Raw genomic sequence first — 55,993 nt, 5'->3', positions numbered from 1 at the left:
TGGCCACGAAGAAGCCGAGGGGCGCCCCGAGCGGCGCGAACATCGCGTAGCGGGCGCGCCAGCCCGGCGGGGCGTTCTCCAGCGCCAGCAGCGCGGCCCCGCTCCACTCGCCGCCGAGCGCCAGGCCCTGCCCGAACCGGAGGAGGCAGAGCAGGACGGGCGCGAGCCAGCCGGCCAGCGCGAAGGTGGGCAGCAGCCCGATGGCCGAGGTCGTGAGCCCCATCAGCAGGAGCGAGGCGACCAGCGTCGCCTTGCGCCCGCTCCGGTCGCCGAAATGCCCGAAGACCGCGCCGCCGATCGGCCGGGCCACGAAGGCGAGGCCGAAGCTCGCGTAGGCGCTGATCAGCTCCGCCGATTGCAGCGCCGCCGGGAAGAACAGCGGCCCGAAGATCAGGCTCGCCGCCGTGGCGTAGATGTAGAAGTCGTAGAACTCGACCGTCGTGCCGATCAGGCTCGCGAGGAGGACCCGCGCCGTCGTCTGCCTGGGACGCGCGTCGCCCACCGCACTCATCTCCGCGCCTCGCTGCACAGCCTGTCGGACGGGCGCGGCCGGAGGAGGCGGGCGGCCGCGAATCCTGGGCCGGGAGGCGCTGAGCTCGCCGGAGGTTGAGCCAGTCCCGGGGACAGTGCAACCGCTCATAGCCACAAGCTTGGCCGCGAGTCGATAGGTGCGTCGCGGGCGGTCCAGCGAGCGGTCCAGCGAGCGGCCATTCGGGGCGACCCTTGCCGGCGGTCCGTGCCGGCGGTCCGCGCCGTCCACAGACGGTCGGCTTGATCGGGCGCGGATACAACCTGTAAGCACTGCCCGTGCGGGCAGCCTGTCAGAGGCGCGCGGGGACTCGTCGATCACGATGTCAGGCAACGTCCGGGGTGGCGCGGCGAAGCCCGGCGCCGACACGGCCTCACCGCTGGTGGTCATCGTCGAGGATGACGAGGGCGTCCGCGAAGGTCTGCAGGACCTCCTGCACTCCGTCGGGCTCGACACCCTCGCCTACGGCGCGACGCGCGACCTCCTCGCGGCGACGCTGCCGGACCGCCCGGGCTGCCTGATCCTCGATGTGCGGCTGCCCGGATCCAGCGGCCTCGACCTGCAGGCGAAGCTCGCCGCGATGGGCAACCGCATGCCGATCATCTTCATGACCGGCCACGGCGACATCCCCATGACCGTCCAGGCCATGAAGGCGGGCGCGCTCGATTTCCTGACCAAGCCGTTCCGCGATCAGGACATGCTCGACGCCATCGCGGTCGCGATCGAGCGAGACAGGACCCGGCGGGCGTCGAGCGCGGGGGTCGCCGAGCTCGAGGCGCTGGCCGCGACCCTGACGGCGCGGGAGGCCGAGGTGATGGCACAGGTCGTCAAGGGGCTGCTCAACAAGCAGATCGCCCACGCCCTCGGAATCAGCGAGATCACGGTCAAGATCCACCGGGGCAACGTCATGCGGAAGATGGCGGCCGGCTCCGTGGCCGATCTCGTGCGCAAGACCGAGCTGCTCAAGGCCCGGGCCGCCGTCTGAGCCGACCCATCGCCCCGTCGCTTCCGCAGACCCGGCCCGGGCCGATCGGCGCGGAACGATGCCGGACATCGCCGCGTTGGCACCCGCACTGGACAGATTCGTCGCGGCGATCGGATCGGGGATCGGCGAAGAAGTCCTGCCTCAACTCGTGAAATCCATGTCTACCGGGTCGCGTCGTGGCGCCCCGGGTCCTGCGTTGCTGTGGCAGGACTCGGTTCATCGGGATGTGAGTCCGTCGCGCGCATCAAACCATCGTATAATTTCGTCGGAGCCGCCGCCGGCCCACAGAGGTGGGATCGATGCGCCTTCGAGAGGCTCCGGAGGGAGATTCGTGCCGGTCGGGAAGAAAGCGGTCGCGGTCGTGGACGACGACGAGGCGGTTCTGGACGCGACGTCCAGCTTCCTCGAGGCGTTGGGCTACGACGCGCGGGCCTTCAACTCGGGCGAGGCCTTCCTGGCCGCGATGGCCGGCAGCGACGTGTCGTGCCTGCTGACGGACGTGAACATGCCGGGGATCAGCGGCATCGAGTTGCAGGACCGCGTCCGGGAGCAGCGCCCTGCCCTGCCGGTCATCATGATGACCGCGCTGACCGACGACGCACTCCGGCGCCGGGCGCTCGCCGGCGGCGCCCGCGATCTCCTGCGCAAGCCGCTCGTGGCCGACGAGCTGATCCGCTGCCTGGAAGAGACGATCGGGGCCTGACGCCAGGGCCTGACTCCAGTGCCTGACTCCAGGGCCTTTCCATCCGTGACGGGATCGCCGGCCGGCTCCGGACCGGCATCGCGCGCGTGCGCCGCTGGCACGCCGATCCGAGGCCGGTCCGGTTAGGACATCAAACCTCCGTATGATTCCGGCGCGGGCGGCCACGGTCCAAGGTCGCGCCATGGAAGCGGCGCGCCGTCGGCGGGCCGGACGAGGAGGCGGGGATGGGACTGACGATGGCGAGCCCGGGTGCGGCGCCCGACGAGGCCCTGCTGCGCGCGGAGACCGCCCGCAGCGCCATGGCCCGACTGCTCGCCGTGGCCGGACACGACCTGAAGCAACCCCTGCAGGTGGCCCTCATGGCCATCGATCGCGCGGTCTCGGACGGCGTCGGTCCCCGGGCCGCGGCCCGGCTCGGCCTCGCCAGCGACGCGCTGGTGCGGCTCGGCCGCGAGCTCGACGATCTGGCCCGCTCCTCCCAGGCCGGCAGCGTGGCGCCCCGGCTCGGTCCCGTCGCGGTCGCCCCGCTCCTGGAGGCGGTGGCGGCCGAGTGGGGGCCCTACGCCGACGCCGTCGGGGTGCGTGTCCGGGTCTGCGCCACGGCGCTGACGGTCACGAGCGAGGTCGCCATGCTGACGACCATCCTGCGCAACCTCGTCGGGAACGCCGTGAAGTATGCGGGCCCGGGCGGCCGCGTCGTCGTCGGATGCCGCCGCCGGCAGGGGCGCGTGGCGATCGAAGTGCACGACGGCGGTCCCGGCATCGCGCCCGAACGGCTGGCGGGCATCTTCGACGCCTTCGACCGTGCCGGACGCCGGGACGGGGCCGGTCTCGGGCTCGGCCTTCATATCGTCCGGCAGACCGCCGCGGCGCTCGATCACCCGGTCGCCGTGCGATCCCGGCGCGACCGGGGCTCCGTCTTCGGCGTGACCGCGCCCCGCCACCGTCCGGCATCCGCGTAGACGCCCCGGGACGATCCCGACGGCACCGCCGCCGCGGAGCAGGTCCGCCGTCCCGGTACCGCAGGCCGCGAAACGCCCGGACCGCACGCGCAGGCCGCCGAAATCCGCGGTGTCCACGGCCACGCAGGCGTGCCGCCGCCGCACGGCTTGCTCGCCAGGGTTGCTTGTGGAACCGTGTCGGCCTGAGACCCCGAAGAGGCGACGGATGCTCCGCACCGTGCTTTCGCAGACGGAGCGCGACCTGACATGACGGCTGGTGATCCGCCCAACAAGATGGCCGAAGTTGCCGGCCTTGCGGCCGCGATCGCCGACCACATCCTCGCGCAGCACGATGCCGGGACCACGATCCCGCCGGACCAGTTCCGGATGCTGGTGAGCGCCGCCCGGATGCTCCTGGATAACGGCGTGGCTTGGCCGCCGTCGGTGACCTACCTCGTCATGGAAGTCGCCCGACGGGTCGAGGAGGCCGAGCCGCCGCCCAAGGGCGACGAGGTCGTGACGCACTTGGAGCAGGCGCTCGACGCGGCGAAACCCACCTGAGACACCTGAGACCGACCGTCACGCGGCGGGCGCGCCGACTTCCCGCGGGATCGGCGCCCTATATGGGCCCTATGCCCACACTCGGTCTCAAGCTCCCGCTCCGGATCTGCGTCCTCGAGAACGCCGCCTGCGTCGAGGATGCCGGCGGCCGGCGCACCGGCTACGTCTACTGGGACGAGGGCCGTTCGGGAGGTGGTGACAGGCCCTTCACCCGCGCCGAGGCCATCGAGCAGGTCCGGATCATCGCGGGCGCCTGGGCCGGAGCCCTGGTCCACAGCGGCACCCTCGACACCGGCCCGGCGCCCGAGCCGGGTGCCGCCGCCGCCGAGCCGTCTCCGGAAGGCTGACCGCGCCCGGCCGAGCGGGATCCGCTACAGGCCGGTGCCGCTCACGTACGAGACCGGCGCGCCCGGACCCGAACTCGTCGCGGAGGCCGCGACGGTGGCGGCGATCCAGTCGCCGTCGCTGGTCCCGGACATCCGGCACTCCCGCGCCATGGCCCGCACTCGGCGGCGCCAGAGCCAGAGGCGGAGGGTGTGGATGAGGTCGTACATGGTCGGCCCCGCGCTGTCGCTCCCGTCCATGTGGGGCGCGCGGGGGGACCGCTCAAGCCTGCGGCGCCCGACCGGTCGAACTCGGAAGCCCCGCCTCAAGCGGAGCGGTGCTTCATCACGAAGTGGAAGCCGAGCTCGGGATTCTTGCTGAAATCGGCGTCGTAGAACGCGTTCTCGTTGCCGGAGCCTCGGCAGAAATCCTTGAACTGAAACATGGTCATCGGGACAAATTCCAGCCCGTGCTGCCGGACAAGCTCGCGCCACCACGTCTCCGGCTTGACCGTCGGATGGTAGCTCACGCCGTTGGCGACATCGTCGTATGTCGCGGCGGAGCCCACGAAAAGACCGCCGTCCGCCAAGTGGGATTTCACGTTCGCGAACAGCTGAGGAAGCAGCGATTCCTCGATATGCTCGAGGACCTCCCACATCGTGATGACGTCGAATTTCGCTTTCGTCCCTGACCTCTGATCCATCAGGGAGAAGGGCTTGGTAATGTCGCAGGTCTTCAGATAGTCCGGGATGATGGACCATTCGGCGCGCTGCGCGCGAAGGGAGTAATCGCTCCCCTCGATCCCGAAGGCCGCGTTGCCTCGGATCAGGAAATCGAAGACGAGGCCGCCCCCCGCGCAGCCGAGGTCCAGGGCCCTGACCTTTCGGCCGAAATGGCTCTCGATCGCGTGGCAGAACCGCTGATTGCGCGTATTGTCATCCTTTGTGCCGCGCGGAACCGTGTGATCGTTGCTCTCATAGGCAATCGGATGATCCGTCACGAGGCAGAAATCGTTCTTCGGCGCGAGCTGAACCACGGCGAGGCGCCGGACATCTTGCATCTGCGCCAGCTGCTGCGCGTGAGCCGTCATGATCTTGCTGTCGAGGGCGGCATAGAGCTGGCGGCCGACGTCGAGGATCTGCTGCGTGATAAATTGCTTGTCCTGGTCGTCCATCACAAATTCCCGACGAGCGATCTCGAGCTGACGCGGTGTGGCCGGCGCCGAATTTATCCGAGATCCTGTATCAAATCTTTACGCGGCGACCCGAATTCGGATCGTGACGCGTCGGCGCGCTGCCCGACCGCGCAACGCCGTCCCGGATCTGCCGCCAGCCCGATCCGGTGAGCCGGCAGGACGCGTCACGCTCCTCCCCCGGGCAGCCCCGCCCAGGCCTCGCGGACGAGCGCGAGGCGCCGCTCGGCCCGGGCCGCGTCCGCGTCCGCGACTTGGTTGAGCACGGCCTCCAGCGCCTCGGATCCGCCGAGCGCGGCGGCCGCCTCGCCCTGGCGGCGCATGGCGGAGCGGTGCGCCCGCATCGCCGGCCCGGCCTTCTGCCCGGCCTCGATCGCCTCCAGGGTGGCGATCAGGGCGGCCGCGAACGGGGCGACGTCGCGCCAGGAGGCCGCCGCGGGCGCCGGCTCGGGCGGGTGGGCACGCTCCGGCGGCGGCGCGGAGAAGTTGGTGGTGAGCGGGCGCTTCATGACGAACCTCCACGGGCGCGGTATCAGGGGGCCATCGGCCGGAGCGGAGCTGTACGAGGAGCGCATGGCCGAAAGGCGGAAGGGCACCGGGTCCGGCGAGGATAGCCTGTCGCGCCACATCCTCCCCAATGCCGGCACGATGGTCGGCGTCTGCACCACGCTGATCGGCCTCGTGAAGATCGCCGAGGGCTGGATCGGGCCGAGCCACGTCGACGAGGCCGCCGCCCTGACGGCGATCCTGTTCCTGATCAGCGCGATCGCGTCCTACCTGTCGATCCGCCTGGACGACGGCGGCGATCTCTCGGTCACCCTGGAGCGCTGCGCCGACATCTGCTTCGTCATCGGGCTGATCGGCCTGACGCTGATCTCGGTCCTGTTCGCCTACGAGACGATCTGACGGCGCGCGGCGCGGAGCCGGTCGGGCAGGGCCTCGCGGTCGGTCAGCGCCGCCGCCAGGACCGCGAACAGGCCGAGATGCAGGCCGAGCGCCGCCAGCCCAGGATCGCGCAGGGACCACAGGCCGGCCGCCCCGAGCGCCATGAGCGGCGGTCCGGCCACGTAGACGGCGCTCCGCCACCCGGCGGGCCGGCCGAGACGCCAGAAGCAGCCGGCCAGCGCCGCCAGGGCGAAGCCGCCCTTGAGCAGTGCCATGAAGCGGATCACCCGCACGAGGTCGGGATCGACGGGCGCCGCGGGGACCCGCGCGGCCGCGACGAAGGCCAGCGGAAGCGCGAGGATCGTCAGCGCGGCGAGCAGCAGGCGCGCCCGTGGGGTGCCGCGCGTCGCGGGCCCGGCCGCGGCCGGGATCGTCATCGCCTGAACCCGCATCGGCTTCCTCCTGCGCGCGCCGCGATCGGGGGCGAGTCTAGGCTCTCCGGAGGCTCCGGTCACCTCGCGGGGGAGGGCGGCCGGGCCACGCCGTCGCGGGCCGGGTCCGAGGGCGGCGCGTGCGGCTCAACAGCCGCGGAACAGCGCCACCCCGAAGGCGGTGAATTTCAGCGGCAGGTGGCAGTGGCGGTCGGGGTCGTCGAGCCGGAAGCGGATCGCGGCCTCCTCCAGGAACCCCTCCCCCGCGGCCCCGACGAAGTCCCCGATGACGAACACGACCTCGTAGAGGCCGGCGGCGAGCCGCGTCCGCACGACCTGATGGTCGAGGGTCCCGTCCGCCCCGAGGCGGCCCTCGGCGATCACCCGCCGCTTTCCTCCAGCACGCAGGACGCGCACGCGCATCCCCTCGGCCGGCCGGCCCGTGGCGGCGTCGACGGCGTGGAGCGACAGGCCGGTCACGGAGCCGATTCCTCCCAGACCATCCGCCAGGGATGGGCCGCCTCGTAGGCGGCCGCCATCGCTACCAGGGTCTCGTCGCCGCCCCAGGGCGCCACGAGCTGGAACCCGATCGGAAGCCCGGCGCCCGAGGGTCGGCAGGGGATCGAGATCCCCGGGCAGCCAGCGGCGTTGACGAAGCCCGTGAAGGTCGCCGAGCCGCGGGGGCCCACCGGCACCCCGGCGATGCGCGGCGGATGGGTGTCCTCCGCCGGCCAGGGCAGCGCCGCGGCCGCGGGGGTCATGAGCAGGTCGTGGCCGGCGAACAGGGCGGCGAGGTCCCGGCGCAGCGCCAGCGCCATCCGCTGCACCTCGAACAGGTCGGCCGCCGACAGGGCCGCCCCGGCCTCCGCCAGGGCGCGGATGTCGGGGCCGAGCGCGTCGAGTCCGCCCGGATGCGCGCGCATCAGCCACGCGATGCCCGCCTGGCCGAGGACCGGCCACGCCTCCGTGATGGCCGTCGCCGCATCGAAGCGGCCGGTCTCGACCCGGTGGCCGAGGCCGGCGAGGCGCCCGGCTGCCTCGGCGACGCTGTCGGCGATCTCGGGATCGACCGGGGCCGTGCCGAAGGCCGGGACGTGGAGGATCCGCAGCGGGCGCTCCGGCACCGCGGTGGTCCCGAACGGGCCGAAGCCGTGCGGCGCGACGGCATCCGGGTCGGCCGCCCCGAGGACACGCATGGCCGCCGCGAGGTCGTCGACGGTGCGCGCCATCGGCCCGACCACCTCGAGGTCGAGCATGATCGGCGGCAGCCCGCCGGTCCGCGGCACCCGACCAGCCGTCGGCTTCAGGCCGACGAGGCCGGTATGCGAGGCGGGGCGGCGGATCGAGCCGCCCGCGTCGGTCCCGAGCGCCAGGGGCCCGATCCCGGACGCCACCGCCGCCACGGCGCCGCCGCTGGAGCCCCCCGGCGTCAGCGCCGGATCCCACGGATTCCGGGTAACCCCGTGCACCGGGTTGCCGGTGTAGCCCTGGACGGTCAGCTCGGGGACGTTGGTCTTGCCCAGGATCACCGCCCCGGCCGCGCGCAGGCGCGCCACCGGCGTCTCGTCGCGGTCGACGGCCTGCCCGGCCCCCTCCCCCGCGTAGAGCCGGCTGCCCCAGCCGGTCGCGAACCCGGCGACGTTCAGGCTGTCCTTGACGGTCAGCGGCACGCCGTCGAGGGGCCCGAGCGGCCGTCCCGCCCGCCAGCGCGCCGCGCTCGCCGCGGCGGCGCGCTCCGCGCCCTCGGGATCGACGGCGACGAGGGCGTTGAGCGCGGGGTTCACGGCCTCGGCCCGCTCCAGGCAGGCGCGGGCGGCCGCGACCGGGCTCGCCGTCCCGGCGGCGTAGCGGCGGCCCAGGGCCGCGGCCGAGAGGGTCCAGAGCGGGCCGGCCGCGTCGATCCGGGTCATGACTCCTCCTCGCGATGCGCGATCCAGCGGGCGAGCGGCCCGGTCAGGCCGGTGGCCGGCTTCGCGGGCGGCCGGGCGAAGCGGCCGGCCCGGGGCGGGCGCGTCCCGAGCCGCACCAGGGCCTGCGCCTGGCCAAGGGCGGCCGCCAGCGGGTCGACGAGCGGCACCGGCACCGCGTCCCGCAGGACCGTGGCGAGGCCGGCGAGCGGCGCGCCGGCCAGGATCACGACGTCGGCCCCCTCCCCCACCGCCCGCTCGGCCAGGGCCAGGATCTCGGGCCGCAGCTCGTCCTGCACCTCGGTCACGGCCTGGAACGGCCGGCGCACCGCGTGGAGGCCGGCGCAGCGCGCCGAAAGCCCGGCCAGCGCCACCGCGTCCTCGTACCAGGGCAGCAGGGCGGGCGCGAAGGTGACGACCGCGAACCGCGCCCCGAGCTGGCAGGCGGTCAGCATCGCGGCCTCGGCCATGCCGACCACCGGCAGGTCGAACAGCTCCCGCGCGGCGACCAGCCCGGGATCGCCGTAGGCGGCGATCACCGCGGCGTCGTGGCCGGAATGGTGGGCGGCGAGCGTCTCCAGCACGGCCGCGCCGGCGAGCTGCGCCTCGGCCCGGCTCGCGATGTAGGGCAAGCCGGAGGTGGCGGTGAGCGCGGTGATGTGCGCGTCGGGGGCGAGTGCCGCCTCGGCGGCCCGCGCCATGCGCGCGGTCATCGCCGCCGAGGTGTTGGGGTTGAGGAGCAGGATGCGCATGCGAGGGCTCCGGGAGCTTCAGCCCGCCATCCGGCGGGACAGGCCGGCGGCGCGCTCCATCACGGCGGCGAGCACCACGGTCACGAGGATCAGCAGGCTGGAGGCCGCCGCCACCGTGACGTCGAGGCGGCCCTCCAGGTCCTGCCACATGCGGATCGGCAGCATGTCGGTGGCGGCGTCGCGCAGGAACAGCGAGACCGGGACGTTGTCGAAGCTCGCCATGAAGGCGATGAAGCCGCCGGCCAGGATCCCGGGCCGGATCAGCGGCAGGGTCACCCGGCGGAACGTGTAGAGGCGCGAGGCGCCGAGCGAGGTCGAGCTCTCGAGGAGCACCGGATCCATCTGCGACAGGGCCGCCACGGTGGTGCGGACCACGTAGGGCACGCAGACCACGGTATGGCCGAGGACGAGGGTCAGCGGCGAGACCGGGATGCCGGCGAGGCTGAACAGCATCAGCGCCGCGAGCCCGAAGGCCAGGGCCGGCAGGACAAGGGGCGACAGGAACAGGCTGTCGAGGAGGCGCGCGGAGAGCCGCCGCGACCGCGCGATGGCGAGCGCTGCCGCGGTGCCCAGCCCCACCGACAGCAGGGTCGTCCAGCCCGCCACCACGAGGCTGTTCCAGGCGGCGGCCCGGAGCTGCTCGGCTTCCGCGAGCGCCGCGTACCAGCGCAGGGAGTAGCCCGGCGGCGGGAAGCGCAGGGAGAAGCCGCTGGTGAACGACACCACCACGACGATCACGGTCGGCGCCGCCAGCAGGACGAGGCAGAGCCCGGCCAGCAGCAGCACCGCGCCGTGGAAGCTGAACCAGTCGACATCGCGCCGCAGGCTCGTCCGCATGGTGACCTCCCGGTGATCTCAGGCAGCGCGCGCGCGGCCGCCCGACAGGCGGCCCGCGACGTTGAGGAGCGCGACGCAGGCGAGGACCGCCACGAGGAAGACGATCGCGATCGCCGCCGCGAACGGCCAGTTGTTGAGCGAGGAGGCCTGCTGGTACAGGTACATGGGCATGAACAGCATCTGCCCGCCGCCGATCAGCGACTGGGTGATGAAGGCGGTGATCGCCGCCGCGAAGGTCAGCAGGCAGCCCGCCACGATGCCGGGCAGGCAGAGCGGCAGCGTCACCCGGAGGAAGGTGCGCCACGCCCCCGCCCCGAGCGCCGCCGAGGCGTCGGCGAGGTTCGGGTCGATCCGCGACAGGGCGGTGACCAGCGGCAGGACCATCAGCGGCAGCTGCACCTGCGCCAGCGCCAGGACGAGACCGCCCTCGGTGTAGAGGAGCTTCAGCGGCGTGTCGGTCAGGCCGAGGCCGAGGAGCGCGGCGTTCACGATGCCCTGGCGCCCGAGGATCACGATCCACGCGAAGGTCCGCACCACCACGCTCGTGAGCAGCGGCAGGAGCACGATCAGGGTCAGCAGGCCGCGCAGACGGCCGGGCGCCCAGGTCAGGAGCAGCGCCAGCGGCAGGCCGAGTAGGAGAGTCAGCGCCGTGACCTCGACGCCGAGCCACAGGGTCGCGCCGAGCACCCGCAGCGAGAACGGGTCGAGCAGGAACCGGGCGTACTGGTCGAGGCCGAACCGGGTCATGGCCGGATCGGCGTAGAAGCTCACGAGCAGCAGCAGCGCCAGCGGCGCCAGGAAGAAGACGAGGAAGAACGCCCCGAGCGGCAGCGCGAGGCGGATGTCGTAGGCCGCCGTCCAGGCGTGGCCCGGGCGCAGGGGCGCCGCGACCGGGCCCGCCGCGATGGCCGGGCCGGCGCTCACACCCGGATCTCGCGGTTGAAGCGCTCGATCCAGGCCGGCCGGCCGCGGTTGATCGCGGCCCAGTCCTGGAACACCGACTTGCGCTTCAGCTCGTCCGCGTCCCTCGCGAGGACCTTCGCGACCTCGCCGTCGATGGCGACCTTCCGGTTGGTCGGCACGATCAGGTAGGGGCTCTGCATCAGCTTGGCCTGCACCTCCGGCGACAGGGCGGCCTCGATCAGCTTGAAAGCCAACTCCTTCGACGGTGTGTTCTTGACGATGTGGATCGTCGTCTTGAAGGCGATGATGCCTTCCTTCGGTGCGGCGAACTCCACCGGCACGCCCCGGGCCTTCAGGATCTGGATCGCGTTGAAATTACCCGGCCCGATGTCGACCTGCTCCTGCTGGTAGAGGGCCGCCAAGGCGCCCGGGTTCGCCGCGACGGCGGCGAGGTTCGGCTTAAGCGCCTCCAGCGCCTTGAAGCCGGGCTCGACATCGGTCTCCGAGCCGCCGTGCATCCGGGCGATCTCCACGAGGAAGCCGGTGCCCAGCGTCGAGTTCAGGTTGGTGATGCCGACTCGACCCTTGAACTCGGGCTTCCACAGGTCGGCCCAGGAGGTCGGCGGCGTCTTCACCTTCTCGGGATTGTAGGTCAGGCCGACGATCTGGAAGAACGGCGCCGGGCCCATCGGCTCCTGCGCGTCGGCGATCAGGTCGCCGTAATGGGCCGACTGGGCCACCGGGTAGGGCTCGACGAGGTCCTGGGCGATGGCCGTGAGGGCCGGCCCCGGATCGTGCAGCATCACGTCGATCGGCGGGTTGGCGCGGGCCGCCTGGACCTTGGCGATCTGGTCGACCGAGAGCATCGGGTCGAGGATCACGTCGCCGCCCGAGCTATTGCGGAAGGCCGGCACCAGCACGGCCCGGTGCGCCTCCTCCCAGCTGCCCGTGAAGGTCGCGAAGACGAGCTTGCGCGCCTGCGCGTGGGACAGGCCCGGGAAGGCCTGCGCGGCCCCGAGGGTCAGGGCGCCGGCGAGGAGGCTGCGGCGGTGCAGGGGCATGGTCGGTTCTCCTGGCTCGGTATCGGGCGGCTCGGCCTCAGTGTCGGGGATCGGGAAAGACGCCGACCCGCTCGGGTGCTGTCGGGCGCAGGCGCACCCGGGTGCCGGGTGGCCGCGGACGGGCGCCCGCCGCGCGCGGCTCGGCGGTCTTCAGACGGGCGCCGCCGTCGAGGCGGATCTCGTGGACCAGGGTTGCGCCCAGCGGCAGGCCGACCTCGACCGCGCCCTCAAGGCCGTCCGCGGCCCCTGCCCCGGCCCCCGGTCCCTCCTCCGCGAAGGCGACGTGCTCGGGCCGCAGGCAGGCGGCGACCCGGGTCCCGTCCGGCAGGGACGTGGCGGCGGGGAGCAGGCCGCCCGCCTCCAGGGCCACCACGCGGGCGCCGCCCGCTTCCGTCGCGAGCCGCCCGTGCAGGACGTTGGCCGTGCCCACGAAGGTGTTGACGAACAGCGTCTCGGGGCGGTCGTAGACGTCGGTCGGGGGGGCGAACTGCTCCAGGCGCCCGGCGTTCAGCACGGCGACCCGGTCGGCCATCGACAGGGCCTCCTCCTGGTCGTGCGTGACGATCAGCGTGGTGGTGCCGGCGCTGCGCTGGATGCGCTTGATCTCGATCTGCATGTCGAGGCGCAGGTTCTTGTCGAGGGCCGCGAACGGCTCGTCGAGGAGCAGGATCGAGGGGCGCACCGCAAGCGCCCGGGCCAGCGCCACCCGCTGCTGCTGGCCGCCCGACATCTCCCGCGGGTAGCGCCCGGCGAGGTGCTCCAGGCGCACGAGCGTCAGCATCTCGGCGACCCGCGCCCTCTGCTCGGCCCGCCCGACGCCCCGGGCCGCGAGGCCGTAGGCGACGTTGTCGGCGACGCTCATGTGCGGGAACAGGGCGTAGTTCTGGAACACGATGCCGACGGTGCGCCGGTTCGGCGGCAGGTGGTCGACGGCCTGGCCGCCGATGATGACGCGCCCCTCCGTGGGCTTCAGGAAGCCCGCCACCGCGCGCAGCAGGGTGGTCTTGCCGCAGCCCGAGGGCCCGAGCAGCGCGACGAGCTCCCCGCCCCGGATGTCGAGGGTCACGGTGTCGACGGCGAGCGCCGACCCGTAGCGCTGGGTGATCCCGTCGAGGATCAGGGTGGTCCCGGCGCTCACGGGCGGCCCGCCCCGCCCGCCGCGAAGGCGCGGCCGTGCGCGGCGAGATGCGCCGTCGGGCAGCCCGCCAGCTCCAGGCCCTTCCACAGGGTGACGGCCACCGAATCGATCACCGGCACGCCGAGTTCCGCCTCCAGGGTCGGGGCGAGCGCGGCGCCCGCGAGGTTCGTGCACACGATCGCCACCGCGTCGACGCCCTCGGCCGCCACCGCGCGGACCATGCCGGCGATGGCCTCCGGGCCGGTCTCGGCGAAGGCGAAGTTCTCCGACAGGCCGAGGTGGCGCTCGGCGGCGCAATCGAAGCCGGCCGCGCTCCAGTTGGCCTGGATCCGGCGCTGCACGTCTCCGGTATAGGGCGTGACGAGGCCGATCCGCCGGAAATCCCGGGCGCGGAACAGGTCGCGGAAGGCGAGCGCGGCGGTGGAGGCCGGGCACCCGGTCCGGTCGGTGATCGCGGCGCTCAGGCGCTCGTCCGCGTCGAAGCCGAGCCACGCGCCGGAGGTCCCGTTCCACAGGATCGCGGCGACGCGGGCATCGGCGAGCAGTTCGGCCGCCGCCAGGATCGGCTCGGGGTCGAACTGGTCCAGGGCCGCCGCCGACAGGCCGATCTCCGTCACGCGGAAGCGGGCGAAGTGGGCGCTCACGCCCGCGACGCCGGCCAGCAGATGCGCCGTGGCCGGCTCGAGGACGCTGTTCGACGAGGGCGTCAGCATGCCCAGACGCTTCGTGCCGTTCGCTCGATCCATCGCATCCATCCCCGATCCGTGGAGCATCCGACAGGCCGGGACGAGCGACAAGGCATTTTCTGCATGCTGCATGCAATTTGCGCAAATGCATGATATGGCAGCGCAAGAGGCCGAAAAATGGGTCATCGATCGGGCGGCCGGACGCGCTAGGCTGGCGCGGGAGAACGGGAGGATCGATGGACGTCGTCGCACGCCGCCGGGGCCGGCCCCGCAAGGCGCCGGTCGTCCCGGCCGCGCAGGTGCCGCGGACCGGGCTGCACGAGCAGGCGGCGGGCCGGCTCAGGGACATGATCGTGCGCGGCGTGCTGCCGGCCGGCGCGTCCCTCGTGGAGACGGACCTGTCCGTCGCCCTCGGGGTCAGCCGGACACCGTTGCGGGAAGCGCTCAAGCTCCTGGCCGCGGAGGGGCTGGTCGAGCTGCACCAGAACCGCAGCGCCCGCGTCCCGGACTGGACGCCGGAGGAGATCCTCGAACTGTTCGAGGCGCTCGCCGGGATCGAGCGGCTGACCGCGGAACTCGCGGCGCCGCGGATCTCCGAAACCCTGATGGACGCGCTGCGCGGCAAGCAGGCGCAGCTCGACCGGATGCACCGGGACCAAGTGCTCGACGCCTATTTCGCCCTGAACCAAGAGATCCACCGGACCATCGTCGAGGCCGCCCGGAACCGTCCGCTGGCGGAGGCCCACGCGGCGCTCCAGGCCCGAGCCCAGTGGGCGCGCCTGCGCGCGCTCTCCAGCGGCAGCCGCTGGGAGGAATCGGCCCGCGAGCACCGGGACCTGTTCGCGGCGCTCGCCGCGCGGGACGCCGCCGCGGCCGGGACCGTCGCCCACCGCCACGTGCTGCGGACCGGCGTGGTGATCGCTGAGACGCTCCAGGCCCGGCGCGCGGACCCCGCGGCGCGGTAACGAAGCGTTAACCCTGTCGTCGCATCGGTGGGTCACCAGCCGGACGCTGGCCTTCCACGCCCATCCGATCCGCCCCTCAACACGGGTGGGCGTGGAAGCCTCGGCCGCCGTCCGTCAGGCGTCGCCGAACGCGACCCCGAGCTCGGTCTCCTGGCGCCACGTGACGCGGGCGGGCCGGCGCCGGCCGCTGCCGCCGTAGGCGAGCACGAAGGCGTCCGGCACACCGATCACGCTGACGACCTTCAGGCGGGCGCCCCCGTCCGACATGTTGCGGATCGTGCAGTCGATCACGCCGCCGCCGGCGAGTTCGATATGGCCCTCGAGCAGGGTCCGTCTGCGGGGCGCGGCGCGTCTGTCGTCCATCCTCGTTACCCTATGGTTGCGGGCCGGATCCCTCCGGATCCGCGCGCGCTCCGCCGGCCCGGGGCACGGATGATCGATCCCGCCCGCCCCGTCCCGACGCGACGCCGTCGGGCCCGATCCGGGCCGTCCGCCATCGCGCCCAGGAGACCACAGCGTTCGTGTCGATTCCGTCAAGGCGCTCCGCGAAAGCGCGGCGGCGCGCCGGTCAGGACGTCCGCACGAGCTGCAGGGCGCCCCGCGGGGGCGGCGGCGCGACGCTGCGGGTCTGGTTGCGACCGCCGTTCTTGGCCTCGTACAGGGCGCCGTCCGCCAAGCGGTAGGGATCCGGCAGCGGCGCGCTCCGGTCGGCGCCCGGCCGGACGGCCGCGAGCCCGATGCTCACCGTCACGGCGCCGGCCCCGATCCCGGCCGACGGGACGGTCAGCTTGGCCACCTCGGCGTGGACCGTGTCGGCGACGCGCAGGGCGCCGGCCTCGTCCGTCTCGGGCAGGAGCAGCGTGAACTCCTCGCCGCCGATGCGGCTGACGAGATCCTGGGGGCGGTGCACGCTCGCCGCGAGGCAGCGGGCCAAGCCCTGCAGGATCTGGTCGCCCACCGGGTGCCCGTAGCGGTCGTTGAAGCGCTTGAAATGGTCCGCGTCGACGATGAGCAGCGACAGGGGGTGGCCGTCGCGCCGGGCCGCGTCCAGGTTCCGCCGGAGGGCGTCCTCGAAGCAGCGGCGGTTCGGCAGGCCGGTCAGGGCGTCGGTGCGCGACAGCGCCGCCATCTCGGCCCGCAGCGCCTCGCGGCGGCGCAGCTCCCGCCCGAACAGGAGCGACAGCGCGATCGTGAGGCCGCACAGCGCCAGCACGATGCCGCCGATGATCGTCGCCTTCGCGGCCCACTCCGCCTCCACGTCCTTGGTGGACAGGGCGACGTTCAGGATCAGCGGCAGGGTTCCGATCCGCGTGAACGTGTAGTTCCGCTCGACGCCGTCGCGCACGGAGGTGCTGACGAAGTTGCCGCGTCCCTCGCGCAGGAACCGTTTGAAGATCGCGGTCTGCCCGATATTCGCCCCGAGATCCGCCTCCACGTAGGGGTAGCGCATCAGGCGGGTGCCGTCGGTCAGGTACAGGTTGATGGCCCCGCCCGGTCCGAGATCGATCTCGCTGAACAGATGCGTGAAGTAGGACAGCTTGACGGTGCCCAGGACCACGCCGCCGAAGCTGCCGTCGGGCCGGTCGATGCGGCGGCTGAACGGGAGCATCCGCTCTCCGTTGAGCCGCGACACGATCGGGCGCCCGACATGGAGGCCGAGCCCGGTGCTCGCCCGGTGGACCTGGAAGTACTCGCGGTCCGCGTAGTTGCCCGGGCGTGGCGGCACGGCCGCGATGTCGCCGACGGCGTCGCCCCGCTCGTCCAAGATCAGCATCACGCCCATGTCGCGGGCGGTGGCGGCGCGGTCGAACAGGATGAGCTGGCGCAGGTGCGGGTCGGCCTCGGCCAGGCCCGGCACCTTCAGGTTGTCGACCGCCGCGTGGATCGAGAGATCGTACATCTCGATGTTGCGCGCGATGTCGCGTTCGAGGACCTGCAGGAGGTTCCAGGAGGTCTGCTCCGCGCTGGTCCAGGCGTCGCGGCGCAGGTCGGCCAGCATGAGACCGGACGTCACGACCATGCCCAGCGGGGCCAGGATCCCGAGGACGATCCAGGTGCGGGCCGAGCCGAGCCACGGGGCGACGCGTCGCCAGACGTTCATCGGGCCCCCCGCGGACGGCGCTTCGTTGCCGCGCTCTGGCACGCCGAGCCTTAACCGCCGCTTTCACGGCGGCGGGCCGGTCTCACATCCCGGCGGCTCTGTCCACGATCCGAGAGACCGCGTTGATCGCGCCGCGCGGCCTTCCGGGTCCGCGCCGGCCGGCGGGACGTGCTGCGTGACGCGGGCAGTTGCCGGCCGCCGCCTCCGCGATCGTGACGGCCGCGCCGTGGCGATCGGCGGCCTCGTCTCCGCAACCCCGCTCACCCTGGTGGTGCTGCCGACGGTCGATCCCGCCGTTGCCGGCCTGCATCCGCCCGTCGACCGGTCCCGGCCGACCTCCGGGATACGGGCCCGAAGCGCGGCGGCGCGCGGCGAGCGATCCGAGAACGCGACAAAGTATCCGCAATCGGTATGTGGATACGCAATTCTGTGCTGATGCCCGGACGATGCGTGGGCGACTATGCTGGACTGACACGGAGCGGGAGTCCGGCATGTTGGACGGCGACGCCTTTGCCCACGAGATCGCGGCGCTCCTGATCGCCGACATCAAGACCTCCGGCGCGCGCACGCGCGGCGAGATCGAGGAGGCCTGCCGGATCTCCCTCGAGAGCCTGCTCGGCGGCACCGCGGTGCCGCCGCAGATCGCCGTGCTGATGCCGATCGGCCTGGAGCGGTGGCCGCGGGTGGTCGTGAAGGGGCGGCCCCTGCCGGACGTGTAGGCCGGCGCCGCCCGCCTTCATCAGCGGCCGATGACGCCGGTGCCCCCGGTCGGGCCGATGGCGTTCGGCCCGGTATTCGGAGCGGGCGTCGCGGCCTGGTTCCGTTGCATGTCCATTCGCAGCGTATTGCTCTGGGTCGTCTGCTCCTGTCGCAGAGCGCGCATCTGGCCGCTGGTCTCCATGGATTGGTTGGCGGCGTTGGGATTGTTCTGCTGCACCTGGGCCAGGGCGGGTGTCGCGGCGGCCGCGGCCAGACCGAGGCTCGCGGCGGTGAGCGTGGCGATGAGGAGGCGCATGGAAAGACTCTCGCGCTGAGGGATCCTACGGCGTTGACCCGCTCAGGGGCCGCCAAGTTCCAGCGTGGCCGCGGCCGAGCGATCGCTCCTCAGGCCCCGCTCAAGGGTTAGCCGGGCCTTTCGGGCCGCCTGCGGCCTTCACCTTCCGTTAACGCGTTGCGGCAAGTCTGGTGGCGGCGTCGGAGGTGGGACATTGAGAGGGGCGTGATGCGGGCCTTGTCGGCGGAGGATGAGCAGGCAGTCGAGCGGCTGACGCTCCAGCTGCTCCACGACGCCTATTGCGACCTTGCAGCGGTCCTGCGCGGCGCCCAGCCCCAGGCGGCCGCGGCGATCCTCGGCGTCATGGAGCAGCGCGTGACCGACGTCCTCACCCGGATCTGCCGGCAGGGTTCGGAAGGGGCGGCCTCGGTGGAGATCGCCGTCGCCGTCGGCGAGCGGATCGGCGAGATCATGGATCAGGCGCACGGGCGGGACATGGCCGGCACGCGGGCCGCCTGACGCTGCGCGGCCGCAGGGGCCGGCACACGATGGCGTGCAGAGCGCGGGCACGGCGCGCAGGGCGGTGGCCGCGACCTCCGTCGGCGCCGGTGGTCCCGGCGTCGCGCCGCAGCGTCACGGATGTTGAGCCATGTCGGCGGCCGCGGCCGCGAGGCCCCAGCGCACCAAGTCCTGCGCCTCATGCCCGGATGGCGCTTCCGCGTAGCATCGCAGTTCCGGCGCATTGCCCGAGGCCCGGAAGTGGATCGACCGCCCGCCGTCCAGACCGATCCGGACACCGTCTTGCTGGTCCACGGCCTGCGGCGAACCGACCGGCTGAAGGAAGGCGCTCCGGAATGCGGTGTCGCAGAGCCGGGCGAGAAAGGCGCCGCTGCGCTCCGACGGTGTCTCGGGCAGCCGGTCGCTCGCCATCTCCCCGGCCTTGAGCGCGGTCACGAGTTCCGCGAGGGACGTGTCGCCGCTTCGCAGAGCGGCCAGCGTGGCCAGAATCGGCAATACGGCATCGCGCGTCGGCAGCGCGGCCAGGACGCCGCCGGCGAGCGTGACATCGGACCCGAGCAGGAAACCGCCATTCGCCTCGAACCCGACGATGGCGCCCGCCCCAGCGCGCGGCGCCTGCTCCATCCCGGCGATGACGAAGGGCGAGCCCACCTTGGTGCGCACAACCGCGCGGAAGCCCCCCGACTTCTCCAGCGCCGAGCCGGCCGTGACCGGCACCACGACCGTGTCCGCGCCGAGAAAGCGGGCGGTGATCAACCCGAGCACATCGCCCCGGACGATGCCGCCGGTGCCGTCCGCGACCAGGGGACGGTCGGCATCGCCGTCGGTGGTCACGAGCGCGTCGAAGTCACCGGAGGCCATCACGTCGCGGATGAAGGCGACGTCCTCTGGACGATGCGCCTCGGTGTCGATGGGCACGAAGGTCGCCGAACGCCCGATCGGCGTGACGTGTGCACCCAGGTCCGCGAGCAGGTCGGCCAGGAGATCGCGGGCGACGGAACTCTGCTGGTAGACGGCGACGCGCAGGCCCGACAGCGTCCCGGACGGGAAGGCGTCGCCGTAGCGCTGGCGATAGCGCGCGATGGCATCGGGCTCGGGCTCGGGCTCGGCGGCCGGCAGCGCGGCACTCGCGCAGTTGTCCAGAGCGGCGAGGATGGCCGCCTCGTCGGCCTTGGTGATCTCGCCCTCCGGCCGGTAGAACTTCAGCCCGTTGCGATCCTCGGGGATGTGGCTACCCGTGACCATGACGGCGAAGGCGCCCCGTCGCATCGCCTCGAGGGCGAGAGCCGGAGTCGGCAGGGCGCCACACTCGATGGCCGCGAAACCGTTCGCCGCCGCGGCCTGCGCCACCGTCGCGGCGAGACCGGGGCTGCTGTCGCGCAGGTCCCGCCCGATCACGACCACCCGGGGGCCGTCCCCCGAGACGGCGCGGAAGAAGGCGCTGGCGTAGGCGTAGCACGGGCCGCCGACGAGGTCCGTCACGAGGCCCCGCAGGCCACTCGTCCCGAATTTCAGACTGCTCACGGCGCTTCCGTAGGCCCCGAATGTGATCCCTTCGAGAACTGATGCCGCGAATCGCGGGGCTTCACAACGCTTGATCTCAGCCTGACCCCGGCCTTGTTCCGGGCTGATCCCGGCCACGTCCGGACGGACGCGCGGGCCGGCACGCGGCCGCCGAGCGCCGTTTCCCTGGCGATTGCCCGGCCCTTATGAGACAGTTCGACGGGGCGGCCTCGTGCGGTCTCCCACGCCGGATCCGATGTCTGGCAGACGACGTTTACACTCCCTTAACCATAATCTAACCAACTGGTAGCAGTCGCGATTCTCGTTTCGCAGTCGCAGCCGTAGTCAGCATGTACGGACACAGCGTCAATTTCTCGGATGTGGTGAGTCTGACGATCGCTCTGTCGGAGCGCGTCGCCGATACGTGGCGGCAGGGACGACCCGTGCCGGGCGAGGAGGTGGAGACCATCGGGAACGTCGCCGCGTTCCTCCGCGAGCACCTGTCCGAGTGGCCGCCGCAGCTGAGTCGGGCGATCGGCGACGTGATCACGAGTTCGCCGAAGGGTCGGGAGCGCTCGCTGCTGCTGATCGAGTACATCCAGTCCGGCGCCTTCGATCAGCAGCAATCCGGCAAGCTCACGATGCCGTTCGTGATGGACCTGTACCGCATCGTCCTCGGACGGGACGCGGAGGAGGATGCGGTCCGCCACTGGTCCGCGCAGCTGAACGCCGGGAAGATCACGCGCAAGCAACTGCTCGGCACGGTCATCAGCTCCGACGAGTTCCGCGCCTCTCTGAAGACCGCCGCGTGATCCTGCGCGTGGGAGGCCGATCGGCGGCGCGAACCGGCTCACGCGTGACGGCAGCGTCCGCCCCGCCAAGCCGGCCCGTCGTGGGCGAAGGTGTCCAAATCCCGACACCTTCGCGCGCCAGACTTGCGTCGCGTATGGTGTATCAAACTCGTCGCTGCTAAGCACACCGCGTCGGCGTGGTCGCAGCCTGCAAGCTTGGTCGCAAAGTATCCGCTTCGTGCGAGCGGATAGTTGAGCGCGAGATCTGGAAACTATTGAATGCTGACGGTTACACGGACGCCGCTGCGGGTCAGCCTGTTCGGCGGCGGTACGGATTATCCTGAATATTTCGAGCGCGCGCCCGGCGCCGTGGTCGGGATGGCGATCGACAAGTATATCATCATCGCCGCCCTCGACCTGATCGGCTGCCAGGACTATAATTACAGATTAAGCTACTCGAAACTTGAGCACTGTGACAACATCGAAGAGATCGAGCATCCGGTGGTGCGTGAAGTGCTGAAGCATTTCGAGGTCGACCGCCGGCTGGATATCAGCATCATCTCCGACCTGCCGGCCGCGGGCAGCGGTCTCGGCTCGTCGTCGGCCTTCACGGTCGGATTCCTGCGCACGGTCTACGCCCTGCGCGAGCAGAAGCCCACCAAGATCGAGCTGTCGAAGAAGGCCATCGAGGTCGAGCGCGAGATCCTGCGCGAGAATGTCGGCGTCCAGGACCAGCTCCACGCGGCGTTCGGCGGGATCAACCGCTTCGATTTCAGCGGCTCAGCCATCCGGATCTCGCCGCTGCAGATGAGCTCCGCCGCGATGCAGCAGCTCAACGCGTCGATGGTGCTCGTCCATACCGGCATTGCCCGCCGCGCGACCACGACGGTCGCCGCGCAGATCGCCGTCACGCGGGCCCGGGCGATCGACAAGGAGCTGTCCGAACTCTACCGGCTCGTGGAAGAGTGCGTCTCCCTGCTGGAAGGTAGCACCACCGGCTGGCTCACGCAGCTCGGCGAGATGCTGTCGGCCTCGTGGAAGATCAAGCGCACGCTCTCGCGCGACGTCTCCAACACCGTTCTCGACGACCTGTTCGAGACCATCGTGGCGTCGGGCGCCTACGGGGCGAAGCTCTGCGGCGCGGGCGGCGGCGGCTTCTTCCTCGCGCTGATCGATCCGGAGAAGATCCCGGCCCTGACGGAGCGGGTCGCACCCCTCTCGGTCGTGCCGATCGGCATCGACGTCGACGGCTCGACGCTCATCTACCGCCAGACCCGCTGAGCGGTAGCTTCACACAGACCGGTGCGGCTGTTACGAGGCCGCCGGCTCACCTGGACGAGATGCAGGCATGCGAATTCTGATCACCGGCGGCGCGGGCTACATCGGGACGATTCTGGTGCCGATGCTGCTGGAGCGCGGCCACCACGTCACGGTGCTCGACACGTTCAAGGCCGGTACGCCGGACCTGTCCTCGGCCTGCCAGTACGACACGTTCGAGCCGATCAAGGGTGACGCGCGCGACACGCGCATCCTGGACGAGCTGATCCCGAAGCACGACGTGCTCATCCCCCTCGCGGCCCTGGTCGGCGCGCCCCTGTGCAAGGAGGACGCGATCGGCGCCACAACGCTCAACCGCGACGCCGTGATCGCCCTGGTCGAGCGCGCGGGCGGGGAGCAGAGGATCGTCTACCCGACGACCAACTCGGGCTACGGCGTCGGCGAGGCCGGCAAGTTCTGCACCGAGGAATCGCCCCTGCGGCCGATCTCGCTCTACGGCACCACCAAGGTGGAGGCCGAGAAGGCCGTGCTCGACAGCGGCCGCGGCGTCAGCCTGCGGCTCGCGACGGTGTTCGGCATGGCGCCGCGCATGCGGCTCGACCTCCTCGTCAACGATTTCACGCACCGGGCCGTGAGCGACCGGGCGCTCCTGGTCTTCGAGGGCCACTTCAAGCGCAACTACATCCACATCCGCGACGTCGCCAAAGGCTTCGTCCACGCGATGGACAATTACGACCGGATGCGCGGCGAGGCGTACAATCTCGGCCTGTCGAGCGCGAACCTGTCGAAGCTGGAACTCTGCGCGCGCATTAAGGCGCACGTTCCGAATTTCGTCTACGTCGAGGCCCCGATCGGCGAGGATCCCGACAAGCGCGACTACATCGTGTCCAACGAGAAGCTGGAGGCGACCGGCTGGTTCCCCGATTTCGACCTCGACCGGGGCATCAAGGAGCTGATCAAGGGCTTCCGGATGATCCGCAATTCGCGGTTCGCCAACGTCTGATCCGGACGTCCAGGGCCCAGCAGCGATCGCCCCGCCGGGCGGCCCGACAGGCCGGCCGGCGCGGGAACGGACCGAGGTGACCATGAGCGCGATCGTCGATTTTCTCACGCAGACCCGCGACACCTTCCAGGCCGCCCTCGACGATCGCGGCTTCCACGCGACCCTCGCCGAGATCGCCGATCTCGTCACCGCGTCCCTGCGCGACGGTGGCAAGCTCCTGACGATCGGCAACGGCGGCAGCGCCGGCGACGCGCAGCACATCGCGGGCGAGTTCGTCTCGCGGCTCAACTACGACCGCCCGCCGGCCGCGGCCGTGGCGCTGACCACCGACACCTCGGTGATCACCGCGATCGGCAACGATTACGGCTACGAGCACGTGTTCGAGCGGCAGGTTCTGGCCCTCGGGCGGCCGGGCGATGTCCTGCTCGCCCTCTCCACGTCGGGGCGGTCGCCGAGCGTGCTGAAGGCGATGGACGCGGCCCGCGGCCTGGGTCTGCGGGTCGTCGCCTTCACGGGCGCCACGGGCGGGGCGATGCCCGAGCGGGCGGATGTCTGCCTGCACGCGCCGTCGGACGCCACGCCGCTGATCCAGCAGGTCCACATCACCGCCGCGCACATCGTGTGCGGCCTCGTCGAGGAGAACCTGTTCCCGCGCGGGACGGCCTCTTGAGGACCGTCCGGTGAGCGGTGCGGCGGGCGAGGGCACCGTCCGGCAGGCCATGATCCTGTGCGGGGGCTTCGGCACCCGGCTCGGCGCGCTGACGGCGGAAACCCCGAAGCCGCTCCTGCCGGTCGCCGAGGAGCCGTTCCTGGACGTGCTGCTGTTCGAGCTCGGCCGCCACGGCTTCACGGACGTGGTGCTGCTGGCCTCCTTCGTCAGCGAGAAGATCCGCGCCTACGCGACCGACAACCCGGTCGCCCGCCGCTTCGGCATGACGGTGCGGGTCTCGATCGAGCCCGAGCAGGCTGGGACCGGCGGCGCCGTCGTGCACGCCCTCGCGGAGGCGGACGAGACCTTCCTGCTCATGAACGGCGATTCGTGGTTCGACTTCAACCTGCTGTCACTCGCCGAGATGGCCGCACGCCATCCGGAGGCCGCGATGGTCCTGTCGCTCCGGCGGGTGCCGGACGCCGCGCGCTACGGCGTCGCGATCCTCGACGGCGCGCGGATCACGGCGTTCCTCGAGCGGCCGCCCGGGCCCGGCCCGGGTCTCGTCAATGCGGGGGTCTATCTGGTCCGCCGCGACGCGTTGGCCGGCCTGCCGGCGACCTGCTCGCTCGAGCGGGACGTCCTGCCCGCCCTCGTCGCCGAGGGGCGCGTGGCGGGCGTGGCACACGAGGGCTATTTCCTCGATATCGGCGTGCCCGAGAGCTATGCCCGGGCCCAGACCGAGATCCCGGCCCAGCGCCGGAGGCCCGCCGCCTTCCTCGATCGCGACGGCGTCCTCAATCACGACCACGGCTATGTCGGGTCCGTCGACCGGTTCGACTGGGTCGACGGCGCGCGCGAGACGGTGCGCGCTCTGAACGAGGCCGGATTTTTCGTGTTCGTCATCACGAATCAGGCCGGCGTCGCGCGCGGCTTCTATACAGAGGCGGACGTCGCGCACCTGACGGCCTGGATGCAGGAGGATCTGCGCCGGGTCGGGGCGCATTTCGACGATCTGCGCTACTGTCCCTACCATCCGGACGGGACGGTCGAGGCCTACAGAAGGGTCCACGACTGGCGTAAGCCGAGGCCCGGCATGATCCTCGACCTCCTGGACAAGTGGCCGGTCGATCGGGACCGCAGCTTCCTCATCGGCGATCAGGAGACCGACATCGCGGCCGGTCGCGCGGCCGGCCTGCCGGCCCACCGCTTCGGCGGGGGAGACCTCCTCGCCTTCGTGCGCGACGCCGGGCTCCTGACCTGACGCGCTCCTGACACGACGCCGGAACTCGGATCGACGGCGAGCCGCGACGCCCCCGGCCCAGGCACGGTCGTAATCGCTGCAACGGCGTGCGGTGGAGGCTTCGTGACGTCCGGTCGACGCGCTCAGTCGGCGGATTTGACGAGCTGCTCGGCCTGCGCGGCCTCGCGCATCGCGCGCTCCCAGTCGAGCTTGCGCTCCCGCGTCGCCGCATCCTTCCGTCCGGCCGCCTTCTGATCGCGCGGCTCGACAAGTTTAATGTCGTAGTTCGCCATCTCGAAACCATCTCCCGCTCTGCCGAAGGCAACGCGGAAAGACAGTTTCGGTTCAGCGTCGGCACAGGAATCTCAATCGAGCCCGATCAATCGGCGCCCGATAGACCGATCAGGATCATGGCCGCGTGGGCGGCGCCGATCACGGCGCCCGATCGCGCCAGTCGCAGGGCCTCGGCCCGCGAGACGCGCAGGACCTCGATATCCTCGCCGGGATCCGGGCGCGCCGGACCGGCGGCCACCGCCCGCCCGCGCACGAGATGCATGCGGTTGGCGTAGCGGGCCGGATCCGCGTTGAGGGTGACGACGAGTTCGGCATCGGCGCAGCGGTAGCCGGTTTCCTCGCGCAGTTCGCGGTCCGCGGCCGACAGGATGTCGGCGTCGGTGGCATCGATGACGCCGCCCGGCAGCTCGAGGCTCATGCCGCTGTAGGCGTGCCGGTAGTGCCGCACGAGGATGACGTGATCGTCCGCGTCGACCGCCAGCACGAGGGCGATGTCGGGCGCTTCCAGGACGTAGTAGGGCGTGACCGCGTGGCCGGACCGCGTCACGCAGTCGTCGGCGCGCAGCCCGAGCCATCGGTCCTTCAGGACCTGCCGGGATCCGCGGACCGTCCATTCGCGTGCCGACATGCGCGTCTCCAGGGCTCGGAACTGCGCGCTTCATCCGACGCCGGCGCGGCGTCGGCAAGCGTCCGCCGCGGGGACGCGCGCCGCGGACCTTCGGCCTCGAAGCCGACGGGCGCTTTTTCGGCCCGGCCGCGCGGCTCCGATTGCGTCCCCGGACCCCAGCCGGTAAGCGTCGCCCGGTCGGAAGAGCCTCATCGCAGGCCGCCATAGGGGTTACGATGACGGGAACGAAACTCGCCATGGCATGCCGCGTCTGCGACGGACGCGATGTCGAGATGTTCCTCGACCTGACCGATCAGCCGCACTGCAACCGCCTGATCCCGCCGGAGCTCGCCGACCGGCGCGAGCCGCATTTCCCCCTGCGGGCCGGCTTCTGCCACGACTGCACGCTCGTCCAGATCGATCACACGATCCCGAAGGAGAGCATGTTCAGCGACTACCCCTACGTCTCGGGCACGACGAAGACGCTGGTGGAGCATTTCCGCCAGACGGCGGCCCGGCTCGTGGAGCGGTACGGCCTCGGGCCTCAGGACCTCGTCGTCGATATCGGCAGCAACGACGGCACGTGGCTGCGGCAGTACGAGCCCTTCGGCCTGCGCCGCTGCGGCGTCGAGCCCGCCTCCAACGTCGTGGAACTCGCCCGCGCCGCCGGCGTGCCGACGCTGAACCGCTTCTTCAACGCGGAGACCGCCGAGATCGTCCGCGCGCAGGACGGGCCGGCGAGCCTGATCACCGCCGCCGGCGTCTTCTTCCACCTGGAGGAACTGCACAGCGTCGTGAAAGGCATCGTCGCGCTGCTCAAGCCGGACGGCGTCTTCGTCGTGCAGGCGATCTACCTGGGCGGCATGATCGAGAACACCGCCTTCGATCAGATCTACCACGAGCATCTGTGCTACTACACGCTCCGTTCCCTGGAGCAGCTGTTCGCGCGCCACGGCCTGGAAGTCTTCGACGTCAGCGTCGTCCCGGTCCATGGTGGTTCCCTCGAGGCGCATGTCGGCTTCCCCGGCGCCCATCCGGTCAGCGACGCGGTCAAGCGCATGCGCGCCGACGAGGAGGCCCGCGGTTACGGCAAGTTCGAGACCTATGTCGGCTTCGCCGAGAACGTCCGGCGCCTGCAGGCGGCGCTGCTCGATCTGCTGGAGCGCATGCACGCCGAGGGGAAGACGGTCCACGCCTACGGTGCCCCGGCCAAGGGCGCGACCCTTCTCAACGCCTTCGGCATCGGCCCGCGTCTGGTCCAATACGCGGCCGAGAAGAATCCGCTGAAGTTCGGCCGCCTGATCCCCGGTGCCCGCATCCCGATCGTCGAGGAGGGCAGCGTGCCCGCGCCCGACGCCTACCTAGTGCTCGCCTGGAACTTCATCGACGAGTTCCTGGCGCGCGAGCGCCGCTACCTCGAGAACGGCGGCGCCTTCATCGTTCCGGTGCCGGAACTCAAGGTGATCACCGCCGCCGACCTGCCGAAGGCGGTCTGAGCGTGGCTGCCGTCTCCCGATCCTCCTTGCCCGAGACCGTCGTCGTCGTCGGTGCGACCGGGTTCGTCGGCCGCAACCTCGTCGCGCATCTCGCCGACCGCGTGCCGCGGCTGATCGCGGTCAGCCCCTCCGGCCGCGCGGTGCCGGGGGCGCATGAGGCCGCGCGCTTCGATGCCCTGGAGGCGCTGTCGGTTCCCGCCGACGCCATCGTCGTCAACGTCGCCGCGCAGCGCTACGACGCCGACAAGTTCGAGACGGCGCAGAGCGACCTGCTGACCGGCAATGCCGAGATCGCCAACCGCCTCTACCGGTTCTGCCTGACGAAGGGCATCCGCGAGGTGCGCGCGGCCTCGAGCGTCGCGGTCTACCCGGCGGCCCTCGATCCCCTCGACGACGCGCAGGCTGTCGACCTCAACGCGCCGCCCAACCGGAACGAGGCCTTCTACGCCTGGTCGAAGCGCTGGTCGGAGGTGATCGCCGACCTCCACGCCGAGCGCTACGGGATCCACACGATCAGCTTCCGCCTGAGCAACCCCTACGGTCCCCACGACTCGACGGATCCGCGCAAGGCGCACGTCCTGCCGGCCTTCGTGATGCGCGCGCTCGCACCGGGGGAGCGCTTCGAGATCAAGGGCAACCCGCTGGTCGAGCGCGACTTCATCTACGTCGGCGACGTCGTCGACGTGTTCGCCCGCTCCCTGGAGATGCGGGAGACGAGCGACGCGCTCAACCTCTGCCGCGGCGAGACCACGACGCTGCTCGACCTCGCCCGCACCATCCTGGAGGTTGCGGGCGAGAATCGGCCGGTGCACGCCCCCGACACGGCGACCCACGGTGTGCTCGCCCGCCGCTCGACCAACCAGCGGCTGCGCGAGCGCTTCGGTATGTCGACCTTCACGGGACTCGCGGACGGGCTGCGGCCGACGATCGCGTGGTATCGCGAGGCCTATCGCGACGGGGCGCACCATGCCGGGGCCTGAGCGCGACATCGTCATCGGGGCGGACGGCTTCCTCGGGCGCAACCTCGTCCCGCGGCTCCGGGCCGAGGGCCGCGAGGTCGTCGAGATCGGTCGGGCGGCGGGCGACCTCTCCGACTGGGCGAACGTCGAGCGGGCGCTGCGGACTGCGCCCCCGGCCGGCCGGATCTTCCACGTGGTGACCCGCCAGCGCACCGGCGCGGTGCAGTACGACATCCAGGGCGAGCTCCTGGCGATCAACGCCCGGGTCCACCTGAACGTCCTCGAGGCGTGGCGCCTGTTCCAGCCGCAGGCCAAGCTCGTCTCCACGGGCTCGTCCTGTACCTATCCGGAATCGGCGGAGCCGCTCCCCGAGGCGCGGTTCGGGCAGGGACCCACGCATCCCTCGGTGATCGGCTACGGGCTCGCCAAGCAGGTCCTGGCGACGGGCTCGGCGGCCTACGCGCACCAGTACGGCCTGAGCTTCCTGCACTGCGTGCTGGCGACCCTGTACGGGCCGCACGACAACAAGGCCTCCGACCGCAGCCACTTCGTCGGCGCCCTGCTCGACCGGGCCGTGCGGGAGAAGGCGGCGGGTGCTGCGCAGTTCGAGGTCTGGGGCAACCCGCAGACCGTCCGCGAGGTGCTGTACGTCGACGACCAGATCGACGCGATCCTGGCGGCGGACCGGGCGTTCGACAACGAGATCCTCAACTGCGCCGCCAACACGCCCGTCACCGTCGAGGCGGTGGCGCGGGCGGCCCTGGCGGCCCTCGACTGGTCCGTCCCCCTGGTCAGCCCGCCCGGCTCGTTCCAGGGCGCGGCCTACAAGATGCTCGACTCTTCGCGGTTCCTCGACCGGACCGGCTGGCGGCCGCGCATCGATCTCGAGGCGGGCCTGCGCAGGCTCGCCGCGGCGGAGTACGCCGACCGTTGAGACCACCCCCCGCGCTCGCCGTGCCCCTGATCGCCCCATGACGGACGCCGCCGAGAGCCTCGAGGACACGCCGTCCCTCCACGCGCGCAGCGTCCACGCCGCCAACGCGGCCGTGCAGGGCGGCGACCTCGCGGCGGCGAAGGCGCATTACGGGGCCGCGTGGCGGAGCGCCGATGTCGGCACGCTCGTGATCGGCGACAGCCACGTCTTCACGTTCCTCGAGGCCGGGCACGTCCTGCCGGTCTGGCTCGGCGCCGTGACCATGCACCGTGTCGGCCGCGACGGTCCGGCCTTCCTCGCCCTCAGCGAGCTGCAGGTCGAGCGCGGCCTCGACGTGGTGTTCTGCTTCGGAGAGATCGACGTGCGGGCCCACGTGGCGCGGCAGGCCGAGACGCGGGCCATCCCCGTCGAGGCGGTGGTCACCGACCTCGTGGATCGCTACCTCGATGCTCTCGACCGCGTCTGCGACCGCCCGGGCGCGCGCGTGTTCGTGGCGACGGCGGTGCCGCCGCAGGAGATCGCGGCGGGATCGCCGCACGCGGCGCCCGATCTCGCGCCGCTTCCGGACCGGATCGCCATCGCCCGGATCCTCGCCGAGACGCTGGCGGCCGGTGTCCGAGCGCGCGGTCTCGGGCTGATCGACCTGCACGCGGCGCTCCGCGACCCGAACGGGCTGATGCGGGCCGCTTGCGGCTCGGACGGGATTCACGCCTATACACCGGAGGGCCGGCGCGTTGCCGCGGACCTGCTCCTGGCGGCGCAGGGCGGGACCTGGACCCGCTCGCCGCTGAGCGGCGGGGCGGCGTGAGCAGGGCCGCGCCGCGCGCGCCGCGGCCTCGATCCGTCGCCGAGGCGACCGGCCGCGCCCCGCGCCTCTCCACCATGCGCGAGGCGCGTCGCCCTGCGCGCGCGACCCTGCCGTCCAGGAGACCGACGTTCCATGACGCGTGAGCGCTTCATCGTTGTCGAGCAGAGCGCGCTGGCCGTGGGCGGGCATTACAGCCAGTACACCACGGCGATCGCGCGCGCCGCGCGGGAGGCCGGCCTGGAGCCGCTGGTCCTCAGCAACCGGCGCGCCGAGCCTGACGCGTTTCCGGACGATCTCGCGATCCGGCCGACCTTCTCGCTGACCTGGGGCGAGGCCGAGTACGGCACGCCCGACGGTGCGCCGGTCGAGTTCGGCCGGGAACTCAGGGGCGCCCTGGCGGACCTGCGGGCGGGTCCGCGCGACATCGTCCTCGTGCACACGCTGGGCTTCCGGGAACTGCTCGATGTCCTCGCCTTCGTCTGCGCGCGGGAGCCCGACGCGGCGCACCCGACTCTCCACGTGCTGCTGCGCTACGATCCCGCCCCCCTCGCGGCCGTGATCGGCACCTATCGCCCGTATTTCGACCGGATCCGGACCTCGCCGACGCTCGCCCGCAGCGTCCGGTTCCACGCCGACACGGAGCGGCTCGCCGCGACCTTCTCGCACCTGACCGGGGTCGCGTTCCTGCACGCGCCGATCCCGTTCGACCAGGCGCATCTGCGAGCGGCCCTGGCGGACCCCACACCGCCCGCGGGCGATATCCTGAGGGTCCTGTATCTCGGGGATGCCCGCCTGGAGAAGGGCTACACCGACCTGCCGGCGGCCGTGGCCTCCCTCTGGGCCGACCTCGTCGGGCCCGGCCGCATCCGCTTCGTCATCCAGTCGAACTTCAACACCCCCGGCGGTGAGCCGGGCGTCCTGTCCGCCCAGCAGCAGCTCGCGGCCTACGGCGATCGGCGCGTCCGGCTGCTCCCCGAGGCCCTGGATGCCCCCGCCTATTACCGCCACCTCGCCGGGGCCGACATTGCCCTGATCCCCTACGATGCCGCGCGCTACCGGGAGCGCAGCTCGGGTGTGCTGGTCGAGGCGATGGCGGCGGGCCTCCCCGTCGTCACGTCCGCGGGATCATGGATGGAGACGCAGGTCGGCCCCGACAACGCCGTCCTGTTCGATGCGCCGGACGCGCTCGCCGACGCGCTGCGCCGCGCCGTGGCGGATTACCCGAGGCTGCGGGCGGGCGCACAGGCCCGGCAGGCGGCGGCCCTGGAGCGCGCGTCCCCCGGCAACTTCATCCGGCACATCGTCGCGGCCACGCCGGAGCCCGTCGCGGGCGAGCGCCCCTCGGTCCTGCTCGTCATGAACGGCGATGCCATGGTCCTGCGCAACGGCTCGAGCCGGATCGCGCGGTCGCAGCTGCAGTACCTCGCCGCCGCCGGCTACGCGGTCACCGGCCTGTTCCTGTCCCACCGCCGGCTGGACGGCGCCGCGTACCGTGACTGGCACGGGGCGCTGCTCGGCGTTCTGCACGATTTCGCGTTCGAGCGGGTGTTCGTCGCGACGCCCGGCCGCTCCGCGGGCGACGCGCCGACCGCCGGCACCCCGACGCTCGCGGACGAGTTCGTGGCCGCGGCGGCCTACGCGGTTCCGGCATCCCTCGCCGGCGCCCTGCGGACGAGGCCGCCGGATCTGATCCTCCTGAACTACATCACCGCCCTGCCGCTGGTCGACGCGCTCGGGGTCGACGCGCCGATCGTGTGCGAGATGCACGATCTCCAGGCCGTGCAGCGGGCGATCTACGCCCGCCGGCCGGTCGACCCGGACGAGCTCGCCCTCGAGACCACGCATCTCGCGCGCTGCCAGCACGTCATCTCGCTCAACCCGCGCGAGACGGCCTTCGTCCGGGACAATCTTCCGAGCGTCCCGGTCACCACGGTCGGTGTGCAGATCGCGCCGTCTCCCGCCCGCCTCGCCGACCTCGCCGGCTTGCGCGACCTTGCCGACGTGATCGCCGCCTGCGGCCCGCAACGCCCCGCCCTGCGTCCCGCCCGGAAGCCCGCCTCCCAGCGCGTCGCGCTCTTCGACGAGACCGGCATCGACGTCCTCTTCGTCAGTTCGGCGCACCTGTCGAACGTCTCGGGCCTGCGCTGGTTTCTCGACGCGGTGCGCGCGCGCCACCTGCCCGATCTCCGCGTGGTCGTCGCCGGCAGCATCTGCGATCTCGGCCCGTGGCCGGACGAGCCCGGCCTGCACTTCGTGGGCCAGCTCGACGACCTCGCGCCCCTGTACGCCGCGGCCCGGATCGTCGTCCTGCCGATCCGGGAAGGGGCGGGCAGCGCCGTCAAGACCTACGAGGCGCTCGCCCACGGCAAGCCGATCGTCGCGACCTCCCTGGCGTTCCGCGGCCTCGACGGTGCCGAGGGTCTGGTCGCGCATGACGAGCCCGAGGATTTCGCGGCCGCGCTCGAGGCCCTGCTCGCCGCGCCGGACCTGCGCGCGAGCCACGCCGCCGCGGCGCGCGCCGCCGCGCTCCGCCTCGGCGATGTCGGGCGCTACCGCGCGGCCCTGAACGGGGTGTTCGGCGCCGTCCTCGGATCGCGCGCCCGGCCCGCGCCGGCCCCCGAGCCGATCCGGGCCGACGCGGACCTCGTCGAGTGGAGCCCCCTGCTCGGGGCGGTGAACCGTCTCTGCCGCGCCGTGATCGCCAGGTACCCGCCCGATCCCGTCCTGCGGAGCGAACTCGCGGGCTTCGACGCCGCGGCCGCCCTCGCCCTGGTCGAGACGGTCGCGCGCACGATCCTGGAAGAGCGGCCCGTCTCCCTGCTGAGATCCGACGATGCGATCGCGGCCGAGATCGTGCGCTTCGCCATGCGCGAGCCCGTCGACACGGTCGTCGCGGCCGCGCGGATCGTGCTGGGCAGCCAGGCGAGCGAGGCGGCACATCGGGTTCTCTTCGACGGGCGCAGCCCGATCCGCATCTCGAATCCCGGCGCCGGAGCCGGGCAGGCCCAGGTCCGGGCGGGCCGGAATGCTCTCGGCGCGAAGCCGAACCCGCAGGGCGGCCTCGTCTGGACCTATCGGCCGGATCCCGAGGCCCATCCGCATCTCGGCCTCAGCTTCGAGCCGCGGCACGATGCCCGTTGGACGGCCGCGCAGACCCTGTCGGCCGCCGAGCGCGCGGCCGCCGTGCTGGCGATGCCCGCCGCGGAGGGCCTCGCCATCACGCTCCTGCCGCCGATCTGCGCGACCGGTACCGCGTGGATCGAGATCGACCTTCCGGAGCGGGACGCCGCCGAAGCTGCGCTCCGACTCGACGACGGCGCGGTCCCGACGATCCGGCTTCGGATCGGCGGTCGGCTGCGGCTCCGGGCGGCCATCCCGCCCGCGCATCGCGGCGGTCCCTTCACCCCGGTGACGATCCGCCTGCACGGGGTCTCGGATCCGGCGCTCGTGCGCGACGTCAGCGTCGGCTGGTCGTCCCAGGCCCTGGAGGCCTTCCTCGCGGGCGATCCGCAGGTCCCTGCCCTGCCCGCCGAGGTCGCCCCGGCGGCGGGCGGTTCGGGCCTGTCCAGGCTCTTCTCGGGCGCGCTGCGCCAAGCCCTGCGCCCGCGGACCGTGCGCCCGCTCTGCGTCGCGCCGGAACTGAGCCTCGTGATCGCCGTCGATCCGTCGCCCGGCGCCGACAAGGCGCCGGTGCGCTGCTTCGCGGACGGCGTCGAACTGGTGCGCACCGGCGCGGCGGACCGGGTCGCGTTCCTCAGGCCGGGTTCCGTCGAGCCGCGATCGTGGTGTCCGCGAATCCAGCTCGTCGGCGCCGGCTCGGATCCCCATTCCGGCACCGTGACGCTCACGCTCGATGGTCTCAGGGACGCCGTCACCGGGGATCGCGGCTTCATCCGGACCAATCTGCACGAACCCGAATACATCGAGGGCCGGATCTCGCACCGCTGGTCCGGAGCCGATCCGGTCACGGTCATCGATGTGCCGGTGTGGTCGGATCAGCCGGGCCGCCTGGAGGTCGTTCTCGTCGCCCTGGGCCGCAACACGGACCCGGACGACGTGGCGGTCGCGATCGGCGGTGAGGCGGTCTCGATCGAGCGGGCCGATCGCGACGGAATCGTCACGCTCACGGCCGCGATCCCGCCGCGGTCGGAGGCCGGCTCGACGCGTGTCGAAGTCGCCGTGCGGACGAGCTTCCATCCGGAGGGCGATACCCGGACGCTCGGCGTCGCGTTCGGATCGATGCGCTTCGTCTACCCCTTCAGCGCCGCGGTCGATCGTCCGTCCTGATCGACGCGGCCGCGCTCCCGATGACGCGCGCGGCCGCCCGCGCCCGCAGGCCCGCTCACCGTGCGGGCATCCGAGACGCATCCTGCGCGCAACGGCAGCGACGCGGGCCGCCTCGCGGTGCCTGTCCTAGATCCGGAACTCCACGGCACCGGCCGGGAAGATCTCCGCGACCCGGGCTTCCTGTTCGCGGAGGTCCCAGAGCCGGAATTCGGCGTACCGGATCCGGAGGCTGTCGCCCTGCGCGGCCACGTAGCAATGCTCGAAGGCGAAGAGCACCGTGTCGAGCTTCGGTCGCGCGTCGCGGGGCTCTACCTCGCCGCGTGCCTCCGCGTCGGCCGAGACGTCCAGCGTGATCGCGGCGTGGCCGCTGGTGGGCATCGCGTCGAACGCGCTCACGAGCAGAGCGATCTCGTCATGGGTCAGCTTGAGGAGGAAGCAGAATCGCTTCACCGACTCGAACGTGTCCCCGGCCGGGAACGCGCGCAGCAGCGTGATCGAGAAGGGACGCCCCTCCTCCGGCAGGCTGCGCAGGTGCCGGGACGGCACCGCGCGCAGGGCCGAGATGTTCATGGTCTTGGCCGCCGACGGCTGGGCCACGCGGCCCTCGCGCCGGCCGTTCGTCCGGTAGTGCAGCAGCGGGTTGACACCCGAGGCCGTCACGTCGGGGTAGCGGATCAGGTAGGAGGTGCTGCTGAAGCCGGGATGCGGGTCGAGCCCGGCGGCGGACCCGAACCGCAGGTAATGCCGCACCGGATCGAGGCGGGTCTTGCCGCTCTGGTTGCGGAAGAAGGCCGTGTCGAAATCCTCGGCGGGATCGCGATTCTCGGCGGCGCCGCGCCAGACGTAGTGGAGGTAGGGGTCGATGCCCGAGGCCGCGACGTCGCCGTTGTGCCTCAGGTAATAGGCCGCGTCGAACAATCCCGGCACGCGCCCGATGACGACGCGCCGGAACACCTTCGAGATCGTCCGGATCGCGGCCCGCTTGAGGGATGGCTGACTCATGCGAAGACCGGCGCCTCGCAGAGGGACCGGAGCTTCTCCGCGTAGGCCACGGGCGAGCAATCCTGCGCCACCTGCGCCAGCCCGGCGCGCTGCAGCCGCCGCCAGGCCTCGGCATCCTCGTGGAGCTCGATCAGCCCGGCGATGAAGGCATCCGGGTCGCGCCAGTCCCGCGTCAGGTATCCGGAGCCCTCGGGCCAGCCGAGCTGCTCCGCCAGGATCGGCGTGAGCAGGCAGGGGAGCCCCTGCGCGACGGCGGCGTGGACCTTGTGGGGCATCCCGGCGGCGAAGCGTGTGGGGGCGACGAAGACGCGCGCCCGGTCGAGGAGCGGCGTCGGGTCCGGGACCCGGCCCATCACGGCGACGTTCGGTGCCGACAGGCGCGCGCGCAGATCCGGGGTGACCTGCCCGATGATGGTGAACGGCACGCGCGGCAGGGCGCGATGGACCTCCGGCCAGACGGTCTCGAGGAACCAGATCAGCGAATCGACGTTCGGCGAGTTCTCGTGCTCCAGCGACCCGATGAACACGAAGCCGCTGCGGCCGTCCAGATCGGCCGCGCCCTCCGGCTGCGACGCGAAGGCGTGGCCGAGCACCGCGGTGTTGCGCACGCCGTGGAACTGAAGCAGGCGCGCTTCCGCCTCCGAGACGCAGACGACATGGTCGGCCTGCGCGAAGTTGCGGGTTTCCCGGCGTGCGGAGGCCGCCAGATGCGCGCCGAATCCGTAACCGTCCCGCAGGGTCCCCTCGAGGAAGGCCCGCAGGCAGAACAGGGCCTCCGAATCGAAGATGACGCGGCTCCGCGCGAAATCGCGCAGCGCCATGTCCCGGTTCTGGAAGATCTGGCAGACCAGATCGATGTTGTGCGGGCGGCTGACCCAGAGCACGTCGTAGTGGTCCTGCCGCTCGTCGATCAGCCGCGCGAGTCCCGCCCCCTCCTCGGCATCGAGGATCTCGACGGTGTCGGGGAGGTCGCGGTACCGCTGCGCGATCTCCGGATCCGCGCGGTAGACCGGATAGACGGTCACCTGATAGCCGAGCCGAGCCAGCGTGGCGACGATGAAGTTCGCCCGCGGCATGCCCGCACCGAGGTCGATATGGGGCACGCCGTCGTCGATGTAGAGCACCTTGAGCGCCCAGGCGTTGTGTGTGCGGTCGCCGAAACGCGGTCCCGCATGCGGGAACAGCCATGACCGGTGCCGTTCGAGGAAGCGGACCCGGTTGCGGTCGATCAGCGCCTCGACCTCGGCCCGCACCGGCGTCGTGGCGTTCTCGAAGTGGATCGCGCTCGCCCGCGGCTGATAGATGACGCGCCGCCCGGCCTGGTGACAGCGGACGCACAGGTCCGTGTCCTCGAAATAGGCCGGGGCGAAGAGATCGTCGAAGCCGCCCAGCTCCTCGAAGAGCGCGCGCTCGATCATGAGCACGGCACCCGATACGTAGCCGACCTCGCGCTGGAACGTGCCCTCCGCCAGGAGCGGGTTCGCGTTCCCCCGGCCGTAGGGATGCGTGATCTGCGCGTCGTCGCGGAAGAACGCGCCGCTCTCCTGCAGGTAGCCGCCGGGGAAGACGAGGTGGGCGCCGACGATGCCGACGGTCGCCTCCGAGAACGGGGCCACCAGGGCGCCGAGCGCGCCGGGCATCAGTTCCACATCGGGGTTGAGGAACAGGAGGTAGCGTCCGCGGGCTGCCGCGGCCCCCTGGTTGCAGGCCGGGCCATACCCGACATTCTCCGTGTTGCGGATGACCGTGGCCCCGTCGAGCAGGTCGAGGACGGTCAGGGTCTCCGCGTCGGAGGCGTTGTCGACGACGATCACCTCGAAGGACGCGCCCGCGAAAGCCTGCTGCGTGGCGAGCCGATAGAGCGTCAGCGTCAGCAGATCGCGGGCATTGAGCGAGACGACGACGATCGAGACGAGAGGCGCCGCGACCGACGGGAAGGCGATCCGGAGCCCGTTGCGCGCGATGGCGTTCCCGATGAGGCGCGCCTCCGCGATCGCCGCGAGCCGCCCGTAATGTGGATCAACCGCCTCGATCTTCTTCATCACTGGACTTCGAGGTGGATGGTGCCCGCCGGAGTGAGGCGGATCAGGCCCACGAGGTCATCGCTGAGAAACAGCACCGCCTTCGGCCGGGACGGCGTCTCGCGCGCTGCCGGGATCGGTGCGGCGGATCCGTCGATCTCCAGCGGCTCGAAGGTGAGACTGGCGGGCACGGGGGTCAGCTCGCCGCGTGTCGCGGCGAAGGCGAGGCCGGGAGAGCGCGCCAGAGCCGCCGTGCCGGTCAGCCGCAACTCCCGTGCCGCCTCCCCGTCCCCGAGCAGGAAGGCCGCGGTCGCCCGCGGCCGCGCGACGAGGAAACTCGGGACGCAGGTCACCACCGTCAGCCCATCGGCCTCGTACCCGATCAGGTGGCCGTCCGCTCTCCAGTCGGCCTGGGCCTCGCCGAGAGACCCGGCGATCGCCTCCCGGGCCGCTCGCGGAAGAGCGCGGCGGTGGATCCATTCCGGGGAGAGGCTGACCGGACCTCCGTGCAGCGCCGGAAGTGCGCCCGCAGGCGGCACACCCCCGTCCGGCTCCGGGCTCACGAACCAGCGCCGCCGCTCCGGCGCGTAGCCCGCCTCGCGGGCGGTCGCGGGCGAGGGATTCTCGGTCGCGACGAGAATGCCGCCGTCCTCGTCCACGACCGGCAGGGAGCGCAGGGAGCGCTCCTCCCTGACGACGATTCCCGCTCCCGCCGTGGTCGACACGTCCGGCGCGCGCGCTGCGGGCGAACGCGCGCGTCGCGCCGAGCGGCGCGGGATCGCGTCCAGCCACGCGGCCTCGCAGGTCGCGGCCCTGGCGTTGTAGCGCGCGAGCAGATCCGCGCAGGCCGCGGTCAGGGTCGCGAGGGCGTCCGAGTCGTCGTGAAGGCTCAGGACCGCCGCGACGGTGTCGGCCACCCCCTCCAGTCGGTGAGCCGGATGGTCGGTGTCGAATCCCTCGAACGCGATTCGCGTGCCGATCACCGGCCGACCCAGCGACAGCGCTTCGGCGACCTTCATCTTGAGACCGCTTCCCATCAGCATCGGCGCGACCACCGCGTCGACGCCCGCGTAGAAGGTTTCGACGGCGTCGACATAGCCCGCCAACTCGACGCCGGGTAGGTCCAGCCCGTTCAGGCTCGCGCAGATCTCGCCGGCGATGACGAGAACGGGCAGGCCCGGCCGCCAGGACGCAGCCCAGCCGTGGGCGAACTTGCTGATCGAGAAGAGATTGGGATCGTTCCCGTGGCCGATGAAGCCGAACCGGGTCAGCCGGCCGGGTGCCCGAAACTTCGCGCGCTCGGCGAAGACCGGCGGGAGCAGGTACACGTCCCGATCGACGAGGCCGCGGAAATACGCCGCCTCCGCCGATTGGATCGCGAGGACCATGTCCGCGCGCGACAGGCCGACGGCTTCCGACGCGCGGTCCGTATAGAAGAAGTTCGGCTCGGCACGGAAAGGTCGGTACTGGAGATGCCGGTCCGCGAAACGGTCATGCGTGTCGATGATACGCAGCACCCCGTCCGGAACCGCGTCGAGGCACCGCGACAGGAACACGTAGTTGACGACGATCGCGCACGTATCGGCATGCCTCTCGAAATACCAGGCCACGAACGCGTCGAGTTCGGGCGGGCACCAGGCGTCGATCGTGAAGCCGCCCGTCCAGGTCTTCAACGGGATCGGCGTCGCGGCGGGGATGGAGAAGACGCGATCGAAGGCAGCCGCCATCGCGGCCGCATCCGTCGGTGGATGCTGCCCGAAGCGGCGATAGACTTGGTCTTCGTGCTGGAGATAGGCGAGATCGATCGCGAACCCGCCCCGTCGGAGCGCCTCGCAGGTCGCCGAGAGCCGCCGCCGATTGCCGGCGCTCATCGGTGCCGCGGGCATGGGTGTCACGACCAGGACGGTCGGCTTCCCCTCGGTCGCCATGCGCTCACAACGCTCCGATCACGCGAGCCGCCACGTATCGGCCATTTCCGCTCAGGATGGCCCCGTCGGCGCGCTGCGTGTTCAGCGGAATGCCCGTCGTGAGCGACACCGCACCTCGGCGCGCCGCATGGAATCGAACGGCTGTGAGCGGGCTGCAGGCGTAACCGGTCGATGACCGCACGATCATGCAATCCGGTACGAAGTCGATCTTGTGCGCCAACCAAGTTTCAGCCGTATCGCCGCACCGGACATCCGGATTTCCGGCCTCGTCCTCGGCGAGGATTGCGTCCAGTCCCGCTCTCAGGATCGGGATCAGCGGACCGAAATGCGCGAGGTTGCCCGGTGTCAACGCGGATACGAGCGCCTTCGCGACGGTGGAAGTTTCCTCGTCCGACATGGGCGTCGTCGTCGAAGTCATCGCGACGCGCCGATCGCCGAAATGCGTGCGGATCGTGACAGATGAGAGACTGGAGAAGGTACTCTCCTCCTCACAGGCCAGGACAAGGAAGCAGCTCGGATCCCGGACCCGCTGTCCAGTAAATCCGGAGAACGACCAAGCGATGAGGTCAACAGATGTCGGGCTTAATACCCCGAGCGGCACCGCGCAAGATCCACGCATCGGAATCTTGAGGACGGCGGTTCGGCGGTCAGTATAAACAACGGCTCCAGAAGTTGAGATGTCCTGCACTTGCATCAGGGTGGCAGACTCAATGGTCGATGAGCGGACAAATTTCAACGTGATAGGCTTGTACTTGTCGAAATGCGGACCGCTTGCCCTCGAAAACCCATTGCCGGGACGGGACTCCCCGTCTATGAACCTGCGTATCACATACAATGCGAGCCGACGGCAACAGGTTTAATTTCCTTCTGCGCGCGCCGCGGCAGGCATGGCAGGCCGAAGCGAGGATGGCGAGGGTTATTGCGCGAGTGCCGAATTCCTCTCCGGAAAAGCCATGCCGGGGACGCCCGCCACGCTGCGGGGCGCCCCAGGGACGGCAGGCGCGTGGCCATCAGGGCGCCGCACGGCCCGATTCCGAGACGCGCGGCCCGGCCGCAGTGTCCAGCGCCGCGATTCATCGATCGGCCTATCCCGTCATCGCATCGCGGGCGCTTGGGGAATCGGCCCCACCGCGCTCCGGCGCATCAATTGCGCCGCAACGGACGCATCGTCCCGGCGGTCAGCGTCATTCCGCGTCGGCTCCATTCTTGACGCTGTGCTACAGTTTGCCAAAGCAGGCAGTCCGTTAATCAGAGGTCCGCACCCGCATGTCCGGTCCACCCATCTCCGTCGCCGAGCAGCATGTCCAACTCGCAGCGCGGCATTTCATCAGGCGCGGCGACGCCGTCTATGATGTCGGTGCAAATCGTGGTTGGCTGACGACCTCGTTCTGGAAGCTGGTCGGCTCCGCAGGGCAGGTCTCGTGCTTTGAAGCGAGCCCGAGGAACATTCAGATCCTGGAGGCGCTCGTTTCCGCCAACGCCATGAGCAGCGCGGAAGTCATCGGCGCGGCGGTCTATACGGAAAGCGGCATCGAGGTCGAGCTGTTCGAGAATTCATTCTCTAATACGGACAGCATCTATTTCGCCGACGATCGTGCGAAGAGTATAAAAGTACCGACGATATCTTTGGACGATTATCTATTCTGCACGCAGCGTCCGCCGCGCTTGGTGAAGATGGACATCGAGGGTGCGGAATACGACGCTTTGCTCGGGGCCGAAACGCTCGTCGAGAAACACCGGCCGGTCCTCCTGCTGGAGATGCGCAAGGAAGATGTTCGGCCCTACGATTTTCTGACCGCGAGAGGCTATCGGGCCTATAATCTCAAGAATTTCGATCTCGTACGAGATGCCGCCGACTTCGAAGGCGGCGGCATGGTCGAAGACATTCTCTTCGTGCACGAGGCCGAGCTTGATCGGCCGGAAAATTCCTTCCTCAAGGTCGCGAATGATCAAGCCTTCGAGCGGGTCGACCATGAGGTTGAGCAGTTCGGCAAGACGACACTGTGCCATATCTCGGTGAAGCCAGGGATATCGTGTGTCAAAGTATTCACGCGCGGACGTAGCCGGACCGGCCTCTCCTGCTCGGTGATCGCCGGGGGTCGATGCATCGTCCGGAGCGATGCCGATTACTATCTGATTTGTGAGCCGAATTTTTCCTTCACAAGCTATAATTCAACTGTCAATACGGTGACGTTGTGCATGCAGGTGCTCAACGACGATCCTCTGATCGAAATCGTCGGCGTCGACGTGAAGACGATTCCGCTCGACGCGGGGGCCGCACGGCATCTCGACGTTCTCGACATCATTGATCCATTCGGAGCGCCGATCGCAGAGGTCTTTCCTGTGCTCGATGAATGCATTAATCAGAACCGGGCTGATATCTTTGACAGGCTCGCTGGTCCGATTATCAGAGTCGAGCCCAACAATCCGCGCCTCGCGTATCTCTCCGGCATGTCGGCTGCCGCACAGGGTAGACTGGACGACGCGTCAGCATTGTTCGACCGTGCATTGAGCCTCGGCTTCGACGCCTTCTGGGGACAGTTCCGGCGCGCCCACGTCCTGAACGCCCTCGGTCGAAAATCGGAGGCCCGGGAGGCTGCGCTCGCCGCGCAGCGCGCCAGTCCGCACCATCCCGACAACAACGCCTTGCTTGACAGTCTGGCGGGGTCGTGAGGCCTCGGCCCGTGAACGGGATCGAGGTGCCATGACCGCTGTCCAGATCCGGAGCACCGGGTGAACCTGCTCGGCGGTTCCGCGTCGCGGATCGGCCGAAGCCGGTCCGCTCTCATCTCGGGGTCGGTCGTTTCCCTGCTGCGCGCTTACCCGACATAGGTCGACCGGCACAGTGGCTCGAACGGCGTCACGACAATCGGCGCGCTGAACGCGAGCGGAGTTGCGCGGAACGCGATGCTGACCGGCGATCATGGGTCGCCAAACGCTCCCGCGGCGGCAACCGCGGTCGCCGAAGGCACCTGAGCGGCGCACGCTCTGATCGGCCGGCACCTCGGCGAGGTCATCTCTTCACCGTCCGAGGACGCCGACAAGCCTCGCTTCGATCGCCACCGCCCGGCGAACGCCGGACCGTCGGATCGCGATCGTCTCGTCCCGGTTGAAGCGAGACGTGGCGCGCAAGTTCTGAAGACGGCACGGCCATGTGGGTCGAAGGCCTCTGTTCCCGCCCGCCGCCTCTGCGTCGTCCGGAAACGGGCAGGGATGACACCGTGATGCACCGCTTCGACGACCCGGTCTCGTCTGTCTCTCTTTGACCAACGCGCCTGACGCGCGTTCCTGTTCGAGAACGGCCACGAGCACCGGTACGTCGCGGACTTGCGCGTGGCCGCCACGTTCGGTTGCGTCCTCGGTGCGGTTCCCATCCTGGCCGCCCGGTTCGACCGACGGCGCCGTCGCGCTCCGAACACGTCGGCTCGTCGAAGCGAGATCGACAGGCCCGGCTGCACCGCGCATGGTTCCCTCGAGGGGCTCTGACAAAAATGCCGCCCTTCGATCGCATCGGATACCGTACCGCAAAATCACCGCGGTATAATGTGACCGGAAGACACCCGCTTCGCCACCGTATTGCCCGCTGATTACCTGGTTGGCCGCGGCCTCGCAGTCTGAGGAATTTCCAAGACGTGAAAGACAGGCTTCCTATCGAGTGCTTCCTCCGCCAAGAGCAGGGCGGTCTTCTCCTTTTGCCCGGCGAGAGAGTCACTCCTGACATCGACCCCTTCATCTGCGCCGCGCAGTCCACCGACGGTCTCTCGGGCGTCGCGAGGCAGGTCGTACCCGGAAACCCCGCAGCGTTCATCCTGAGCCTGCTCCAGCGACACGTCCGCCAGATCCTCATGACGTTGCTCAACGGCCATGATCTCGGATTCGATGGACGACCGCCACGGTCAGACGGGAGAATGGACCGCTACGCACTCCGTATCGACGATATGCGCGCGATGCTGAGAAGCCTCCGCGAATCTGGCATTTCCGCGGGCGCACCCGTGGAGCGGGCTCTCGCCGAACTCGCACAGGAGCCCGGCGACCCTACGATCGAAGACTTAGCCCGGTTCGTCAGCGCGCATTATCGCCATCTCGGCGATCTCGTGCGGGCGGTACGACCTCAAGTCCGACGTGTCACCGTTACGCTGCCGCGGACACTGCAGCCCGATAAGTATGCCCGGAAGGACGAAGCCTATCGCTCAGCCGTCGCGGAACTCACCCTATGGGCACGGTCGGATCTTGCATGGGCCTTCGAGCACCTGAGCGTCTTCGGGAGCATGGCGACGTTGGACTACGTGCGAGGTTCGTCCGACATCGATCTGTTCGGTATTCTCAAGCGTGAAGTTGTCGAGTCATCCGATGCCATCTTGAGACTGCGAAAGTCCTTGAAAAATCTGTGGCCGTTTCTGTATAGGACGGATCCACTTCAGCACCACGGAATTTTAATCTTCGGTCCAGCCGATATCGATTTCTATTCCCAGGCCGATTTCCCCCTCGTCATTCTGAAATACGCCCTGACTATGGTCGGTGAGGGAGGCCGGAAGATCGTCGTCTCAGAGCGCGACTCCGCGTTCGAGCGTCTTTACGCTTACAATACCGTGCGCCAATATTTTCGCTCTCTCGCTTTCCATGGAGTGCCCCATACCGCCTTTCACTACAAACTTTTTGTCAATACGTTCTTGCTTTTTCCAGCATTCGCTCTTCAGATTGACGGAAAATATCGATACAAGAAATACACATTCGGGCCGTTTCTCCGCGCGCTTCCGCGCGACTGCGCCGATGTGCTTCGCAAGGCGATGGCCGTCTGGTCCCAGAATCTCTACGGGAACGCGGAGCATCTCGGAGACGGAGAGGACGGTCTGGCCTTCCATCTCCGCGCCCGGGCCCAACAGCCCTCCCCTCGATTGCTGGAACATCTCGGGCCGGATTTCGCCGGACAAGTCTTGAACGTTTGCGAAGCCTTCGAGGTGAAGCGGTCGGGCGAATCGAGTTGGCGGGCGTGCATGGCCCGCCGGGCCGGGTCGACTTGGCTCTGGCGAAATCCACCACAGGCGCACAGCCGCGGAGAATATGACGAGGCCCGATCGAATTTGGCGCGCTCGGTCGAGGCACGGCTACCGAATGCCGAACTCATCGAGTTCGGATCGGTCAGGAACCCTGGCATCTCGGATATCGACGTCATCCTCGCCGTCGGCAGGCACGATGCGCTCTCCCCGCTGGTGGATCTCGAGGATTATCCAGGTCAATCGCCGCAACCCCCGAACACGCTGTTCTTCCATCCGCCGTCGATGATCGTGTCCAGAGACGAAGTTGATGGACTAAAGGATCTCTATCCAATCTTTCCGAGAAGCGCACCTGGAGCAGGGAGCGGAGATCTCACGCTCAGCCCGCCGGACAACGATCTGCTGATCGTCAGTCTGGCTGAAATGGCGTGCCATTATTTCTGGACATGGAACAGGATTTCTTTAATATCGCGGAACGTCGATGTCCGTCTGATGTTGTTGACGCTCGGAGGGCTCAAGCACTCGTTCCGATGCTTGCGGGCATCGGGATTGTCCGACCGGTCGTGGGACTCGTTCGAGCTCGCCATCGACGATCTTCGGGAGAGCTGGTTCGCGTCGGAGGAAACGAATCGACGGACGCGGCTCCTGCAGCTTACGATCGATAGTTTGACCGTTACGGGCAGTATTCTAGCGGCGTTGGCCGCACAGCTCCCAGAACTCGTCGATGCGACGACGGCGCTGCCGGAGGATCTTCCGTCGGGGAGCGTGGTCGCGACACTCTATCGAAACCATTATTTCGTAACTGGGTGGTGCCCCACCACCGCGTTGCGTGTCGGCATGCTGCGCGAAGCTCGCACTGCCGAGCGGGCGCTCATCTTGCCCGCCGAGTTCGCCGCTCTCCTGGCTTACTATCAGAATTTCGACACACCGTTGGGCCAATTCTTGCGCGCTAATTTTCAGCACAAATTTGTCTCGGGAAAAATAAAGGTTGCGGGAAAAGTTGAGCGGCGACGCGTCAAACTCGAGGGTCATCTGCAGTGGTTGGCTGATCGAGGAGCCACCTGGGGTGGGGTTCCACATTGGCCGATCAATCCATCGAGGCCGGAGGTTGAGAGCGCGAACATCAGTCCCGAGCGCATAGTCTCGAACATGGTCGCGCATGGTGGAATGTGGTTCGATATCTCTGATGCATTCATGACTATCGATCAAGCAAGGATCGTCCGCGCGAACGCGAGCGCGTTGTATGAGCGCGGAGATTACGCCGGCGTTCTGGCTTTGACCGAGAGTGGCGCGCCAGAGTACCGATGTGACGGTCAGCTCAACTATCTTCGCAGTCTGTCGTTGAGCCGACTCGGCCACGCCCTGCCTGAATGTATCGATGTCATGGATCGCGCGATCGCGCTCGGGAGTGACCCGTTCTGGTCACATTATCAGCGCGCATGCCTGAAGGTTAAAGTCGACGACATCGACGGAGCCATTGAGGATCTGATGCGGGCGGACGCGCTCTCTCCGGATGTCCCGATCGTTCAGGATCTGCTTCAATCCCTGCGTCAGCCCCCGTCGCCGGCCGTCCTCCCGACCTGATCGGCGGACGCCTCGGCCCGCCTCCCGGAGGTCGGGGCGCCTCTCTCGACCATCGGATCGCCGCTGCCTATCGCTTCAGTCGCGTGAGCCGCGGCGACAATGCTCCCGGCCAGCGCAAGCCTATGTCGCATGTCCGGCGCGGCTATGAAGGAACGCCTCCACTTTCGCGAACTGCGCCGGCCAGTTCAATTCCGCTTCCGTCGCGGCCCGGCATCGCTCGACCATCGCCTCGTACGCGCTCGAACCGTAGAGATCCTGCGCTCGAAGAAGCGCTGCCGTGAACGCAGCCGGCGTCCAGTCCTCCATGAGAATCCCGCAGCCGTACTTGCGGATGATGCGGGCGCATTGAGGGTGTGGCGCCGCGATGGGCGGAACGCCGCGGGCGATGCTTTGGAAAAATTTGTTCGGTGACGCGTATATCTGATTGATATTACTCGGGCGCCACATGACGAGCGAGTAGGCGTAATCGTTGTAGATCGCGTCCAGGTCGGACATCGTCAGAACGCCGCGATAGGCGACCGAACTGCCGCTGAGCCCCACAAACAGGTCGCGCATCGCCTGAGTCGCGAGGATGCCGAATGCATCCACTTTGATCGCCAACTTGGACGCGTCCGCGAGGTAGTGCGAGAGCGTGTCCTCGCAGATCGACCCGGCGTGAAGAATCCGGAAGTCGCTCGCCGCGCGCGGGCGCGAGAACCGTTCGAGGGAAACGTTCAGCAATTCCAGCGTCGGAACAGTCTCCCAACCGAGCCACTTGAGATCGAACCCGGCGCGATCGATCTCGGGCACACAGATGAGGTCGATCCATGGATGAAACATGCGGTTCAACTGGATCAGCGACCCGCCGCTGGCCGAGCGTTGATACTCGATGTTCTCGAGCATGTAGTAAATGACGAGGGGGGGCTTCCGGGGCAGCCGTAGCACGGCAGGCAGGCTCGACCCGCTCGTCACGATGACGATGTCCGGATCGTAGTCGCGAAGCCATCGATGATTTTGGATATTGTAATCGATGTGGTGCAACTCGCCATGGGCGGGCATCCTGGTGGCGGTTCGCCGGATCTTCAGCCCCTCGCGCTCCAGCAGGCCGCGCTTGCCTTTGACGTCCGGTTCGATGAGCCAGCACTCGTCGGCCCGGTAGAATTGCGCCAGTGAGGTTGTCAGATACTCCAGCTGGGGCGAACCGTAGCCGACCGAGGTGTCGAACACGGCGGCGATCCGTGGCGGCCGGCCCGGAAAAGTCTGGTCCCCCGCGCTCGGGCCGGACTCGAATGGTGTTGCCATCTGATTCACCAATCGGCTCCTGTAAAGCGCGCGTGGTCGGAAGGCTCGGTTGCGGGGAACGGGAGTTCCAACAATTCGATCAGTCGCTGCGGATCGTGCCGCTGCGCCCAGATCGGCTGGATCGCTTCAGCGCTGGCGGCGTAGGTCCCGTAATCGCGCTTCAACCTGAGCACCGCAGCCGCCAACTCGTTCCTGGACGCCGCTTCATCATCGGAGGAGAAGTAGACGACGCCGCCGGCGGTCTCCGGGAGCGGACGGCCGCCCCGCCGGACGAAGGTGATGGTGAAGTCTCGCAACTCGTAGTGCTCGAAGCCGAACGCGTTGTAGATCCCGAACCAGATGGCGCGCGCGGCCCGTGGGACACGGGCGAGCAGCGAGAAGGTCGAAGCCGTGCTTCCTCCGAGAACCCGCTTGACCATCGCGATCTCGTGTCCGTTCTCGAAGTTATCTTGGTACGAGATGTCGAACTGCGTGAAAACGTGCCGGAAACTCGGGTCCGGCCGATAGGTGATCCAGATATAGTCGGACTCGTCGGGAATCTCGAAATGCGCGCAAGCGAGTGCGCCGCGCGAGATCGGCACGCGGCCGGAAGGCGCCGACATCGGCGCGGTCTGATTGCCGATCAGGCGGTGGAAGGCGGGCTGCGCCATCGCGGTGCGGTCCGTTCGCGCGATGAGCGTCTCGTGCTGACCGTACGTGAGGGCGTCGCACTCGGCGGACATCCACGTCCCGGTCGGAACGATCACCGGGATACCCCCCGCCAACGCCTCGCTGAAGATGCCCGACGACCGGGCGATGTAGTCGGCACGGCGATAGGGGATCAGGATCGCGTCCGACTTGAGCAACTCGCGCGCGTAATCCCGGGAATTGAGCGGCCCCTCGATCAGGGTCACACGGTCGCGCGACGCGCTGCGCAGGCGGGCTGCCGCCGTCAAGCAGGCCGGTTCCGGGTAGTCCGAGGTGTAATAGACCTGCGATTTCAGGATCAGGGCCGGCGCGGTGCGGTCCGCCTCGGTCGCGCGCATCAGGTCCGGGAGATGGTGGAAGCCCTTTTCCTCGCGGGCGTCCCCGAGATAGGCGAGCACGAGTGGCCGATCCGGCGGAAGGATCCTCTTGCGGAGCTCGAGAGGTTCCAGATGTTCGGCCGCGCTGCGGGCGTAGCTGGCATAGGCGGCCTCGATGTTCCGAAGCGGCGTGATCCAGGAATTGCGAAAGTCGCCGACGAGCTCCGGCAAGATCAGACCACCTGGCAGAGCGGGGACGGTGCGACCCGCCTTCAGCCAGACGGCTTCCGCCGCGCGGATCTCGATGGCCGCCGGCTGGCTGAAATTGCACAGCGACAGCGACAGGCGCGCGGCTCCCGCAGGCACGGGCAGCACGACGGACAGGTCCTCGTCTTCGCCGCCGACCAGAGCGAGATCGTGGCGTCCCTCCGAATGTCCCGACGCTTCGCCCGACGGGAAGAACGCGATCAGGTGCAGCGGTCCCTCGGAATTGACGCCGGGTGACCGCCGCATGACGAGGCGCACCGTGTCGGCCCCGGTCGCGACGGCGAGATCGACGGTCGTCGCCGCCCCGTCCTCGACGACCAGTCGATCCGACGCCGCGACCGCTGCCGACACGCCGGTCGCGAAATCGTATCGGTTCCACGACGCGGCGGGCAATGCCGCCCGCGATAGGGTTCTCGCGTCGGAGAGCGCCTGATCGTGGAAGTTGCGGGCGTCCCGTGTGCGAATCCGGGCAAGCCAGCTGTTGGCTGTGACGACGACGGGGCGGCCGCGTTCACCGGCCTGGAGGGCCAAGCGGACGTAGTTGTCGCGCCACGTGCCGAAGACGATGGTCGAGAAGCGGTCCGCATCGATGCGGTCGACCTGATCGGGGAGTATGAACTGGACCTCGACGGCTCCGTGGTGATCGTCGAGACCTAAGACTTCGAACTCGTACAGGCACTGCTCGCCGCGAATGACCACATTGACGACGACGGGTACCGACAGATCCTGCGCGGCCGCGCGAAGCTGCTCCAGGAACAGGCGGGCCTGCTGCACGTCGTGCGCTTCGTAGATGATCAGCGTCGGACGCCGGTCTCCATCTTCGGAGGGCGCGTCGCCGGACCGGGTGCGGCCGACCATATCGACCGGCACTGGTCCGGTCAGGAAATCCGTGCTGCCCAGAAGATTGTACTGATGCGTCAGCGCCGGCGTGTCCGTGTAGAACCGGATGCGGGTGCGCCGACGCGCGTCTCCCAGGAGAGCGAGAGCCGTGCGGCTCGCGTGGATGTCCCATTCCTGGCTGTCGAAATTGCCCGGATAGCCGGAGTAGACATTGCGACGGAGAATGACGTGGTGGCTGGGCGCCGCTGCGCCGGGCTCCCTGTCGAGGACGCTCTTCAGGCCGCGCAACTCGAAATAGTTGATCGTCGGGTAGAGGAAGAGATCGTTCTCCGTCGGCCGGACGGATTCCATGACCCGGCACAGCGCCTGGTCGAACGCCGCGGCCTTGTGCGCCATATCGGTCAGGTCCTGCAACGCTCCGACATCGCGGGCCTGCCGGTCGGACAGGATGGCGTTTCGCGCCGCCGCGCTGGCGAGCGCGCGCTCGAGGGGAGCTTTCCCCTTGAGGGATGTGAGCGCCGCGCGGATGGCTTCCCGAAGCGCGGTATAGGATTGCGCGCGCTCCTCGGCCGACCAATCTTCCGGGGGCGTCGTGCTGTTCCGCCGGGCGAGATCCTCGCGCAGGTAGAGATCGACCAGAGGCCTGATCTCCGACAGGGACTTGATGCGATCCAGCGCGCGGCCCGTGGGCGGGTAGGAGCGATTGTAGTGCTGGAACTCCCCGAGATCTCCGGCCGCGGCCCACAGCAGACCGAGCGAAGAATATTTGAGTCTTAGATAACTACGGTCGTCCTCAGTGAAGGTCGGAGCCGACGACTCCTCCCCCCGGAGCTTGCGGCCCCAGAAGCCGTATTGAAAGACCGGGAGAACGTCCCAGCCCTCGGGAATGTCCGCGCGGCACGCCTCATTGACGGCGAGGATCGGCTGAAAGCCGCGCCGCGCCGCCGCGTTGAGAACCATCCTGGCATATTCGAGGTAGTGGCCGCCGTCTCTGACGATGTTGGGATCGCATAGGACAAGTCGATTCGCCATGGCGGACCTTTGAGTCGGAGATTCTGATGCTTCCGCTGCGCTACGCGGCGGCCGCGAGGTGTTTCGCCAGCGATCGTGACGGTGAAGGATGCCGCCAGGCGCCCGATCGGGAGCGATTGCGCCGACACGATCACCGGGCTGCAATCTGCGCCTGTCGCGCGATCGTAGCTGCCCGCGCAGTGCCGGCCGCGCTACCTTGCTCACTTCGTTCGTCGGCGCATCGGGAGCGCCACCGCTGCACGATCAATCCGGTCGGTCCCTGGCCTGTCTCGGCTCCGATGTCGGGCGCGCTAGAGGTGGCCTTCTGGGCGTTCGCCGCCTCGCGCGCTCCCGATCAAGAGGGCGCGCACCGCCTCGACGATGCGCGCCGACGCCTTGCCGTCCCCGTAGGGCGAGCCACCTCGGGCCATGGTCTCGTAGTGGCTCCGATCGTGGAGCAGCTGATCGGTTTCCGCCACGATCGCTTGCGTGTCCGTGCCGATTAGGCGGGCGACCCCCGCTTCGACCGCCTCCGGCCGCTCCGTCGCCTGTCTCAGGACAAGGACAGGCTTCGCGAGCGCGGGCGCCTCTTCTTGGACACCGCCGGAATCCGTGAGGATCAGGTAGGCTGCGTTCATGGCCTCGACGAAGGCGACATAGCCGAGCGGATCCACCAGCCGCACGCGCTCCTTGCCGCCGAACCGGCCCCGCACGATCTCGGTCACGTTGGGATTGGGGTGTACCGGCCAGAGCACTTCGACATCGGGATTGGTGTCGACGATCGTTTCGATAGCCGTGCAGATGTCACCGATGGGCTGGCCAAAATTCTCGCGCCGATGGACCGTGACGAGGATAAGTTTGCGCTGCGGTGAGTCCGCGTTCGGAGTGCGTTCTGTCTTCGCGGACGTGTGCAGGAGCGAATCGATAACGGTGTTTCCGGTTACGAAAATCCGGCCTTCGTCGACTCCCTCGCTGAGGAGATTCCGTCTCGCGCTCTCCGTCGGTGCGAAATGCAGCCGCGCGATCCTGCTCGTGACGACGCGGTTGAATTCTTCCGGAAACGGATTGTCCAAATCGAAGGTTCGTAGGCCCGCCTCGACGTGCCCGAACGGGATTCGCCGGTAGAACGCCGCCGTGGCGGCGGCCAGAACGGTCGTGGTGTCGCCTTGCGCCAGGAGAAAATCGGGTTGCGCGCGCACGATCTCGTCGTCGATGGCTGTCAGGGCCCGGGCGTTCAATTCGGAGAGCGTCTGATTCGGCTTCATCAGGTTGAGGTCGCGATCCGGAACGACCCCGAACGCCGACAAGGTCTGGTCGAGCATCTCGCGATGTTGAGCCGTCGCCACGACATGTGTGGCGGCCCAGTCCTGGTTGCGCAGAGCGAGAATGACGGGAGCCATCTTGATGGCTTCCGGTCTCGTTCCGACAACGCACATGACGCGTTTCTGCATTCTCACGGACGTCTCTCTCGTCTTACAATCTGTTGCATTGCGATGCTATGAATTAAACTTTCAATTATTCTCACAAACGGACAACCGATCTACGATTCCGGTCATCGAAGCGTTTCATCAATATCGGCTGATGTCCTGAGATATTTTGGCTCGTGAGAGCATGGTCGATCTCCCCTTCAGGCTTCGGTTCACTCAGATCGATCGGTTCCAATGGATCGCAATTTTTGTCCGACGCTCGAGGAACATGCGCAGGCGCTTTGTTTATAGAGATCGGTATTCTCGAGCGTGATTCAGCGTCGCATGGTCAGGTTGTCTCGAATTGATGCCGGATAGCTGCCAGGATGCTTAGGGCAACGGCGGACTGTCCACAACCGCTCAGCCGGAGCGGTGACGCAAGGCCCTCATCGGCGCTCACTCTTGGGGCGCCGCCGAAGTCCAGTCAATCATCTTGGTTCGAGCGTCCATGGCCGTGGTCGCGGAGCGCTGAGAGCCGGCCGGGGACAGGCGCGCGGTTCACCGAGGGGGGCCGGTGCGGCGTCCCGATCGCGACCCCAGGACGGACTTCGGGAAGCATGGGCGCGCCTTTCCTGGGCGGACATCATCACCGCTGGGGGTGTCATGCGCCGCGTGCTCGGATGAGTCGGGCTTGGCCGTAAAAGACGACGGTTCGATGTCGGAGGCGGCCCGGGCCGGTCGATCACTGGATCGCCCGTCGCAGGCGCAGCGCAGGGCATGACGGGTCAGCCCTTCGCGGAGGGGACGCGGGGCTGAACGAGCGCGACGGAGGCTCTCCGCCCTCGGCCTCCCGCCGATCCCGGCTGAACGACGACGCCGGAATGCGTGATCCACGAGCGGGCCCGGGGGCCTCCGCATCCCTGGACATCGCGCGCCGCCCCGCAGCCCCGCCGCCGGCCAATCGCGGGGACGCCCGGTCGCTGTCGGTCAGCGGGCCGGCCTCCAGTGGCCGGCCGGACAATGCTCGTGGGGGCGCTTCTTCCGCACCGACGGCCTCAGAGCCCGGCTAGCGCGCGGGCAGTTGCTGCTCCAGATGGGCGCGGAGCAGGGAATAGTGTCGGACGACCTCGTCGAGGTGGCGGGCCATGGCCGCATCGATCGGTTCCGGCCCGCTCGGACGCCGGTACGTGCCCGCGTAGAAGGCGGCATGCGCTTTCAGCTTCACGGCGATGAAGTCGAGGTCGGCCGACCACGCGGCTTCCGCCCGGACCCGTTGGAGCCGCTTCGCGATCTCGAGCCATTGCAGGTCGAGATCGATCCCGCTGCCCATCGCCTTGAACAGGTCGAACGTCGAGTCGAGGATCTCGATGGCGGTCTCTGCGGACATGGTCTGGAACCGTCAGGCCTGTGCCGCCGCGAGATCGGGGCGCACATACCAGTCATCGAACATCGAGAGCTGCTGGAACCGGCGGCGGTATCCCAGGCCCGTCAGGAGATCGAAAATCTTCTCCCTCGTGTCGGCGAAATTGTGCTCGACGCTGATCAGCGCGATATCGTGACGCGAGAAATCGAAACTCTGGAGGACATCGAACTCGCCGCCCTCGACATCGATGCTCATGTAGTCGATGCGCCGGGGCGCGCAGGCCTCGGACAGGAATCGATTCAAGGAGATCGTCTTCACCGGGTACAGGACACCCTGCTGGCGGAATCCGGCGTGGAAGTCGCCGTCGGCGAAGTCCTCGATGGCCGACAACTCCCCGATCTCGGTCTCGTTGAACAGTACCTCGACGCCGTCTGTCCGATAGACGCATTGGTCGCTGATGTAGCAGCTGCGATTGTTGTACAGGGCAGCGTGCCACGCGCGCGCGGGCTCCGCGAGGGCGCCCTGCCAGCCGAACGTCTTCTCCAGCAGCAGCGTGTTGCTGAGGCTCACGCCGTCGCAGGCGCCGAACTCGACGAAATACCCGTTCCGCTTCTCCTTCAGCTCGTACAGGACCCAGAGATCCTGAAGGAGCTGGGAATTGGAGAAGAGGGCCATCTTGGTGGCGAACGACAGGAACTCAATCTCCGCGCTGACGATATGGGGCTTCGCACCCAGATTGTCCCGCAAGTTGGTCAGCGCGTTGAACACAGTCAGGAGTTCGACCGCCATCGCTCTCGGTTCCGCGTCTGTGATGTGAAGAGGAGGATACGGGAAGGCTGCGCGCAGCCTCGGATCAGCCGCGCTGCCGCTCGGAGGGGCCGCCTTTCAGGATCCGATTCGACCCGTCGAACAGCACGGCGTGCTGGAGCGCGGCCGGCCCGTGATCCGGAACGGCGGCGGCGATCCGCCGAACAGCGAGCAGGAACTGCTTGCGCCGAAACCCGTAGGGTCTCAGGCTCGTCAGCAATGCGTCGAAGAGTTTGTTCGTCGCCTCGGCGCGCGCCTCGGCCGCGGCGCGCGCCTGCACCGCTCTGTCGAGTTCGGCCCGCATGACGGCCAACTGAATGTTCTGCTGCTGGATCTGGCGAATGTACTTCGTATCAATGTCGTGAACGAGGTTCTTCGTCATGCGGCGGCCTCGGATCCTGACGCTGGGTGGGCCGGTGACGCCGGCGGCGAACGGAGCGGAGCGCTGCGGGGCCCCGTTCCCGCTATGCCCCATGCCGGGCGCGGCGTCATCGGCCGGCCGCCGGCCGCGAGACCCGGTAGGATCGGCCCCGGGCGCGGACGGCCGATCCGATGCGCCGAGACCGCCGGCACTCCGGCCTCACATCTGGATCTTGCTGACGACGTGCTTCACGAGGAACAGGCCGATGCTGGCCGAGGTGAGACCGAACATCAGGACGTAGAGCTGGTCGATCTGCAGTCCCGCGTAGGGGTAATAGGCCGAGCGCACCCATTCCGCCAGCTGAAGGGCCGGGTTGAATTTCATCCAGTAGTAGATCTTGTCCGGCATATAGCTCGGCAGGAACATCACGCCGCTGGAGATATAGAGGATGATGCTGAAGAGCGCGTAGCCGATCAGCCAGCCCGGGAAGAAGCCGATGATCGCGACGTTGATCGTTCCGATGCCGATGCCCAGCACGATCGCCGCCAGATAGCCGCACATCGCCGTGAACGGGTCGGCGGGGATCGGATTGGTCCCGATGGCCACGAGGACGGAGGAGACGACGAGGAGGGCCAGAAAGCCGGTGACGATCTCGACGAGGATGCGGGCCAGGATCACGTCGAACAGTTTCACCTGCGGGTAATAGGTCAGAGGGCGGTTCATGATCACCGCCTTCATGACTTCGCGGGAGATGTACTGGAAGACCAGAACCGGCACCGCGCCCGTGGCGAAGAAGAGCGGCCGGCTGTCGCCGAGGGGGGCCGCCAGCTTCTGGAAGGTGTAGATCGCGATCAGCACGAACACGTGCACGCAGGGCCAGAGCACGACCACGCCGTAGCCCCAGATCGATGCGCCGAAGCGCGTGCGCATGTCGCGCAGCATCAGCGCGTGCAGCACGTGCAGGTAGGACTCGACCGGGCCCTTCTGCGATTCGGGCTTCGGGAGGGCGGGCATCGATGGGACCTCTGCGTTGCGGCGCCTGTCTCGACGAGAAAATGGGCCAAAGTGCGTTGACCCGGCCCGCCCCCGGGCGCGTCAGACCGCCAGGCCGTAGTAGGCCCGCATGAGGTCGGCGGAGGCGGCGTCCGGGATCGGTTCCGCCTCACGCCCGGATTGCGCGATGTCGATCGCCACGAGTCGGTCGTTGCAGGCGGCCGGATCGGTCATGAGCGCGCGGGGCAGGAGATGGCCGTTCGGCACGCCGCGCAGCCGCTCGGCCGGCGCGCCGAGGTCGAAAGCCGCCACCGGCAGGCCGGTGCGCAGGGCCAGGGTCAGCGCGTACGCGTAGGTCTCGGGCCAGATCGACGGCAGCAGCACGAGGTCGGCCGAGACCTGGGTGACGAGATCGAGGGTCTCGTCGTCCTCCCAGTGATGGCCGGTCTCGGCGATCTGGAGGGCCGCCCGGGCGACCCGGTCGAGGGTCGGATCGTCCGTGGAGTAGCGCCCCGTCTCGGTGACGCCGGCGCGCGCGAGGCCGCCCGTCAGGGCCGGGTCCGAGTGGCCCACGATCGCGAAGTGCAGCGGCAGGTCCCGCCCGCGCGCGTCGATGGCCAGGGCCTGCAGCAGCAGCCCGCCTTCGGGGAGGCTGATGCCGCCGAGCACGGCGACGCGGCGGATTCGGCCGGGCCGCTGGAGGGCGGTCGAGCGCACCGACCGCTCCGGCTCGACGTGCGGCCGCACCGTGACGGCGAGGTCCGGGTACACCGTCCGGATCCGGCCCGCCGTGTCGGAGGACGGCGCGAACACCCGCGCGGCGCCCGCCAGGAACGCCCCGAACGCCGCTCGCCGCTCGCCCGGA

At 69.5% G+C, this 55,993-nt stretch carries 51 protein-coding genes and 1 pseudogene (1 of these 52 cut by a window edge); 21 read left to right on the top strand and 31 right to left on the bottom strand.

Annotation, left to right across the window (positions count from 1 at the left end; translation table 11 throughout):
• Positions 1 to 511 carry the 5' portion of an MFS transporter gene (locus tag ACLBYG_RS26150; RefSeq protein WP_447683411.1) on the bottom strand. It extends 2,024 nt beyond the left edge of the window, so 511 of the gene's 2,535 nt are visible here — the first part of the coding sequence; the start codon lies at positions 509 to 511; its stop codon lies off the left edge, out of view.
• Positions 512 to 851: 340 nt separating this feature from the next.
• Here ACLBYG_RS26150 and ACLBYG_RS26145 point away from each other — a divergent pair, with 340 nt between their 5' ends.
• From ACLBYG_RS26145 to ACLBYG_RS26125, 5 genes are all read left to right on the top strand, one after another.
• A complete protein-coding gene (locus ACLBYG_RS26145) occupies positions 852 to 1,514 on the top strand; it encodes a response regulator transcription factor (protein WP_056526642.1) in 663 nt (220 codons plus the stop codon).
• A gap of 331 nt (positions 1,515 to 1,845) precedes the next feature.
• Complete coding sequence (locus ACLBYG_RS26140) at positions 1,846 to 2,217, top strand: response regulator transcription factor (RefSeq protein ID WP_056526640.1); 372 nt, start codon at positions 1,846 to 1,848, stop codon at positions 2,215 to 2,217.
• Between the two features lie 224 nt (positions 2,218 to 2,441).
• Positions 2,442 to 3,179, top strand: coding sequence for a sensor histidine kinase (locus ACLBYG_RS26135; RefSeq protein WP_056526636.1), 738 nt, complete (start codon positions 2,442 to 2,444; stop codon positions 3,177 to 3,179).
• 246 nt (positions 3,180 to 3,425) lie between these two features.
• Positions 3,426 to 3,719: a hypothetical protein gene (locus tag ACLBYG_RS26130; RefSeq protein ID WP_447683410.1), complete on the top strand. Its 294-nt coding sequence runs from the start codon at positions 3,426 to 3,428 to the stop codon at positions 3,717 to 3,719.
• Between the two features lie 71 nt (positions 3,720 to 3,790).
• Entirely contained in the window at positions 3,791 to 4,066 is a 276-nt protein-coding gene (locus ACLBYG_RS26125) for a hypothetical protein (protein WP_053621787.1), read from the top strand.
• A 24-nt stretch (positions 4,067 to 4,090) separates the two neighbouring features.
• On the opposite strand, the gene ACLBYG_RS26120 is transcribed toward ACLBYG_RS26125, so the two are convergent.
• The 3 genes from ACLBYG_RS26120 to ACLBYG_RS26110 form a co-directional block, all read right to left on the bottom strand.
• Complete coding sequence (locus tag ACLBYG_RS26120; RefSeq protein ID WP_447683409.1) at positions 4,091 to 4,303, bottom strand: hypothetical protein; 213 nt, start codon at positions 4,301 to 4,303, stop codon at positions 4,091 to 4,093.
• Between the two features lie 65 nt (positions 4,304 to 4,368).
• Positions 4,369 to 5,217 carry a methyltransferase domain-containing protein gene (locus ACLBYG_RS26115; RefSeq protein WP_020094710.1) on the bottom strand — a complete coding sequence of 283 codons (849 nt, stop codon included), beginning with the start codon at positions 5,215 to 5,217 and terminating at the stop codon, positions 4,369 to 4,371.
• A 185-nt stretch (positions 5,218 to 5,402) separates the two neighbouring features.
• Complete coding sequence (locus ACLBYG_RS26110) at positions 5,403 to 5,744, bottom strand: hypothetical protein (protein ID WP_234080878.1); 342 nt, start codon at positions 5,742 to 5,744, stop codon at positions 5,403 to 5,405.
• Positions 5,745 to 5,808: 64 nt separating this feature from the next.
• On the opposite strand from ACLBYG_RS26110, the gene ACLBYG_RS26105 reads away from it, so the two are divergent.
• Positions 5,809 to 6,141 carry a hypothetical protein gene (locus ACLBYG_RS26105; protein ID WP_447683408.1) on the top strand — a complete coding sequence of 111 codons (333 nt, stop codon included), beginning with the start codon at positions 5,809 to 5,811 and terminating at the stop codon, positions 6,139 to 6,141.
• Here ACLBYG_RS26105 and ACLBYG_RS26100 read toward each other — a convergent pair.
• The 9 genes from ACLBYG_RS26100 to ACLBYG_RS26060 form a co-directional block, all read right to left on the bottom strand.
• Positions 6,126 to 6,572 (bottom strand): hypothetical protein, encoded by a 447-nt coding sequence (locus ACLBYG_RS26100; RefSeq protein ID WP_091928397.1) that lies wholly within the window; start codon positions 6,570 to 6,572, stop codon positions 6,126 to 6,128. The genes ACLBYG_RS26105 and ACLBYG_RS26100 overlap by 16 nt on opposite strands.
• 126 nt (positions 6,573 to 6,698) lie before the next feature.
• Positions 6,699 to 7,031 carry a hydroxyisourate hydrolase gene (locus ACLBYG_RS26095; protein ID WP_447683407.1) on the bottom strand — a complete coding sequence of 111 codons (333 nt, stop codon included), beginning with the start codon at positions 7,029 to 7,031 and terminating at the stop codon, positions 6,699 to 6,701.
• Positions 7,028 to 8,461, bottom strand: a complete 1,434-nt coding sequence (locus tag ACLBYG_RS26090) for an amidase (protein WP_447683406.1) — start codon at positions 8,459 to 8,461, stop codon at positions 7,028 to 7,030. The genes ACLBYG_RS26095 and ACLBYG_RS26090 overlap by 4 nt, the downstream gene beginning before the upstream one ends.
• Entirely contained in the window at positions 8,458 to 9,210 is a 753-nt protein-coding gene (locus ACLBYG_RS26085) for an aspartate/glutamate racemase family protein (RefSeq protein ID WP_447683405.1), read from the bottom strand. The genes ACLBYG_RS26090 and ACLBYG_RS26085 overlap by 4 nt, the downstream gene beginning before the upstream one ends.
• Before the next feature lie 18 nt (positions 9,211 to 9,228).
• On the bottom strand, positions 9,229 to 10,047 hold the full coding sequence (locus ACLBYG_RS26080; RefSeq protein ID WP_091928401.1) for an ABC transporter permease: 819 nt from the start codon (positions 10,045 to 10,047) through the stop codon (positions 9,229 to 9,231).
• An 18-nt stretch (positions 10,048 to 10,065) separates the two neighbouring features.
• A complete protein-coding gene (locus ACLBYG_RS26075) occupies positions 10,066 to 10,971 on the bottom strand; it encodes an ABC transporter permease (protein ID WP_447683404.1) in 906 nt (301 codons plus the stop codon).
• Entirely contained in the window at positions 10,968 to 12,011 is a 1,044-nt protein-coding gene (locus ACLBYG_RS26070) for an ABC transporter substrate-binding protein (RefSeq protein WP_132369159.1), read from the bottom strand. The genes ACLBYG_RS26075 and ACLBYG_RS26070 overlap by 4 nt, the downstream gene beginning before the upstream one ends.
• A 37-nt stretch (positions 12,012 to 12,048) precedes the next feature.
• Positions 12,049 to 13,149, bottom strand: a complete 1,101-nt coding sequence (locus ACLBYG_RS26065) for an ABC transporter ATP-binding protein (protein WP_447683403.1) — start codon at positions 13,147 to 13,149, stop codon at positions 12,049 to 12,051.
• Complete coding sequence (locus ACLBYG_RS26060) at positions 13,146 to 13,895, bottom strand: maleate cis-trans isomerase family protein (RefSeq protein ID WP_447683402.1); 750 nt, start codon at positions 13,893 to 13,895, stop codon at positions 13,146 to 13,148. Before ACLBYG_RS26060 ends, ACLBYG_RS26065 begins: the two co-directional genes overlap by 4 nt.
• A 176-nt stretch (positions 13,896 to 14,071) precedes the next feature.
• Between ACLBYG_RS26060 and ACLBYG_RS26055 the strand changes: the two genes are divergently transcribed.
• A complete protein-coding gene (locus ACLBYG_RS26055; protein ID WP_447683401.1) occupies positions 14,072 to 14,800 on the top strand; it encodes a GntR family transcriptional regulator in 729 nt (242 codons plus the stop codon).
• Between the two features lie 114 nt (positions 14,801 to 14,914).
• Here ACLBYG_RS26055 and ACLBYG_RS26050 read toward each other — a convergent pair whose 3' ends face one another.
• Together ACLBYG_RS26050 and ACLBYG_RS26045 are read right to left on the bottom strand one after the other, a co-directional pair.
• Positions 14,915 to 15,163, bottom strand: coding sequence for a PilZ domain-containing protein (locus ACLBYG_RS26050; RefSeq protein ID WP_447683400.1), 249 nt, complete (start codon positions 15,161 to 15,163; stop codon positions 14,915 to 14,917).
• Positions 15,164 to 15,368: 205 nt separating this feature from the next.
• Complete coding sequence (locus ACLBYG_RS26045; RefSeq protein WP_447683399.1) at positions 15,369 to 16,901, bottom strand: diguanylate cyclase; 1,533 nt, start codon at positions 16,899 to 16,901, stop codon at positions 15,369 to 15,371.
• A 491-nt stretch (positions 16,902 to 17,392) separates the two neighbouring features.
• Between ACLBYG_RS26045 and ACLBYG_RS26040 the strand changes: the two genes are divergently transcribed.
• A complete protein-coding gene (locus ACLBYG_RS26040) occupies positions 17,393 to 17,620 on the top strand; it encodes a hypothetical protein (RefSeq protein WP_042675635.1) in 228 nt (75 codons plus the stop codon).
• A 20-nt stretch (positions 17,621 to 17,640) separates the two neighbouring features.
• Here ACLBYG_RS26040 and ACLBYG_RS26035 read toward each other — a convergent pair whose 3' ends face one another.
• Positions 17,641 to 17,916: a hypothetical protein gene (locus tag ACLBYG_RS26035; RefSeq protein ID WP_354455014.1), complete on the bottom strand. Its 276-nt coding sequence runs from the start codon at positions 17,914 to 17,916 to the stop codon at positions 17,641 to 17,643.
• Positions 17,917 to 18,123: 207 nt separating this feature from the next.
• Here ACLBYG_RS26035 and ACLBYG_RS26030 point away from each other — a divergent pair, with 207 nt between their 5' ends.
• Positions 18,124 to 18,414 (top strand): hypothetical protein, encoded by a 291-nt coding sequence (locus tag ACLBYG_RS26030; RefSeq protein WP_354455016.1) that lies wholly within the window; start codon positions 18,124 to 18,126, stop codon positions 18,412 to 18,414.
• Between the two features lie 114 nt (positions 18,415 to 18,528).
• Here ACLBYG_RS26030 and ACLBYG_RS26025 read toward each other — a convergent pair whose 3' ends face one another.
• The gene (locus ACLBYG_RS26025) at positions 18,529 to 19,938 is read right to left on the bottom strand and encodes a phosphomannomutase (RefSeq protein WP_447683398.1); all 1,410 of its coding nucleotides are present in this window, start codon (positions 19,936 to 19,938) and stop codon (positions 18,529 to 18,531) included.
• A gap of 362 nt (positions 19,939 to 20,300) precedes the next feature.
• On the opposite strand from ACLBYG_RS26025, the gene ACLBYG_RS26020 reads away from it, so the two are divergent.
• The 5 genes from ACLBYG_RS26020 (at position 20,301) to ACLBYG_RS26000 (ending at position 24,902) form a co-directional block, all read left to right on the top strand.
• Positions 20,301 to 20,729 (top strand): DUF4214 domain-containing protein, encoded by a 429-nt coding sequence (locus ACLBYG_RS26020; RefSeq protein ID WP_427508320.1) that lies wholly within the window; start codon positions 20,301 to 20,303, stop codon positions 20,727 to 20,729.
• 258 nt (positions 20,730 to 20,987) lie between these two features.
• Complete coding sequence (locus ACLBYG_RS26015) at positions 20,988 to 21,989, top strand: GHMP family kinase ATP-binding protein (protein WP_447683397.1); 1,002 nt, start codon at positions 20,988 to 20,990, stop codon at positions 21,987 to 21,989.
• 67 nt (positions 21,990 to 22,056) lie between these two features.
• Entirely contained in the window at positions 22,057 to 22,989 is a 933-nt protein-coding gene (locus tag ACLBYG_RS26010; RefSeq protein WP_447683396.1) for an NAD-dependent epimerase/dehydratase family protein, read from the top strand.
• An 82-nt stretch (positions 22,990 to 23,071) separates the two neighbouring features.
• Positions 23,072 to 23,659, top strand: a complete 588-nt coding sequence (locus ACLBYG_RS26005; RefSeq protein ID WP_427508317.1) for a D-sedoheptulose 7-phosphate isomerase — start codon at positions 23,072 to 23,074, stop codon at positions 23,657 to 23,659.
• Between the two features lie 10 nt (positions 23,660 to 23,669).
• The gene (locus ACLBYG_RS26000; protein WP_447683395.1) at positions 23,670 to 24,902 is read left to right on the top strand and encodes an HAD-IIIA family hydrolase; all 1,233 of its coding nucleotides are present in this window, start codon (positions 23,670 to 23,672) and stop codon (positions 24,900 to 24,902) included.
• Between the two features lie 122 nt (positions 24,903 to 25,024).
• Here ACLBYG_RS26000 and ACLBYG_RS25995 read toward each other — a convergent pair whose 3' ends face one another.
• A complete protein-coding gene (locus ACLBYG_RS25995) occupies positions 25,025 to 25,174 on the bottom strand; it encodes a hypothetical protein (RefSeq protein ID WP_182179728.1) in 150 nt (49 codons plus the stop codon).
• An 86-nt stretch (positions 25,175 to 25,260) separates the two neighbouring features.
• Positions 25,261 to 25,803: an NUDIX hydrolase gene (locus ACLBYG_RS25990; RefSeq protein WP_447683394.1), complete on the bottom strand. Its 543-nt coding sequence runs from the start codon at positions 25,801 to 25,803 to the stop codon at positions 25,261 to 25,263.
• Positions 25,804 to 26,039: 236 nt separating this feature from the next.
• Here ACLBYG_RS25990 and ACLBYG_RS25985 point away from each other — a divergent pair, with 236 nt between their 5' ends.
• The 5 genes from ACLBYG_RS25985 (at position 26,040) to ACLBYG_RS25965 (ending at position 34,266) form a co-directional block, all read left to right on the top strand.
• Positions 26,040 to 27,278, top strand: coding sequence for a class I SAM-dependent methyltransferase (locus tag ACLBYG_RS25985; protein WP_056526555.1), 1,239 nt, complete (start codon positions 26,040 to 26,042; stop codon positions 27,276 to 27,278).
• Between the two features lie 26 nt (positions 27,279 to 27,304).
• Positions 27,305 to 28,258, top strand: coding sequence for an NAD-dependent epimerase/dehydratase family protein (locus ACLBYG_RS25980; RefSeq protein ID WP_447683393.1), 954 nt, complete (start codon positions 27,305 to 27,307; stop codon positions 28,256 to 28,258).
• On the top strand, positions 28,245 to 29,171 hold the full coding sequence (locus ACLBYG_RS25975; protein WP_447683392.1) for an NAD-dependent epimerase/dehydratase family protein: 927 nt from the start codon (positions 28,245 to 28,247) through the stop codon (positions 29,169 to 29,171). Before ACLBYG_RS25980 ends, ACLBYG_RS25975 begins: the two co-directional genes overlap by 14 nt.
• 37 nt (positions 29,172 to 29,208) lie before the next feature.
• Positions 29,209 to 29,979 carry a hypothetical protein gene (locus tag ACLBYG_RS25970; RefSeq protein ID WP_447683391.1) on the top strand — a complete coding sequence of 257 codons (771 nt, stop codon included), beginning with the start codon at positions 29,209 to 29,211 and terminating at the stop codon, positions 29,977 to 29,979.
• 132 nt (positions 29,980 to 30,111) lie between these two features.
• Entirely contained in the window at positions 30,112 to 34,266 is a 4,155-nt protein-coding gene (locus ACLBYG_RS25965) for a glycosyltransferase (protein ID WP_447683390.1), read from the top strand.
• A 126-nt stretch (positions 34,267 to 34,392) separates the two neighbouring features.
• On the opposite strand, the gene ACLBYG_RS25960 is transcribed toward ACLBYG_RS25965, so the two are convergent.
• The 4 genes from ACLBYG_RS25960 to ACLBYG_RS25945 are packed head-to-tail and all read right to left on the bottom strand — an operon-like array spanning position 34,393 to position 39,911.
• Entirely contained in the window at positions 34,393 to 35,268 is an 876-nt protein-coding gene (locus tag ACLBYG_RS25960; protein ID WP_354455056.1) for a hypothetical protein, read from the bottom strand.
• On the bottom strand, positions 35,265 to 37,310 hold the full coding sequence (locus ACLBYG_RS25955) for a glycosyltransferase (RefSeq protein ID WP_447683389.1): 2,046 nt from the start codon (positions 37,308 to 37,310) through the stop codon (positions 35,265 to 35,267). The genes ACLBYG_RS25960 and ACLBYG_RS25955 overlap by 4 nt, the downstream gene beginning before the upstream one ends.
• Positions 37,310 to 39,217: a glycosyltransferase gene (locus ACLBYG_RS25950; protein WP_447683388.1), complete on the bottom strand. Its 1,908-nt coding sequence runs from the start codon at positions 39,215 to 39,217 to the stop codon at positions 37,310 to 37,312. The genes ACLBYG_RS25955 and ACLBYG_RS25950 overlap by 1 nt, the downstream gene beginning before the upstream one ends.
• Before the next feature lie 4 nt (positions 39,218 to 39,221).
• Entirely contained in the window at positions 39,222 to 39,911 is a 690-nt protein-coding gene (locus ACLBYG_RS25945; protein ID WP_447683387.1) for a hypothetical protein, read from the bottom strand.
• A 572-nt stretch (positions 39,912 to 40,483) separates the two neighbouring features.
• On the opposite strand from ACLBYG_RS25945, the gene ACLBYG_RS25940 reads away from it, so the two are divergent.
• Together ACLBYG_RS25940 and ACLBYG_RS25935 are read left to right on the top strand one after the other, a co-directional pair.
• Entirely contained in the window at positions 40,484 to 41,890 is a 1,407-nt protein-coding gene (locus ACLBYG_RS25940) for an FkbM family methyltransferase (protein WP_447683386.1), read from the top strand.
• 959 nt (positions 41,891 to 42,849) lie between these two features.
• Positions 42,850 to 45,795 (top strand): hypothetical protein, encoded by a 2,946-nt coding sequence (locus tag ACLBYG_RS25935; protein WP_447683385.1) that lies wholly within the window; start codon positions 42,850 to 42,852, stop codon positions 45,793 to 45,795.
• Positions 45,796 to 45,915: 120 nt separating this feature from the next.
• Here the strand turns inward: ACLBYG_RS25935 and ACLBYG_RS25930 are convergent, their stop codons facing one another.
• The 8 genes and pseudogenes from ACLBYG_RS25930 to ACLBYG_RS25895 form a co-directional block, all read right to left on the bottom strand.
• Positions 45,916 to 47,085, bottom strand: a complete 1,170-nt coding sequence (locus ACLBYG_RS25930; RefSeq protein WP_427508303.1) for a glycosyltransferase — start codon at positions 47,083 to 47,085, stop codon at positions 45,916 to 45,918.
• The gene (locus ACLBYG_RS25925; RefSeq protein ID WP_447683384.1) at positions 47,082 to 50,219 is read right to left on the bottom strand and encodes a hypothetical protein; all 3,138 of its coding nucleotides are present in this window, start codon (positions 50,217 to 50,219) and stop codon (positions 47,082 to 47,084) included. Before ACLBYG_RS25925 ends, ACLBYG_RS25930 begins: the two co-directional genes overlap by 4 nt.
• A gap of 290 nt (positions 50,220 to 50,509) precedes the next feature.
• Positions 50,510 to 51,649: a non-hydrolyzing UDP-N-acetylglucosamine 2-epimerase gene (gene wecB, locus ACLBYG_RS25920; RefSeq protein ID WP_447683383.1), complete on the bottom strand. Its 1,140-nt coding sequence runs from the start codon at positions 51,647 to 51,649 to the stop codon at positions 50,510 to 50,512.
• Between the two features lie 1,021 nt (positions 51,650 to 52,670).
• A complete protein-coding gene (locus ACLBYG_RS25915) occupies positions 52,671 to 52,991 on the bottom strand; it encodes a hypothetical protein (protein ID WP_447683382.1) in 321 nt (106 codons plus the stop codon).
• 12 nt (positions 52,992 to 53,003) lie between these two features.
• Entirely contained in the window at positions 53,004 to 53,756 is a 753-nt protein-coding gene (locus tag ACLBYG_RS25910) for an FkbM family methyltransferase (protein ID WP_447683381.1), read from the bottom strand.
• A 64-nt stretch (positions 53,757 to 53,820) separates the two neighbouring features.
• Entirely contained in the window at positions 53,821 to 54,156 is a 336-nt protein-coding gene (locus ACLBYG_RS25905; RefSeq protein ID WP_447683380.1) for a hypothetical protein, read from the bottom strand.
• A gap of 198 nt (positions 54,157 to 54,354) precedes the next feature.
• On the bottom strand, positions 54,355 to 55,149 hold the full coding sequence (locus tag ACLBYG_RS25900) for an ABC transporter permease (protein WP_234080924.1): 795 nt from the start codon (positions 55,147 to 55,149) through the stop codon (positions 54,355 to 54,357).
• 81 nt (positions 55,150 to 55,230) lie between these two features.
• A pseudogene (locus tag ACLBYG_RS25895) lies at positions 55,231 to 55,993 on the bottom strand (glycosyltransferase); the annotation flags it as partial.

It is taken from the genome of Methylobacterium sp. D53M (assembly GCF_053345625.1).
Note: the sequence above shows the minus strand (reverse complement) of the source record. Positions and strands in the feature narration are given on the sequence as shown.

What these genes read in the sequence shown, in the direction of transcription:
- ACLBYG_RS26145 (WP_056526642.1), top strand. Translation starts at nt 852, where the DNA reads ATGTCAGGCAACGTCCGGGGTGGCGCGGCGAAGCCCGGCGCCGACACG.
- ACLBYG_RS26135 (WP_056526636.1), top strand. Translation starts at nt 2,442, where the DNA reads ATGGGACTGACGATGGCGAGCCCGGGTGCGGCGCCCGACGAGGCCCTG.
- ACLBYG_RS26130 (WP_447683410.1), top strand. Translation starts at nt 3,426, where the DNA reads ATGACGGCTGGTGATCCGCCCAACAAGATGGCCGAAGTTGCCGGCCTT.
- ACLBYG_RS26125 (WP_053621787.1), top strand. Translation starts at nt 3,791, where the DNA reads ATGCCCACACTCGGTCTCAAGCTCCCGCTCCGGATCTGCGTCCTCGAG.
- ACLBYG_RS26120 (WP_447683409.1), bottom strand. Translation starts at nt 4,303, where the DNA reads ATGGACGGGAGCGACAGCGCGGGGCCGACCATGTACGACCTCATCCAC.
- ACLBYG_RS26115 (WP_020094710.1), bottom strand. Translation starts at nt 5,217, where the DNA reads ATGGACGACCAGGACAAGCAATTTATCACGCAGCAGATCCTCGACGTC.
- ACLBYG_RS26110 (WP_234080878.1), bottom strand. Translation starts at nt 5,744, where the DNA reads ATGAAGCGCCCGCTCACCACCAACTTCTCCGCGCCGCCGCCGGAGCGT.
- ACLBYG_RS26105 (WP_447683408.1), top strand. Translation starts at nt 5,809, where the DNA reads ATGGCCGAAAGGCGGAAGGGCACCGGGTCCGGCGAGGATAGCCTGTCG.
- ACLBYG_RS26100 (WP_091928397.1), bottom strand. Translation starts at nt 6,572, where the DNA reads ATGCGGGTTCAGGCGATGACGATCCCGGCCGCGGCCGGGCCCGCGACG.
- ACLBYG_RS26090 (WP_447683406.1), bottom strand. Translation starts at nt 8,461, where the DNA reads ATGACCCGGATCGACGCGGCCGGCCCGCTCTGGACCCTCTCGGCCGCG.
- ACLBYG_RS26085 (WP_447683405.1), bottom strand. Translation starts at nt 9,210, where the DNA reads ATGCGCATCCTGCTCCTCAACCCCAACACCTCGGCGGCGATGACCGCG.
- ACLBYG_RS26080 (WP_091928401.1), bottom strand. Translation starts at nt 10,047, where the DNA reads ATGCGGACGAGCCTGCGGCGCGATGTCGACTGGTTCAGCTTCCACGGC.
- ACLBYG_RS26070 (WP_132369159.1), bottom strand. Translation starts at nt 12,011, where the DNA reads ATGCCCCTGCACCGCCGCAGCCTCCTCGCCGGCGCCCTGACCCTCGGG.
- ACLBYG_RS26060 (WP_447683402.1), bottom strand. Translation starts at nt 13,895, where the DNA reads ATGGATCGAGCGAACGGCACGAAGCGTCTGGGCATGCTGACGCCCTCG.
- ACLBYG_RS26055 (WP_447683401.1), top strand. Translation starts at nt 14,072, where the DNA reads ATGGACGTCGTCGCACGCCGCCGGGGCCGGCCCCGCAAGGCGCCGGTC.
- ACLBYG_RS26050 (WP_447683400.1), bottom strand. Translation starts at nt 15,163, where the DNA reads ATGGACGACAGACGCGCCGCGCCCCGCAGACGGACCCTGCTCGAGGGC.
- ACLBYG_RS26045 (WP_447683399.1), bottom strand. Translation starts at nt 16,901, where the DNA reads ATGAACGTCTGGCGACGCGTCGCCCCGTGGCTCGGCTCGGCCCGCACC.
- ACLBYG_RS26040 (WP_042675635.1), top strand. Translation starts at nt 17,393, where the DNA reads ATGTTGGACGGCGACGCCTTTGCCCACGAGATCGCGGCGCTCCTGATC.
- ACLBYG_RS26035 (WP_354455014.1), bottom strand. Translation starts at nt 17,916, where the DNA reads ATGCGCCTCCTCATCGCCACGCTCACCGCCGCGAGCCTCGGTCTGGCC.
- ACLBYG_RS26030 (WP_354455016.1), top strand. Translation starts at nt 18,124, where the DNA reads ATGCGGGCCTTGTCGGCGGAGGATGAGCAGGCAGTCGAGCGGCTGACG.
- ACLBYG_RS26015 (WP_447683397.1), top strand. Translation starts at nt 20,988, where the DNA reads ATGCTGACGGTTACACGGACGCCGCTGCGGGTCAGCCTGTTCGGCGGC.
- ACLBYG_RS26010 (WP_447683396.1), top strand. Translation starts at nt 22,057, where the DNA reads ATGCGAATTCTGATCACCGGCGGCGCGGGCTACATCGGGACGATTCTG.
- ACLBYG_RS26005 (WP_427508317.1), top strand. Translation starts at nt 23,072, where the DNA reads ATGAGCGCGATCGTCGATTTTCTCACGCAGACCCGCGACACCTTCCAG.
- ACLBYG_RS25995 (WP_182179728.1), bottom strand. Translation starts at nt 25,174, where the DNA reads ATGGCGAACTACGACATTAAACTTGTCGAGCCGCGCGATCAGAAGGCG.
- ACLBYG_RS25990 (WP_447683394.1), bottom strand. Translation starts at nt 25,803, where the DNA reads ATGTCGGCACGCGAATGGACGGTCCGCGGATCCCGGCAGGTCCTGAAG.
- ACLBYG_RS25985 (WP_056526555.1), top strand. Translation starts at nt 26,040, where the DNA reads ATGGCATGCCGCGTCTGCGACGGACGCGATGTCGAGATGTTCCTCGAC.
- ACLBYG_RS25975 (WP_447683392.1), top strand. Translation starts at nt 28,245, where the DNA reads ATGCCGGGGCCTGAGCGCGACATCGTCATCGGGGCGGACGGCTTCCTC.
- ACLBYG_RS25970 (WP_447683391.1), top strand. Translation starts at nt 29,209, where the DNA reads ATGACGGACGCCGCCGAGAGCCTCGAGGACACGCCGTCCCTCCACGCG.
- ACLBYG_RS25965 (WP_447683390.1), top strand. Translation starts at nt 30,112, where the DNA reads ATGACGCGTGAGCGCTTCATCGTTGTCGAGCAGAGCGCGCTGGCCGTG.
- ACLBYG_RS25960 (WP_354455056.1), bottom strand. Translation starts at nt 35,268, where the DNA reads ATGAGTCAGCCATCCCTCAAGCGGGCCGCGATCCGGACGATCTCGAAG.
- ACLBYG_RS25955 (WP_447683389.1), bottom strand. Translation starts at nt 37,310, where the DNA reads ATGAAGAAGATCGAGGCGGTTGATCCACATTACGGGCGGCTCGCGGCG.
- ACLBYG_RS25950 (WP_447683388.1), bottom strand. Translation starts at nt 39,217, where the DNA reads ATGGCGACCGAGGGGAAGCCGACCGTCCTGGTCGTGACACCCATGCCC.
- ACLBYG_RS25945 (WP_447683387.1), bottom strand. Translation starts at nt 39,911, where the DNA reads ATGCAAGTGCAGGACATCTCAACTTCTGGAGCCGTTGTTTATACTGAC.
- ACLBYG_RS25940 (WP_447683386.1), top strand. Translation starts at nt 40,484, where the DNA reads ATGTCCGGTCCACCCATCTCCGTCGCCGAGCAGCATGTCCAACTCGCA.
- ACLBYG_RS25925 (WP_447683384.1), bottom strand. Translation starts at nt 50,219, where the DNA reads ATGGCGAATCGACTTGTCCTATGCGATCCCAACATCGTCAGAGACGGC.
- wecB (WP_447683383.1), bottom strand. Translation starts at nt 51,649, where the DNA reads ATGCAGAAACGCGTCATGTGCGTTGTCGGAACGAGACCGGAAGCCATC.
- ACLBYG_RS25915 (WP_447683382.1), bottom strand. Translation starts at nt 52,991, where the DNA reads ATGTCCGCAGAGACCGCCATCGAGATCCTCGACTCGACGTTCGACCTG.
- ACLBYG_RS25910 (WP_447683381.1), bottom strand. Translation starts at nt 53,756, where the DNA reads ATGGCGGTCGAACTCCTGACTGTGTTCAACGCGCTGACCAACTTGCGG.
- ACLBYG_RS25905 (WP_447683380.1), bottom strand. Translation starts at nt 54,156, where the DNA reads ATGACGAAGAACCTCGTTCACGACATTGATACGAAGTACATTCGCCAG.
- ACLBYG_RS25900 (WP_234080924.1), bottom strand. Translation starts at nt 55,149, where the DNA reads ATGCCCGCCCTCCCGAAGCCCGAATCGCAGAAGGGCCCGGTCGAGTCC.